The sequence below is a fragment of the Duganella sp. CF458 genome (assembly GCF_900113115.1).
Lineage (GTDB): Bacteria > Pseudomonadota > Gammaproteobacteria > Burkholderiales > Burkholderiaceae_D > Rugamonas.
The window spans coordinates 624,257-676,820 of the sequence record NZ_FOOF01000001.1 but is presented as its reverse complement, the minus strand read 5'-3'; the positions used below and the strand labels follow the sequence as shown (position 1 = coordinate 676,820).

Sequence of the window (52,564 nt, the reverse complement as noted above, 5' to 3'; positions counted from 1 at the left end):
GGTGGACGACTTCCTGCCCTGGAACTGCGCCAGCAAACTCCCCGGCGCTTAAACTCCGCTTCCCAGCGGTGTTGGGAACATCTTCGATTAAAGTAGCGTGGCGCTCAAGACGGCGCTGCCTTGACGCTTACGGTTGAGTCTCGAGTGAAATGACCCAGCGGTTCCTGCCCAATTCAAGCCGCCAAAGCAGATGCCTCAGAAGGTGTTTTATGCCCAGCGCCTGATGCGGGTGCTGGTTGCTGTAGAACCCGATCCAGTCGCCGAGAACTCGGCTGGCGTGCTGCAAAGCCTGAATGTGCTGGCGATGCACGCATTGCTCCTTCAACGTTCGAACCTCCGTCTTCTTCCACTGCGTGGCGGATCGTTTCGATCACTTGTCGTCCCCTCCCAGCAGAGACGCAAGCTTTTTTCCAGCACGCAGTTCAAGCATGGCGTCGCAATATGCCTCCAGGAGCCACTTGAGCTGGCGCAAATTTTGGCACCCAACTCCTGAAGAGCTGACAAATTTTGGAAGCCGATTGACCAAAAACGTCATCCCAGCAGGAGAAATTTGACAGTTTCTGACAGAAATCAGCACTTTTTGTTGACAAATTTAGATGGCACACGCATTGCTGATACTCCAGTGTCGCACCCAATTTTGTTTCTTTCTCTGAAGGAGTTGCAAATGAAATCCGTGAAAATGATTAAGCGCCAAGCACAAGCCGGCTTCACCCTGATCGAACTGATGATCGTTGTGGCCATTATTGGTATCCTGGCTGCAGTAGCAATCCCAGCCTATTCGGATTACACCGCAAAGGCTAAGATCGCCAACGCGATCACCGCTGCTGACTCGATCAAGACCGCAGTTTCCGTGTGCATCCAAGAAGCAGGCGGCGTGAAAGATAGCTGCGACGCCGGCTCCAACGGTATCACTGCGACTGGCGACTTCAAGGCAACCAAAGAAGTAGCTAATCTTGCTTCTGTGACGGACGGCGCCATTACCATCACCCTGGCCACCGGCATTTCCTCGGAAGCAGATGGCAAGACCATCACCTTCACCCCAACCCTGGATGCTAAAGATTCGACCGTGAAGTGGAACACCACCACCAACATCGCCCAGGCAAATGCGCCAGCAGTCTACTCTGCAATCACCAAGAATAACGTAGGTACCTAATCTACCTAGCTAGTAAAAAGACCGGGCTTCGGCCCGGTTTTTTTTTGCACAAACGATTTTTTGCCGGTCAGCCAGCATCGGCACCAGTGTTTTTCTGGGGGCGGGAAAACGTCCAGGGCATCCCGTCGAACATGACGGAAATGCTCGACCCTGATGGGGGGCTCGTGTGATTGCCTCGCAACCAGTAGCTGAGAAAACGGGCTCGACAAAGCTAGTACATCGGTGGGAAAAAATGAATGGTACCGAAATCATCGCGGCACCAAAGGGTAGGCATTTTAACTTAACTCGCAAGCGGTACCTCCGAACCGGTGCCTGGTCTGTCATTCGGACACTCAAACAGCAGCCTTGATGGAGCTGGCATGGCGATTGCTATTACCCCCGCATCAGACTCAATTTACTTGAAGGAGCACCAAATGCAATCCATTAGGCGTCAAGCACAAGCCGGTTTCACCCTGATCGAACTGATGATCGTTGTGGCCATTATCGGTATTTTGGCCGCTGTAGCAATCCCAGCTTATTCGGATTACACCGGCAAAGCAAAGATCGCCAACGCGCTTACCGCCGTCGACTCGATCAAGGCCGCAGTTGCAGTGTGCGTTCAAGAAGCAGGCGGCGTGTTCGACAACTGCGACGCTGGCTCCAATAGCATCACCAAGATCGCCGACTTCAAGCCAACCAAGGAAGTTGCTTCGCTAGAATCGGTTAACAATGGCGAAATCAAGATCAAGCTGGCTATAGGCATCTTCCCCGCAGCTGACGGCAAGACCATTACCTTCGCCCCGTCCCTGGATACCAAAGATTCGAGTATGAAGTGGAAAAACACCACCGACATCGTTGAGGCAGACGCACCAGCGGTGTACGCTGCAGTCGTAAAGAACAACGTAGCTCCTTAATCTAACTCGTAGTAATAAAAAAACCGGGCTTCGGCCCGGTTTTTTATATGGAAGACAGGTTTTGCAGCAAGGTGAAGTGCGACAATCCAGCTTGGAAAGTTGCAAAACCGCGTGAGTGCTTTGGTTGGCTAAGGACACCGCGTGTTGGGACGCCGGAGTCAAGCCTCAGTGAGGTGACGGCTTGGTGACCGTGATGTCATGAAGGTGAGTTTTAAGGTGCCTGGGCAGCCAAGACGAACATGGGGTGGTACGTATCACGGCGCTGCTGGCTGGCGATGCACGAAGCCAGCAGCATTGTGCTCACACGATTTTTTGACGATCAGCCAGCATGGCCTCGTAAGTCAGGTTTTGCAGCAAGGTGAAGTGCGCCGGATCGAGGCCGGTGAATTGCACGCCATAGCTGAACACATCCCTCCCGTCCATCTTCTGCGATTGTGCCACTGTGGCATTGCGCACCAGCACGGATGTATTGATGCGCACTTGCCGGTCATCGGGCGGAGCCAGTAGCGTGAAGTCCAGTTGCACCGTCTCTCCCTCGCGGCTCAATGGTTGGGCCGATTCGATCAGTGCGCCGGATACGCTCAGATTTACCAGGAACACGGAAGCATGGCTCCCATCGTCGCGCGACATCTTGGCCGGAATCTCGACCTTCACCCGCATGGCGGCACGCAGGCTGGTGCCCTGGATTTCGCTCGGGAAGGCCACATGCGCATACATCAGCGGCCGAAGGAAGACGCGCTGCACGACCGTCGAGAATGAGCAGACGTTCACGCCGGAGAATACGCGAACGGTCAGCTTGTCGCCCTCGGTAACGGAGATCGGTCCGTTGTTCTCCATCGGGATCTTGACGATCATGTACTCGTCGCGCACCCAGCCGATCACGGTCGAAAAATGCTGCATGGGGCGCAGGGTGCGATGGGTGATCAACTGGATGCGCCCGCCGACCTGCAGGTTCATCTGTTCAAACGCATATTCCTGCAATTTGTTTTCGCTCGCCATCGTCGTTATTGTCTATTTATGAGCAATTGCCCATTGTACAATAGGGCCGCGCACCAACTATTGCTTTGTCGATAGGACTGCCCAGTCCAGGCCCACCAGATGGTACGGATCGGGCTGCATCTTGTTGCAGCCCTCGCCGCAAGTTGATTTCGCGCCGAAGCGCCAGCCGCCGTTGTCGTGGTCGATGATTTCCTTGCCCACCAGCTCCAGCGTTTCATGATAACGCCGCGCCATCTCCGGGCGCTGGGCCACGGCCAGGAAGGCCTTCATGCCTTCCGCCTGCTGCCACCAGTATTTGCTGCGGTCGACCCGGCCGCTGGGCGACATGCGATTGAAGATGCCGCCATCCTGTTCGTCATAGCCATTCGCCACGGCGAACTTCAACAAGCGGTCCGCCACGTCGGCATAGATCGGTGGCAGGCCACGCTGTTCCGCGCTGCGCAGCAGGTGGCTCCATTCGAATTGGTGTCCGAGGTCGGTGAAACCGTCCTCGCCGGTAATCGGCTTCCACTGCGCGTCATACCACTCCGGAATATAAGCACCACCGTCGGGCAGGCCAACCATGAGCCGGTTCAGCACGAAGTCGCCCAGCTCGCGGGTATCGGCTAACACGTTCTGGTCGCCGGTGGCATCGATCAGGGCCAGTTGGGCCTCGAACATATGCATCAGGGGATTCTGTGAGTGCTTGCCTTCCTGAGTCGGTCCAAAATCGCGCGGCGCCGCGCCGCGCAAGCCGCCGTCCGGTTCGCGCAGGTTGCGGCGGATATCCTGCCAGGCCGCCAGCGCTGCCGCCTTGTATTTTGGCTCTCGCGTCACGCGTGCCGCGTGCGAGAGTGCCAGCAATGCAAATGCATGGCCGTAGCTGTTCTTGGTGGTGCTGACCGGCTTGCCGTTCGCATCGACAACCTGGAAGAATCCCCCGTGCAGCGGGTCGTGGAAAGACGCGAGCAGGAAGTCCGTGCCGCGCTTTGCCACTTCGAGGTAGCGTGCATCGCCAGTCGCCTCGTAGCCCACCAGCATGGTGTACACCAGGCGGCTGTGCAATGTCAGGTCGCCGCTGACTTTGCCGGGGGCCTGCCAATTGCGATCGAACTGCCCCTGCAGCAAGCCGGAAGGCGTGGGCGCCACCGTCAGCCAGCGTGACAGGTGCGCGTTGAGGTCTTTGCGGTGCCAGTCGGCATTTGCCACCTCGGCCATCGCACCGCGTCCGCCGCTATCGCTGTCGCATGCTGCGAGCAGGGCAAGGCATGCCGCCACGGCCACCCGGCGCAGCATCAGGCTTTCCAGTCGCCGGACTTGCCGCCCGCTTTTTCAGTGACGCGGATGTCGGTCATGACCATGCCGCGGTCGACGGCCTTGCACATGTCGTACACGGTCAAGAGGCCGACCTGCACCGCGGTCAGCGCTTCCATCTCCACGCCGGTCTTGCCGTAGGTTTCCACTTGGGCGCGGCAATGCACGGTGTTGCTGGGTTCATCGGTGGTAAAGTCCACAGCGACGCGGGTCAAAGCCAAGGGGTGGCACAGGGGCACCAGGTCGGCCGTGCGCTTGGAGGCCATGATGGCGGCAATGCGGGCGATGCCAAGTACGTCCCCTTTCTTGGCGGTTCCCGATAGAATGAGCGCCAGCGTTTCCGGCTTCATGCGGATACTGCCGGTGGCGACGGCAATGCGGTGGGTTTCGGCCTTGGCGCCGACATCGACCATATGGGCTTGGCCGGCAGCGTCAAAATGAGTAAGGTGTTCGGTCATCGCGTAGCTCTCTTGTTGAACGGGTATGATAGCACTGTGAATGCACTACATTTTCGCCGCCCCTTGCTGGCGGCACTGGTTTCCGGCCTGCTGATCGCCGCCCCGGCAGGGCAGGCGCAGCAGACCGAATTGCCGACGCTGGGCGATGCTTCGCGCGAGGACATGTCCCCGGTGATGGAGAAGCGCCTGGGTGAAGAGATCATGCAAAGCCTGCGCTTCGAGCGCGACTACCTGGATGATCCGCCCATCATCGAATACCTGAATAATTTCGGCACCAAGCTGGTGGATGCGCGGCCGGGCGCGCGCGGCGACGCCAACCTCGAATACTATTTCTTCGCGATCCGCGACAAGAACCTGAACGCGTTTGCCATGCCAGGCGGCTATATCGGCGTGCACTCGCAACTGCTGCTGGCGGCGCAGAATGAGTCCGAGCTGGCCTCCGTGCTGTCGCACGAAATCGGCCACGTGGCGCAGCGGCATATCGCGCGCCAGCTTGGGGCGCAGAAGACCGATGCCTTGATCCCCCTGGCTGCAATGCTGCTGGCCGCGCTGGCGGCCAAGTCCAGTTCCGATGCGGCAATGGGCGTATTCATGGGCGGGCAGGGGCTGGCGATCCAGCGCCAATTGAATTTTGGCCGTGATGCGGAGCGCGAGGCGGACCGCGTCGGTTTCCAGATCATGAATGCTGCCGGCTATGACGCCAGCGGCATGGTGTCCTTCTTCCAGCGCATGCAGAACAGCACGCGCATGTACAGCGACCTGATGCCGCCCTGGCTGCTGACCCACCCGCTGACCACGGAACGTATCGCCGATATCCAGGCACGCATCCGCGAGCAGAAGTTCAGCCAGCGCGTCGACGGCATGGACTTCCACCTGATCCGCGCCCGTGCCCGTGTACTGCAGGACGAGAGCAGCAAGGGCCTGTCGGACACCGAAGCCGTGTTCAGGAACCAGATCCAGCAGCCGGGCCGCCAGAACGTGGCAGCCGGCCAGTACGGCCTGGCCATGGTGTCGCTCAAGCGCTCCGAATTCACTGCCGCCCAGGAGTGGCTCGACAAGGCGCGCGCCACCATCGACAAGCCGCCGGTCGCGGGCGCGTTCAGTACCCCGATCCCGCGCGGCACGACCGATTCGGCGCTGGCCTATCTGTCGCTCGAGATCAAGCTGGCGCAGGAGGGTAAGCCGGAGGTGATAGCCGCTGCCATTGAAGAGGCGAAGCAGGCGCAGGGCCGCTATCCACTGTCGCGCGGCCTGGTGTGGCAGTACGCCGATGCCCTGATCAAGGGCGGGAAGTATGACGAAGCCACGCGTTTCCTGCGCGACCAGCTACAGATGTACCGGCGCGAGCCGGAACTGCACGACTACATGGCGCAGGCCTACGCCAAGCAAGGCAAGATCGCCCTGCAGCACATCTCGCTGGCGGAATCGTATGTGCTGCTGGGCGGTGTGCTGGCGGCGCTGGACCAGCTTGCGCTGGCCCGCAAAGCCCCGGACGCGACCTACTACGACCAGTCGGTGATCGACGCCCGCGAGCGTGAGTTGCAGGCGAAGCGTAAGGAAATGCTGGGCGATAAGAAGAAAGACAAGGATTAATCCGCCGGCGCTTCCAGCTCGAGCGAAATCTCTACCTGCATCTGCGCGATGCCGGGGACCTGGTCGAGGATCGCTTCGATCGCTTCGAACGAGGTTGCGGCAATGCCGGCCAGCCGCGTTGGATTCCACTGGGGGGCCTGCTGGTCGTCCTCGGCATGCTCGTGCGGAACGCCTTCGCTGCACGCCTTGCATAGCGTACGTACATTGGCTGTCCAGTCTTCAAACGGCATGTCGGCGGCATTGAATGCTGCCTCCAATGCAGCCATTTGCTGTTCGGTAGCTTCCTTCACTTCCAGGCAGAACGTGCTGAGCTTCGATGCTTCGAATAGTTCCAGGACATTGAACACCATATACTCCCTGCCACGCGATACGCGCGAACCGACACCGGCGCCATCGTGCAGGATGATGTCGCCGCAGCGGAAGCCGGACTCCGGATAGGGAATATTGCGCAGTATCGCGCGCACCGGGTCGATACGGGTGCCCCAGACCACTTCACCATCGCCGTCCGGGTTAAGCCGGACAGGCGTTGGGCCGTAGTCGCCATTGATTGGCCCAGCGACTCCATCGAGTTCGATGCCGTTGTCGGCCCACGCCTTGCGCGCCGAGGCCCAGTCGCGCAGCGCAGTCGCCGCAATGGCCAGGTTCCAGCGGCTTGCCTCATCGTCCGGACGCAGCGTATATGCCCGCTGGTTGTATTCGAAGCACTTGCGCCAGTCATTGCGGTACTTGTAGACCAGGCCCATGTTGTAAAGCGTTTTCGCCGCACCAGGGTTCAGGCGAAGCGCTTCCTCGTAGGCCTGCAGCGCCAGTTCGTCATCGCCTGCCTCATGGTGGGCGATGCCCTGGTCGTTCAGCTCTTCCGCACGTTCTAAATCGTTCATGCGGCCTTCCGCTTGGCGACCCAGTCATTGACCACGCCTTCCAACAGGGTCATTGGCAGGGCGCCGTGTACCAGCACTTCGTTGTGGAACTGCTTCAGGTCGAACTTGTCGCCAAGCTCCTTCTTCGCCTGTTCGCGCAGCGCGAGGATCTTCAGCATGCCCACCTTGTATGCCAGCGCCTGGCCTGGGATGACGAAGTAGCGCTCGATCTCCGCCGTCACGTCGCCTTCCGCCATACCGGTGGTGTTCATCATGTAATCGGTCGCCTGTTCGCGCGTCCAGCGCTTGTAGTGGATGCCGGTATCGACCACCAGGCGGGTAGCGCGCATCATCTCGTCGCGCAGGCGGCCCAGGTTGTCCAGCGGGGTTTTCTGGAAGCCTTGCTCCGCCGCCAGCCGTTCCGCGTATAGCGCCCAGCCTTCGTGATAGGCGGTGAATGGAATGATCTTGCGGAAAAACGGCACGCCCGTCATCTCCTGCTGGATCGCGATCTGGAAATGGTGGCCCGGGATACCCTCGTGGTAAGCCAGCGTGCGCATGGCGAATTTCGGCGTCTCACCCGGTGCGCGCATATTGGCGTAGAACACGCCCGGACGGCTGCCGTCGAAGGAACCCTGCATATAGTAGGCGCCCGGCGCGGTCGCCTGCGACGCAACCGGCACTGCCTGCACTTCAACGCCCAGTTTCGGGCGCACGTCGAACACCGGGCCCAAGCCCTTGTTCACTTCATCCAGGATGGCCTGGTACTGCGCCAGCATGGCTTTCTTGCCTTCGTCGGTATTGGGGTATTGCTGTTCCGGGCGCGAAGCCAGGATTTGCACGCGCTTGCCGATCGAGCCTTCGCTCAGGCCTTCGCCCTTGAGGATGGCATCCATCTCCGCGCCTACGCGTGCCACTTCGGCCAGGCCCAGTTCATGCACCTGCTGCGGCGTCATGTCCGAGGTGGTATGCGAGCGCACCGCCCAGGCGTAGTATGCCTCGCCGTTCGGCAGGCTCCAGGCGCCGTTGTTGGCAGTGGCCTTGGCTTGCAGCGCGGTGAAGGCATCAATCAGCTTGCCGTATGCCGGATAAACCGCTTCCTGCACCGCCTTCTCGGTTCGTGCCAGCAGCGCGCTGCGGTCGGCATCGGACAATCCATTCACCTTGGCCAGCTTGTCGCGCATATTGGTCACCAGCACATTTTCCTTTACCGGTGCGGCGACAACGGCCTTCATCTCCGCCAGCACCTTGTCGACGGTGAATTTAGGCGGCACGATGCCTTTGCTTTCGCTGAGGCGGATCGCCTCCACCACCTGGCCGAACTTCGCCGGGAACAGGTTCAGGCGCGCGATATAGGCTTCCGCCTCGCCCTTGTCGGTGACCTGGTGCACGTCGGTCATGAACTGCGGCTGCATGCTCTGCACGCCCATCATCTGGTTGACCGGGAAGCCGTGGTCGATGAACGGTTCACCCTCCACCTGGCTTTTCAGGAAGAAGCGCAGCGTGTCGTAGGACAGCTTGCCTTCGGCATCCAGGCCTTCGGTGCTGTAGCTCTCCAGGACCGCCAGGTCTTGCTTGAGCTGGGCCAACTGCTTGGCGCTGTGGGCAGGGGAGGCGTCATCCAGCTTCTTGCTGTAGAAGTCCAGCCAGCCAGGCAGGATGCGCATGCTCGACAGCATCTCGGGGCTGTCGATCGCATAGGCCGCAAAGACGCGGGCGTAGAACCAGTCCAGCTTGATGGGCTTGAAATACCAGGTGTGGGCGACCAGGGCCAGTACCAGTACGACCAGGCCGAGCGTCATACCACCCAGCCACTTTGCTGCACGTTTCATCAGGAGATCTCCGGGGTTGTTTTTCTCGTAACATCATGCCCCGGAGCGGGCGGCCGGTCAAGGTTGCGGCAGGCGTTCGAAACTGAATGCTTGCGGCACGGTGTCGCGCGCGATGGCGGCCAGCGGCACTGCGCGCTCGCCGACGCGCAAGGTCAGGGGCGACAGGCTGGCGGGATCGCTGGCCGCGGCATCCAGCCACGCCAGCAGGGCGTTGTCGCCTACCGGGCGGCCGTTCAACTCCAGTTGCGGCAGCAGCTGTGCGAAGTCGCGGTCGTCGAGCTGGGCCAGCACGCCGCCGCTGCGCAGCAGCAGTTCGCCGGCCTCGGTCAGCCAGGCCGCATCGATCTCGCCGAGCGGTGCGCCGGTATGCAGCACAAAGCCGTGGACCGGATCGGTGCGCGCGATGAAGGGCGTGGTTTCCAGGTTCAGGTACACGCGCTGCGGCCCGTTCTGGAAATACCAGCGGCCCTGCTCATCGCTCTGGTAATTGCGGGTGATGAAGCCGACCAGCGCCGGATTGGTCAGCTTGTCGCCGGCCTCGTTGAAATGCTGGGCGCGTTCATCGCGCATGCGCCAGTTGCCGCGTGCATCGAGCGCCAGCCAGCCGTAGCAGTGCGGCACATTGGGCCACTTGGCCATCGCCTGTTTGACTACGTCATCCATGGTTCACGCCTCGGCCATCGCGGGAGTTTCGACCGCGGTGAGGAAGTTCAACATGCGCAGCGGCAGCCAATCGAGGCTGCCCGGCATGCGGCCGGTGGCAAATCCCACATGGCCGCCTTCTTCCGGATAATCCAGCACCACCTGGCGTGACGCGTTACGCGGCAAATATGCGCCAGGCATGAAGGGATCGTTCTTTGCGTTCAGCACCAGGGTGGGCACCGTAATGTCGGTCAGCACGTGCTTGGCGCTGGCGCGGTCCCAGTAATCGTCCGCATCGCGGTAGCCGTGCAGCGGGGCCGTCACCAGATTGTCGAAGGCGTGCAGATCCTGCGCCGCCATCAGCGCATCAAGGTCGAACAGGCCGGGGAATTGCTGCAGCTTGGCCAGGCATTTCGGCTTCAGCGTCTGCAGGAACATGCGCGTGTACAGGCGGCTCAGGCCGCGCGACAGGGCAGTGCCGCCCTGCGCCAGGTCGAGCGGCGCCGACACGGCGCAAGCCGCGTCGACAAACTCGGCCTGGTGCTGCGACTCGCCCAGCCAGCGCAGCAAGACATTGCCGCCCAGCGACACGCCGCAAGCGTAGAACTTGCCGGTGGCGTGCGGACGCAGGCGGCGGATGATCCAGTCCAGTTCCCCGGAATCGCCGGAATGGTAGAAGCGCGGCGCCAGGTTCGGCTCACCGGAGCAGCCGCGGAAATGCGGCACGGCGCCGGACCAGCCGCGGCGCGTGATTTCCGCCATCAGGGCGCGTGCGTAATGGCTGTCGGACGAGCCTTCCAGCCCGTGGAACAGCACCACGAATGGCTTGCCCGGCGTGCCGTCGACGAAATCGACATCGATGAAATCCGCGTCCGGCGTCGGCCACCGCTCGCGGCGGAAACGGACCTCGGGCTTGGCTATGCAGGTAGCCGGGTAGATAGTCTGCAAATGGCCGCTAGGCAGCCAGAATGGGGCGATGTAGTTCATGGCGCGGCCGGGATCGACCCAGCGGGCCAAATCCCCCTTTTTTTTAGTGCAGTATTTGAGCGCGCGGATCGACGGGAACAGGTCCCGGCGCTACAGACACATGATGCAACACAATGCGCCAACCCTTCGGTGTCTTAACGTACACATTGGTCGCAATCAGGTGCGCCGGCTCGCCGCTTGCCGCTGTGACGCCCTCGATGACAGTATGCACCGAACTCATCAGGTTGTGTGTCTCATGCAGCTGGGACGGGCGAATTTGCAACCCGCCGTGTTCCAAAAGTGCACTCCAGGAATCGCGGATGGCGCCATGCCCGATCAGGCGCGGGCCGCCGGGATGGACGCAGACGATTTCCTCGTCGTCCGCCCACAGCGCCATCAGGGCTTCCAGGTCGGCCCGGTTCAAGGCATCGTAAAAGGCCGCTTCGACTTCTGCCGCACTGCCATTCTGGTGTTTACGCGCTGCCATCCGGGCTCCGGGGAAGGGTGATTAATGGTGGCCGGCGTCGGCGCCCGGTTTCAGCTGGTACTGGGTGCCGCAGTAAGGGCATTTCGCTTCGCCATGCTTGAAGTCCAGGAACACGCGTGGGTGCGAAGACCACAGCGGCATGGCTGGATTCGGGCAGTAGGCCGGCAGGTCTTTGCCATCAAGTTCTACTGGCTGGGTGGCGTTGCTCATTTTATAACACTCCGCGAGATCAAAAACCAAGATTTTAATGCATCCCGGCAGCGAGAAGCATTCGTCGGTAGAATGTCGGCTTTCCCGTGCACCTGCCAATGAGTTCTCCAGATAGCCTGCCCGACGTCGCGGCCCACCACCAGCCTTCCTGGCGCGCCGGGCTGAAAGACGGCACCCCGACCCTGTTTGGCATCGCTGCCTGGGGCTTGGTGGTGGGCGTTGCCATGGTCAAGTCCGGCCTCACGGTGGCGCAGGCGCTGGGCATGACGCTGCTGGTGTTTGCCGGTTCGGCGCAACTGGCCTCGCTGCCGCTGATTGCCGCTGCCGCACCGGTCTGGGTGATCTTCCTGACGGCGGTGGTGGTCAATCTCCGTTTCGTGATCTTCGCCGCCTTGCTGGCGCCGCACTTTGCCAAGCTGCCGTTGTGGCGCCGCTTCCTGCTTGGCTACGGCGCCGGCGACATGACGACTGCCTTGTTCCTGCAACGCTACCCGACCGAAAAGCCGGCAGAAGGCAAGGTGTCCTACCTGCGCGGCTTGCTGTACCCGAACTGGTTCGCCTGGCAGTTCGGCTCCGTTGCCGGGATTTTCCTTGGCAACGCGGTGCCCGCGGAATGGGGCCTGGGCTTTGCCGGCACGCTGGCGATTGTCTGTATTACCGTGCCCATGGTGGCCAGCCGCCCCGCGCTGTGCGGCGCGCTGGTGGCCGGCGCGACCGCCGTGCTGGCGCATGGCTTCCCCTACAAACTCGGCCTGCTGGCGGCGGTAATGGTTGGCATGGTGACCGCCATGGTAGTTGAAGGCATGATCGAACGACGAAAGGCTGCCAATGTCTGATCTTGAAGTCTGGCTGACCATTGCCGCCCTGGCTTGCGCAACTGCGGTCACGCGTTCCTCGTTCTGGGTCATCGGCGAGCACGTCTCGATCCCGACCCGCGTGCAGGAGATGCTGCGCTATGCGCCGGCATGCGCCTTGGCCGCCATCATCGGGCCGGACCTGCTGCTCGACCCGCAAGGAACGGTTGAATTCAGCTTCCACAACTACAAGCTGCTGGCCGGCGCCACCGCCATCGCCTACTACCTGGTCCGCCGCAATATGCTGGAGACCATCGTGTTCGGCATGGCGTGTTTCACTGCGCTTCGTTTGCTAGTGGGCTAACTGCCGGAAGAGATCACAAGGCGCTCGATCGTCAGGTCTTTCAGCGCGTAGCCGTACAGGTTTTCCGGGTCCCCCGGTTCATCATCGAGGCCATAGAAGTTGCTCATCTTGCGCGGGGACAGCAGGAACGAAATGCCTGGAAAGCCTTCGACGCTGAAAACACCGTCCTCGCTGAAATAGGGGCGGCCAAGCTTGGTTTGAACATCGGCCAGCGTCGAACCAATGCCGATGCCCCGGAAAGTGCCGTCGTAATCGCCGTGAAGGTGCATGAACAGCAATTCCTGCCCTTTGCCGAGGAAAAAATCCACCTGCTCATATTTCAGGCAAGTGCGCTGGCGCGTTGGCGTGTAATCGAACGCAGCCCGGATATCGTCTTCGCTCATGCCGAGCGTCCAGTTATCCGCCCGCAGTCCTGGAATGATGCGCTGATCCAAATTGATCTCCCCTTATTCAATAGGCAATGTATTCTACGGATTTCCTGCGATCGCGATAACACTGTTGGGAGGCACAATGGCGGAACTTGACCACATGATCTTACGGGTGAGCGACCCGGCAGCTTCGATCCGCTTTTATGAAGACGTGCTTGGCTTTAAGCACGAGGGCAAGGCGGGGCCGTTCGAGGTGGTGCGCGTCAGCGAGGGCTTCACACTGGACTTGCTGGCGGAGCCGCCAACCATGCATTTGCACCTCGCTTTCCGCGTCGACCCGGCACACTTCGAACGCGTGACCGTGCAGCTGCGCGAGCGCCGCATTCCGTTCGGCGGCAACCATATGGACCGCGCCAGCAGCCAGCCGCAGCCGCAGTACGGCGCGCGCGGGCTGGCGCTGGCTTGCTACTTCGAAGATCCGGACGGGCACAACCTGGAAATCCGCTATTAGGCCTTCCAAAGCCGGCGCGCTTCCTCCGCAATGATGTCGGGGAATTCCTCCTGGAAGAACAGCTTGCCTTCCGGGATGGCGCGGATGCCTTGTGAGCGCGGGAAGAGCCGGTCGAGATAGCGTGCGTCGGCCATGGTAAAGATGGTATCGCTGGCGCCCCAGACCATCCGTACCGGCACAGTGCTGAGCCGCAATCGCGCTTCGATGCCGGCTAGCGGGTTCGGCGACAGGGCGTTGTGGAATTCGTGGTACTGCGTGCGGCGCAGTGGTGAGCTCACCAGCGGGGCTGCGTAGTACTCGATGATGTCGTCAGTCAGTTGTGACGGGTTGTGGAACACGGCGGCGCCAAACGTCGAGCGGGCCAGGGCCTTGTCGGTCAGCCATTTGGCAGTGTCGTCGGCCAAGGTGCCGTTGCGGGCCATCTCCAGCACTGGCGCGATTTCGGCGGGCGGGCTGTGCGGCTCGATGTCGCAGTTGGTCAGCATCAGGCTGCGCACGCGTTGTGGGTAGCGCAGCAGGAAGAGTTGCGCCACTGCGCCACCGCTGTCGCTGGCGACGATGTCCACCGCGCCGGTGCCCAGCTTGTCGAGCAGCGCGGCCAGCATCTCGGCCTGGGCGGAGGCGGCCAGCGACTGGCCGGCGGGCACCTCGGAATAGCCGAGGCCCATGAAATCAGGCGCGATGCAGCGGCGGTAAGGCGACAGGCGTTCCAGCGCACCGCGCCACTGCAAGCCGTTCAGCGGGGCGCCATGCAGGAACAGGGCGGCCGCCGGACCAGCCCCACGTTCAACATAGGCGATTCGGCCGTATTGCAGTGTCGCGAAGCGGCGCGCGGCGCGGAACTGCGCCGCTTCGCTGGTGGCGGCCGGGCTGGCGGGCGCGGCGATGGACAACGGCGTCAGGGCGCTGGCGGCCAGCGCGTTGCCGGCCAGGGAAAGGAAATTTCGGCGTTTCAATTGCGGTCTCCATGCAGGTGGCTTTGTGGTCTCGCCATCCTATCGGCGCCGTCCGCCGGTCGCGCGCATGAACGGCCGCTGGCGAGCACGATCGGCTGTTTTTTTATTGCGCCCGGGGCAGAACTGGCGCACTCTCCCAGTTCCTGTGAGAGAGGACGCAATGAGGACGTAATGAGGACGCAATGACTGCCAGACCTAGCTGCTACCCGGTGCGGGACGAGGTGCCGCTGCTGGACGTTTTGACTTCGCCCGTCCCGCAAGGCCGCTTCGACTCGCCGCTGGACGATCGTCACGTGTTATGCCTGCATTTGGGCGCGCCGGTGCCGGTCAGCTACCGCGCTGGCCGTTACGAGCGGCAGGGAGCCAGGCTGCATGGCCAGTTCTGCGTGGTGCCTGCAGGCTCCAGCACCCGCTGGACGCTGACGGCACCCGCTACCTCGTTACTGCTGCGCCTGAATCCCTCCCTGCTGCAGGATGCCGCCGGACACATGCGCTTGGATCCTGGGCTGGTGCCCGCCATCCACATCCGCGACCCGCAAATTGAGCGCATCGGCTGGATGATGCGGGCCGAAGAGCAAGACGGCCACCCTGGCGGCCGCATCTTTGCGGACAGCCTCGCCAGCGCCCTGGCGGCCCGCTTGCTGCTACGGCAAACGCTTGCATCCCTCCGGCCCGCCGCGGCACCCGTGCGCGCCTTGCCCGCCTGGCAACTGCAGGCTGTGCAAGATTACGTCGAAGCCAACCTCGACCAGGACCTGACCCTGGTGGAATTGGCTGCAGTAACGGGCTTTAGCGTTTCCCATTTCAAGGAACTGTTCCGCCATGCGGCGGGCATGCCCGTGCACCGTTACGTCCTGATTTGCCGCGTCGAACGCGCTCGCCAGCTTCTGCTGCAAGGCAAACTCAGCAACACCGAAATTGCGCTGGAAGCGGGCTTTGCCCATCCCAGCCATATGGCGCGCTGCATGCGCCAACTCCTGGGCCTGGCACCTGCCCAATTTCGCGCCAAGGCTTGACCGTTCCAGCCAACGGCTTTTTCCGCCCTACAATGAAGTAAACGCTGGAGGCGAAGATGGGGAAGCTGTTGCTGGCACTGCTGCTGGGCTGCGTTGCCGCTGGCTGCCGGGCGGAGCAGGTGACCATGTACCTGATGGCGGTGCCTCCGCTGACGCTGAACGACCCGGAGCGCAAAGGCGTGGCAGGCGATATTGCCCTCGAGGCGCTCAGGCGCGCGGGCTATGACGTCAGGCTGGAAGTCGTGCCGAGCAATCGCGCGTTGGCGATCGTTGCCCATCCGTCTGCGCGCAACCTGCTGATCATTCCGCTGGCCCGTGTGGCGCCGCGGGAAAACCGCTACACCTGGATTGCTCCGCTGGCCAAAGTCAACCGCGCCTTCTTTTCTTTGAAGAAGTCGGTCCGCACCTTTGGCGAAGCGCGCGCCAGCTTCCACGCCATCGGCGTGTCGCGCGGGACCGCCGGCTTGCACATCTTGCGCGAGGAGGGTTTCAGCGGTGATCAAATCCGCGAGCTGAACCAGGCGCAGACTCCGCCCAAGATGCTGCTGCAACACCGTATCGACGCATGGTACGGCCCGCTCGCCGAAGGCAAGGAGCTCTTGCTGTCAGCCGAAGCGGCGGCGAAGACCTTCGTCAGCCCGCCCTTGGGTCCAACCTACAATTACCTGGCCTGCTCGCTATCCTGCCAGCCGCAGATGGCGGCCCGCCTGGCGGAAGCGCTGGCCCAGATGGAGATGGATGGCAGCGCACGTTCCATTCGCGAGAAATATGGTTGGATTGACAATTAAATATCGGCTTTCCCCGAGCTTAACAAGCGGCTAAGCGCCTCCGGCTTAAGGTAAAATAGCGCTCTTTCCAACTGTGACCCCTGAGTAACCATGCTGAAATTCAACCGCCTGGAAGACCTCGTAGCGCACAACGCGCTGCAGGGCAAGCGCGTCTTTATCCGTGCAGATCTGAACGTGCCGCAGGATGATGCGGGCAATATCACCGAAGATACGCGCATTCGTGCTTCGATTCCGGCGATTAAGGCGGCCCTGGGCGCTGGCGCCAAGGTCATGGTGACTTCCCACCTGGGCCGTCCGACCGAAGGCGAGTTCAAAGCCGAGGACAGCCTGGCGCCCATCGCCAAGCGCATGTCCGAGCTGCTGGGCCAGCCGGTTGAACTGAAGCAGGACTGGGTCGATGGCGTGGAAGTCGCTGCCGGCCAGGTTGTGCTGCTGGAAAACTGCCGCGTCAACAAGGGTGAAAAGAAGAATTCCGATGCGCTGGCCGAGAAAATGGCCAAGCTGTGCGACGTGTACGTGAACGATGCTTTCGGCACCGCGCACCGCGCCGAGGCGACTACCCACGGTATCGCCAAGTTTGCTCCGATCGCTTGCGCCGGCCCGCTGCTGGCCGCTGAGCTCGATGCGCTGGGCAAGGCCCTGGGCGCGCCGGCTCGTCCGCTGCTGGCCATCGTGGCCGGTTCGAAAGTGTCGACCAAGCTGTCGATCCTGAAATCGCTGGCCGACAAGGTCGACAACCTGATCGTCGGTGGCGGCATTGCCAATACCTTCATGCTGGCTGCCGGCCTGAAGATCGGCAAGTCGCTGGCGGAAGCCGACCTGGTGGCGGATGCCAAAGCCATCATCGAAATGATGGCTGCCCGTGGTGCCCAGGTGCCGATTCCGGAAGACGTGGTGTGTGCCAAGGAGTTTTCGCCAACCGCCGTGGCGACCGTGAAGGACGTGGCCGACGTGGCGGACGATGACATGATCCTGGACATCGGCCCTAAGACTGCCGCCAAGCTGGCCGCCCAGATCGCCGGAGCCGGCACTATCGTCTGGAACGGCCCGGTCGGTGTGTTCGAGTTCGATCAGTTCGGCGAAGGCACCAAGACCCTGGCCATGGCGATCGCCAGCTCCAAGGGTTTCTCGATCGCCGGCGGTGGCGACACCCTGGCTGCCATCGCCAAGTACCAGATCACTGAGAAGATCGGCTATATCTCCACCGGCGGCGGCGCCTTCCTGGAATTCCTGGAAGGGAAGACCCTGCCGGCAGTGGAAATCCTGGCGCAACGCGCCCAGTAACACGGTAAAAGGCGCCCGCAAGGCGCCTTTTGAACTTTTTTAAGCTCACACGAAGGAAACCTTCATGGCACGTGGTACCAAGATCGTCGCAACTATCGGCCCAGCTTCGACCGACCTCAGCATCCTGATCCAGATGATCAAGGCAGGCGTCGACGTGGTCCGCCTGAATTTCTCCCACGGCAAGGCGCAGGATCATATCGATCGCGCTGCCCTGGTGCGACAGGCGGCTGCGGAATGCGGCAAGGAAGTGGCGATCATGGCCGACATGCAGGGTCCGAAGATCCGTATCGGCAAGTTCGAGAACAACAAGATCGAGCTGGCCAAGGGCGACAAGTTCATCCTGGATGCCAAATGGGGCGAGAACGGCGAACTGGGCAACCAGGAGCGTGTGGGCCTGGACTACAAGAGCCTGCCGAGCGACGTGCGGCCGGCCGACGTGCTGCTGCTGAACGATGGCCTGATCGTGCTGACCGTGGACAAGATCGTCGGCAGCGAAATCTATACCACCGTGAAGATCGGCGGCGAGCTGTCCAACAACAAGGGCATCAACCGCCAGGGCGGCGGCCTGACCGCGCCGGCGCTGACCGCCAAGGACATGGAAGACATCAAGACCGCGATGTCGTTCCAGGCCGATTACCTGGCGATCTCGTTCCCGAAAAACTCCACCGATATGGAAATGGCGCGCCAGCTGGCGAATATCGCCGGCGAGCCGTTCGGCTTCAAGCCGATGATGATCGCCAAGATCGAGCGCGCTGAAGCGATTCCTGCGCTGCAGGAAATCCTGAACGCCTCCGACGGCATCATGGTGGCCCGCGGCGACCTGGCTGTCGAAGTAGGCAATGCCGCCGTGCCTGCGCTGCAAAAGCGCATGATCCGCATGGCGCGCGAGTCGAACAAGATCGCCATCACCGCGACCCAGATGATGGAGTCGATGATCTTCAACGCCGTGCCGACCCGCGCCGAAGTGTCCGACGTGGCCAACGCCGTGCTGGACGGTACCGATGCCGTGATGACCTCGGCCGAAACCGCGTCCGGTAAATACCCGGTGGAAACTGTGGAAATGATGGCGGCCATCTGCACCGAAGCCGAGCAATCCGAATACAACAAACTCGATGCGGACTTCCTGAACGCCCGCTTCACCCGCATCGACCAGTCGATCGCCTATGGCGCCCTGTTCACCGCGCACCACCTGCGCGTGAAGGCGATTGTGGCCCTGACCGAATCCGGCTCCACCGCGCTGTGGATGAGCCGCCACAACATCGACACCCCGATTATTGCGCTCACGCCGAGCACCACCACCCAGCGCAAGCTGGCCTTGTACCGTAACGTGTGCACCCACCAACTGATGCAGGACGCACCGACCGACGTCGTGTTGCGCAACGCGGAAGACCTCCTGGTAAGACAGGGTATTGCCCAGAAGGGCGATATGATTGTGGTTACCTGGGGTGCGCCGATGGGCAAGGTGGGCGGCACGAACGCACTGCGTATCGTGAAAGTAGGTGAGTTTACTCACCGCGCCGACTCGGCACGATAAACGCTAACGATTTCTTTATTGTTATTGGAGTTCTACCATGTCCCTCGTATCCATGCGCCAACTGCTGGACCACGCCGCTGAACACGGCTACGGCATCCCGGCTTTCAACGTCAACAACCTGGAACAAGTGCAGGCCATCATGGCCGCCGCCGACGCCGTCAACGCGCCGGTGATCATGCAGGCTTCCGCCGGCGCCCGTAAATACGCTGGCGAAGCCTTCCTGCGCCACCTGATCGACGCAGCGATCGAAGCCTACCCGCACATCCCGGTCGTGATGCACCAGGACCACGGCCAGTCGCCGGCAGTCTGCATGGCTGCCATCAAGTCCGGCTTCTCCTCCGTGATGATGGACGGCTCCCTGATGGCTGACGGCAAGTCCGTCGCTTCCTACGAATACAACGTGGAAGTGTCGAAAGAAGTGGTGAAGTTCTCCCACTCGATCGGCGTGACCGTGGAAGCGGAACTGGGCGTGCTGGGTTCCCTGGAAACCATGAAGGGCGACAAGGAAGACGGCCACGGCGCGGAAGGCACCATGACCCGCGAACAGCTGCTGACCGACGTGGCACAAGCTGCCGACTTCGTGCAGAAGACCCAGTGCGACGCGCTGGCGATCGCGATCGGCACCTCGCACGGCGCCTACAAGTTCACCCGCAAGCCAACCGGCGACATCCTGGCGATCGACCGCATCAAGGAAATCCACGCCCGCATCCCTAACACCCACCTGGTGATGCACGGTTCTTCCTCGGTGCCGCAGGAACTGCTGGCCATCATCCGCGAATTCGGCGGCGACATGAAGGAAACCTACGGCGTGCCGGTGGAAGAAATCCAGGAAGGCATCCGTCACGGCGTGCGCAAGATCAATATCGATACCGATATCCGCCTGGCCATGACCGCTGCCGTGCGCAAGTACATGTTCGAGAATCCATCGAAGTTCGACCCGCGCGACTTCCTGAAGCCAGCCCGCGCTGCCGCTGAAGAAGTGGTCAAGGCACGCTTCCTGTCGTTCGGCTGCGAAGGCCGTGCGTCGATGATCAAGCCGGTCTCGCTGGAGAAGATGGCTGAGCGTTACAAGGCCGGCGAGCTGGCCCAGATCGTCAAGTAATACAACCGGCAAAGCGGTGTCTGACCCGCAGGGTCAGACACCTGATGCGCCAGCGCCGCGTGAACTTGCCAAGTGTCTGACCCCGTGGGTCAGACACTGGTTTACCGGTTCTAAAAATCTCAGAGTCCCCGCCATGAACAGCCTGTACAAATCCTCCATCAAATCCCTCCCCCTGCTGGGCCACGGTAAAGTGCGCGACAACTACGCCGTCGGCACCGACAAGATCCTGATCGTCACCACCGACCGCCTGTCCGCGTTCGACGTCGTGATGAACGAGCCGATCCCCGGCAAAGGCATGGTCCTGAACCAGATGTCCGATTTCTGGTTCGAGAAACTGGGCCACATCGTCCCTAACCACCTGACCGGCGTCAGCCCGGAATCGGTCGTGGCACAAGACGAAGTGGAGCAGGTCAAAGGCCGCGCAGTCGTTGCGAAGCGCCTGAAGCCGATCCTGGTGGAAGCGGTGGTACGCGGCTACATCATCGGCTCCGGCTGGAAAGACTACCAGGCCAGCGGCGCGATCTGCGGCATCAAGCTGCCGGAAGGCCTGCAGCAAGCCGACAAACTGCCGGAACCAATCTTCACCCCGGCCGCCAAGGCCGACCTGGGTGAGCACGACGAAAACATCTCCTTCGAAGAGATGGAACAGAAAATCGGCGCCGAACTGGCCGCCAAGATCCGCGCAGTGGCAATCAAGCTGTACACCACCGCTGCCGACTACGCGGCCACCAAAGGCATCATCATCGCCGACACCAAGTTCGAGTTCGGCCTGGACGACAACGGCGTCCTGCACCTGATGGACGAAGTCCTGACCGCCGATTCCTCGCGCTTCTGGCCGGCGGACTCCTACCGTCCCGGCATCTCCCCTCCGTCCTACGACAAGCAGTTCGTGCGCGACTACTTGGAAACCCTGAAGGACTGGAACAAGACCCCACCGGCACCAGCCCTGCCGGCGGAAGTGATTGAAAAAACCCAGGCCAAGTACTTCGAAGCCATCGAACGTCTGACCGGCGAAAAGCTGAAGGTATAAGCCATGCCAGAGAATCAGCCAATGAGCAAACCGTTGGTCGGCATCATCATGGGCTCGTCCTCGGACTGGGACGTGATGAAGAACGCCGTCGACATGCTGAAGCAGTTCGGCGTACCGTATGAAGCGCAAGTGATCTCCGCCCACCGCATGCCGGACGAAATGTATGCCTACGCCAAGAGCGCCCGCGCCCGAGGCCTGCGCGCCATCATCGCCGGCGCCGGCGGCGCGGCCCACCTGCCGGGCATGGTCGCTGCCATGACCATCGTGCCGGTGCTGGGCGTGCCTGTTCCGTCCAAGTACCTGCGCGGCGAAGACTCGCTGCTGTCCATCGTGCAGATGCCGAAGGGCGTGCCGGTGTCGACCTTCGCCATCGGCGAGGCTGGCGCTGCCAACGCGGGCCTGACCGCGGTGGCGATCATCGCCACCACCGACGACGCGCTGGCCGCCAAACTGGAAGAATTCCGCGTGTCCCAGACCGCGGCCGCTAAAGCAATGGTTTTGCCTGTATGAGTAATGTGAAGAACCCTCCAGCGTGGCTGGGCGTGATGGGCGGCGGCCAGCTTGGCCGCATGTTCGCGCACGCTGCGCAGAGCATGGGCTACAACGTGGCCGTGCTGGAGCCGGCCGCCGACTGTCCTGCGGGACAGGCGGCGAATCGCCTGATCAATGCCGGCTACAACGATGCCGCCGGCCTCGATGCACTGGCTGCGCAATGCGTGGCCGTCACCACCGAGTTCGAGAACGTGCCGGCCGACAGCCTGTCGCGCCTGGCGCAATCGGTCTTCGTGGCGCCGAATGCCCACGGCGTGTCCGTGGCGCAGGACCGCATTGCGGAGAAGAGCTTCTTTGTTGCCAGCGCCGCCAAGTCGGGCGTGATGCCGGCGCCGCATAAAGTGATCGCCACCGACGCCGATATCGACGCCATCAGCGAGGACCTGCTGCCGGGCATCCTGAAGACTGTCCGCATGGGCTACGACGGCAAGGGCCAGGTGCGCGTGAAATCGCGCGACGACGTGCGTGCCGCCTTTGATGGCATGGGCCAGGTGACCTGCCTGCTGGAGAAGATGCTGCCGCTGGCGTACGAGGTATCCGTGCTGACCGCACGCGGTGCCGACGGCGCCTCGGTGGTTTACCCGATCGCCGAAAACGTGCACCGCGACGGCATCCTGTTCACGACTACCGTACCGGGCCCGAACATCACCGGCGATTGCGCTGCCAAGGCGCAAGCGGCAGCGAAGGCCATCGTGGCGGAACTGGGCTACGTGGGCGTCCTGTGCATCGAGTTCTTCGTGCTGGCCGATGGTTCGCTGGTGGTCAACGAGATGGCGCCGCGTCCGCATAACAGCGGCCACTACACGATCGACGCCTGCGTCACCAGCCAGTTCGCACAGCAGGTGCGTGCCATGGCCGGCCTGCCGCTCGGCGATGTGCGCCAGCATTCGCCGGCAGTCATGCTGAACATCCTCGGCGACATCTGGTACGAAGGCGACGATGTGCGTGAACCTGCGTGGGACCAGGTACTGGCCCTGCCAGGCGCCAACCTGCACCTGTACGGCAAGGAAGAACCGCGCCGCGCCCGCAAGATGGGTCACCTGACCTTCGTTGCGCCGACGCTGGCCGAAGCGCAGCAGCACCTCCATGCCGCCTGCGCCGTCCTCGGGATCGAAGCATGACCGACGCAGCATCCCGCGATATCGCCGGCGCGGCAGCCGCGCTGGCGAATGGCGACCTGGTCGCCTTCCCCACCGAGACCGTGTACGGCCTCGGTGCGGATGCCGAGAACCCGGCCGCCGTCGCCAAGATTTATGCTGCCAAAGGCCGCCCGCAAGACCATCCGGTGATCGTGCACGTCGCCCCCGGTGCCGACATCGATTACTGGACCACCGAGGTACCCGATGAAGCGCGCGCCCTGGCGCGCGCCTTCTGGCCCGGCCCGTTGACCCTGATCCTGAAACGCAATGCCCACATTCCCGACGCCGTTTCCGGCGGCCAGGATACGGTCGGCATCCGCTGCCCGTCGCACCCGGTTGCCATGCAACTGCTGCAAGCATTCAAGGAAGGCAAGGGCGGCGTGGCTGCGCCATCGGCTAACAAGTTCGGCAATGTCAGCCCGACCACTGCCCAGCACGTGCATGACGAATTCGGCGACGACCCGCGCCTGGCGGCCATCCTCGATGGCGGCTCGAGCCAGGTTGGCATTGAATCGACCATCCTCGACCTGTCGCGCCTGGCCACGCACGGCCCGGTGCTGCTGCGTCCCGGCCACATCACCGCGCAGCAGATCGCCGACGTGATCGGCACCATGCCGCGCCAGCCTGACCAGGCCGCGCCGCGCGCTTCCGGCACGCTGGAATCGCATTACGCGCCGAAGGCGCCGGTGGCACTGTTGCCGACTGGCGACATCGAAAAAACCCTTGCAGAACTTACGCTGCGAGGGCGGTGTGCCGCGCTGATCCACTACTCGCCGTTTGCGCTCTCTCTACCAAATGTGGCGCTCCCGGCCGAGCCAAAAGGGTATGCTTATGGTGTGTATGCCGCGTTGCGCGCGATGGACCAGCAGCAGGTCGAGCTGATTCTCGTGGAAACACCACCGAGCGACGATGCCTGGCTGGGCGTTAACGACCGCCTGCGCCGCGCCGCCTTCGGTTCGACTGGCATTATTGAGCGTTTCCTGAAATCCTGAACCGGCGATGCCGGCTAGGGATGCACTGCCATCGGTCGGGGCCTGATTGAGCCGATAACGGTGTCCCACAGTGATATGGCTTCCTCATCGGTGATTGAAGGCTTTGTGCTGCCAGTTGTGTTGCCTTTGACCCCGGTGTGAAGTTCAATCTGAAGTACTGGCAACAAGGGATTCTTGGGCTCGCCGTGGCTTTGGAAGGCAAATTCGTGGTTCTCGCCTTCATGCTTCTGCGCTGGCTTATGCGCCAGGACTTCGAAACCATGCCAACCGCCTAGCTGGCGGTAGCCGCTGCGTAGCAATTTAATCTGCGAGTACCACTTCCCCATACCGGACTTGATTGCGGCCTGTTTCGCACGGATCATCCTTGGCTCCAAGGCGTCCGATTCGATGAAGATGTCCTTCTTCGTCATTTCGATTGCCATGTGGACGTCAGGGAACTCCTTCAAACGGATGCCCAATGTGACTTCTTCCAGCATGTAGCGCGACGGCTCGCGCAAGAAGGCTCCATCCAGACAAACGCCTGGTTCATTCGGAATTTCATCGTCTGCACGGCTGCGCAAGGAACGGGCAACTTCTGTTAAGAGGTCGGTCGCTTCGAGGTATGTGCTGTCCTTACCACTGACCGGATACTCTTGTAGGTAAAGATCTTTTCCAATGCGAATATAGGATCGAACGTTGTAGTAGGAGCCGACAGCTCTGTCGACGTCGAAGACCATTTTATGAAATTCGCCGGCCCCAGCAAGTATTTTGCCTAGCATCGAATTTTGACCGTTCAGCTCTTCGTCCGCATATTTTAGTTGAGATGAAACTGTGGCTGTAGCCCGCTTCAAGGTAGCCTCCATGTTTCTTCCTTCGCCTTCAAGCCGTGAAAGATAAACCGGCACACGCGCAGGTCCATAAACGACTTCAGCATTTTTGGGCACGTCGATCAGGAACCTGCCCAGGCAGATGGTTCGTTTTTCGCCTTTGATCTGGTCAATCCGTTTTGTGATGACGGTCATATTTTTCTCCATTGCTTTACGCTTATCTGCCGCGAATGTTTGGTTGGATACAAGCAGCAACGCTAAGAGAGAGCACATCTTTATCCGGAGTGAGTCACGCATCATCTTTCCAATTCATAGTGGCGGCAATCCTGACGATAGAAAACAGAGTGGAGTGTAAGACTGCGGTGCTGCTATAGCTATTTTGATGCTCATAACCAGTCTGACGAAAAATTGCCTTGAAGCGTCCGCTCAAGAGTTGCCTGTCTGATGAACGTAAAGGGACTGTTTGATCGCCGGCGCCTTGCGACGGACCTAATTCAACGTGGATCCCTGCTACCTTGCCGCCACGGGCCGTCGTCCCTGCAAGAGTAAGTTTTCCCTTCATACTGTCATTGGTGATGCGATAGTCCGCCCAGGCTGAATCCGCTAAGGAACCGCTTAAATTCCAGACGATACGTTCCCACGACGCACGCAACGTATCAGCGCCATAATGCCCGTAGCTCTGTTCGTGGAAAGTATCTGCAATATCGAGATGGAATTGTCGGGCATCCTGCAAGAGATCTATAGTGGCCGTAAGTCCGGCATATGCGTTGTTGGCTGGGTTCAGCCATTCTTCTCGAAGCAGCCCGAACCATTTTCCACGCAAACAGTAAATTTCTTGATAGGGGTCGCCATTCTTTGGAAACTGATCAAGCAGAATGCCGTTTTTACGGACTTCTAACCAACCGTTTCCATATGCGCAACTTGGCAGAAGCTGCAAACCGCCTGGTGAATTTCCGAGAACTGCGGTTACTTCGTTGCCAGAATTGCCCAAGAATTTTGGCGCTGGGTTCATTCTTAGCGAACCTTCTTCGAAGCCGCATCGCATTCGCCTGTACGCAGCTGGCGCCCCGAGCGCAGGCATCACGCCATGCACGATGCCAAGTACTTGGTCTTTGAGATTCCCCATCTTCGGATGAATCAACGCGCGGGCAACCAAGCCGCCCATCGAATGGGTAATGAGAATGACTTTTTCGCAGGTGAAGCCTTGTCCTTTGTAAGTAAGAATCAAGTGCTGAATTCTTTCTGCCAAAACCTTTGCCGACCTGGCATTTGATTGCAGCCAGTTGTATCCCATGGCATGGACTGGGAACATGCAGCCCTTGGTGGCAGCTTCGAGTTCTCCTGCGGTAAGTGGCGTAAGCGCTGGATTTGCTGCGGCGCCCCATATCGCGGGATTTTTGTCGATGATGTCTTCCCAATAACCGTCAGCTTTCGGGCGGTTCAAATGCTGTTCGCAGCGTTCCAGAATATGACGGTAACTGCCGAAGAGTACTTCGCCCCAACCTCGTGCCCGCGCCTTTTCTTTTTGGTTCGGCGAGGTGTACAGGTAGGCGGATCGTCGGACAGCAGGGGAGAGTCCACCTCGAACCGCAGTGCCACCCTGACCTTGCTGTGATCCTGGCGCATACCCGCGCTTTCCGTCGCATTACCTGTCGAAGCATGCCCGTCGTCGTAGCTATCCACCTCAGTCGTGCGAGGATCCAGTTGTAATTGGCGTCGGATGGGTGCCGCCTCTAGAAACTCGGTCACTTCATTCAACCGATCCGGGCGCCAAGCGATGTTGTTTCCCTTGTTAAGATGCTGCTGCCGTTCTGCGCTCAAGCGCAAGTTCGATCCCATGATCCCGGGTAGGAACACGATCGGGATGACTCGCTTTGGAGGCAGGTGCATTACTTGCGGTGCCTTGTCCTGCTTCGGGGTGGCGTACCCCGCGGCCCGTCTACCTCCGGAATTCAGATCGACAGCCAGGTGCGTCGCCATGGGCGGTTCCATTATCGGGGAAATGAGAGGCCATCGTGGCATGCCAAGGGACCGGGAATCTTGATGCGCGACAAGCCGGCGTTCGTTGGATATGCCTGCAGTGTTGTCTCTTGGCGACATTTACGACATTGCGCTTTGGCGCCTGCGAAGGCGTCATGCAGGTGCATGGCGGTCTTACGATTGCTCGACGATTTGTGGCGCGGCCCGTTGAGCCGGAGGAGTATGCTTATGTCATGGATGCCGCGTACTCAGCTCAAGTGGCATTCCCCACGTGAGCACGGAGGCTGAACATGTGCCGCATTCCGGTAGTTGCAGCTTGTGTTGCGGGCATGCTGACCGCATCTCCGCTTTGTACTTTTGCCGCTGAATCGTCCGTCTCACGGTCCATGCTGTCGGTCCCCGAACGCGGCACGCTGCTGTCCGGCCCGACCCTGTCCCGCATCGAGACTGGTGTTTTCAGCACCGCCAAGCGCATCGAACCCGAGATGTTGGCCGAAGTGCTGGAGAAGGCCGGTAGCGCGCTGGCTGAAGCGGCCGGCAAGCCGCGCTGTACGATCACGACTTACAGCCTGCGTTACAGCACCGTCGGCGGCGGCGGCGAACCGACCGACGCCAGCACCGCATTGATCCTGCCATCGGGCAAGGATCCCGCCTGCCAGGGTCCGCGTCCCGTGCTGCTGTACGCCCACGGCACGTCGACCGCCAAGGACCACAATATGGCGCGCCTGCGCGGCGAGGCCAAGCTGGTGGCTGCCTTGTTCACCGCGCAAGGCTATATCGTTGTCGCTCCCAATTACGCCGGCTACGAGGGCTCTTCGCTGCCGTATCACCCCTACCTGAACGCCGAGCAGCAATCGGCCGACATGATCGACGCCATGCGCGCCGCCCGCAGCGCGATGACGATGCTCAAGGTGCGTCCAGGGCCGCAGCTATTCCTGGCGGGCTATTCGCAAGGCGGCCATGTGACGTTGGCCACGCAGCGCGCGATGCAGCAGGGCAGCGAGTTCAAGGTCACCGCAGCGGCCGGCCTGTCCGGTCCGTATGCCATGGCACGCTTTTCCGATATGGTCTTCAGCGGCCAGCCGAACGCCGGCATCACCATTTACCTGCCTTTGATTGCCACTTCCGCCCAGCGTGCCGGCGCCGCCATCTACAGCAAGCCGGAAGAACTGTACGAGCTGCAGTATGCCAGCGGCATCGAGACCCTGTTCCCCACCAAGATGACGCGCAAGGAGCTGCTCAAGCAAGGCAAGCTGCCCAAATCGGCGCTGTTCGCGCTTGATTCGCAGCCGCAGGGTAGCGGCAGTTCGATCTACTTCAGCAATCCGCACCTGGTGCGTACCAGTTACCGGGAAGCCTACCTGCAAGACCTGGCCCGGCATCCCTGCGATGATGGCGGCTGCACGCCCGCCAACAACCTGCGCAAATGGATGCTGAAGAACGACTTGCGCAACTACACGCCGCACAGCCCCTTGCTGCTATGCGGCGGCAGCAAGGATCCGTCGGTGCCTTTCTTTAACGCCACGGCGGCGGCGGAATATTTCAGCCTGCATGGGGCGCCGCCCACGGTGGTCGACCTGGAAGAGCAGGGCGCACAGGATGAATTCAGCACCGCCCGCCGCAGCTTCGCCCTGATCAGTGCCGAGGGCATGAAAAAGGCGGAGGAGGCAGCCGAGAAGAGCGACCGCAGCGCCACGGAGCTGCTGATGGAAAGCTATCATTCCCGTCTGGCCGGCGCCCCCTGCCTGCTGGCTGCCCGCAACTACTTCAATTCGCTGTTGCGGCAGGATGCCGTAGGAGCGCCTTGACCAGCGCGTTGCGATCGAAGGGATCGTCGGTCAGCACGATATCCGGCTGCACCAGGGCCGGTTCGCGCTTACCTGAAGGGCGATCGAGCACGAAGCGCGGCACCACGACTTCCAGCCCGGTGTTCGGCAGTACGTGCTGCTTCTGCGTGCCGCCGGTCTGTCGCACATAGGCATAACCGCCAGCGCCAACCAGCTTGGCGAAGCCGTGGTCCTGCACCGTATTGCTGAACAGGATGGCGGACGAATACGTCAGGTCCCCTACCAGCACGAACACCTTGCCGTCGAAATGCAGCGGATGCGCAGGCTCAGGCTGTACCCAGTTATCGACGTTGCCGGCGACGATGTCGCCCACTTTTTCGCCGGGGCCGGCGCGCCCCTCCAGCACCTTCTTCACATAGCTGGAACCGTTGCGATAGGGTTTGTCCGCAATATAGCGCAGGATGCCGGTCTTCCACATATCGTCATCGCCGCCGCCGTTTTCACGCACGTCGATCAACAGCGTCTGCGCACCGGCATCGCGCAAGGTGGTAAAAGCGCGTTCGGTGAAATCGTAGAAGCGCTGCTTGTCCGGCCAGCCGAACTGGTTGACGGTCAGCAGCCCGGCACCGCCTGGCAGCATGCGGAACTGGAAAGTTTGCTCGAACGACTTTTCACCCGCCACCGCGACCGGCACGGCCGTTGCGGCGGGCACTTCCAGCGCTTTCCCGCCGGCTTGCAGCGTAAAGCGGTCGGTTGCGCCATAGTTCTTCCAGTAGTACAGCCAAAAGCGGCGCTCCAGCAGCTTGTCGCGGAAGGCCGGCGTATCGCCATGCACCAGCGCGCCCAGTTCGCGCAGGATGCGCGCCGCCGGCACACCATTGATGGCCTCGATCTCACGGCCGGCCAGCGCGGTCGTGCCGCCGCCCAGCGCGTCGACGATGCGCAAGCGTTGCCGGCCATCGATCACTACTTCGAATGGAAATAGCGTGCCGCCCGCCTGCAGGTGCGCCCGGGTTTCCGCCCGCCAGTCGGGGAAAATGACGCCGAGGTGGGCATCGTTGAAAACGGGATTCATGGCCGCCAGCACGCGCCATGCTTCGTCGCGCGACATGGGCTGTTCCAGCTTGCCGCGCGCTGCGAGGAAGGCTTGATCGTAGGCTTGCTGGCCCGAGCGCAGCGCCGGCTCGGGATGGGTGCTTGCGATGGCGTCGCGCACGAATTGCAGGTCCTGCTGCAACTGCGCAGGCGTGAAGCGGGCCGGATCGGCGCGCAGGGGCGCGCAGCAAAGCGCACCAAGGGCAAGGAGGAGGACAGGAATTTTCATTGCCGGAATTCTAATAAATGGAATAAAGTTCGTGCTTAAGATTCCATAACTATTTGATTAAGGCTGGCCTTAATGCTCTCCACTGACGACCTGCGCTTTTTCTGCGCGCTGGCCAGCCAGCCATCGTTGTCGGCCACGGCGCGCCTGCTGGACGTGACGCCGTCCTCGGTGACCCAGCGCCTGCAAACGATCGAAGACAAGCTGCGCCTCAAGCTGGCGGACCGCCAGGGGCGCGGCATTGCGCTGACCGAGCAGGGACAGCTGCTGGCCGAGCGTGCGCAAGCCATCCTGGCCGAGATGGAAGCCTTGCAGCTCGCCTTGCACGAACAGCGCGATGAGTTGGCGGGGCGCTTGCGGGTGCTGGCGCCGATCGGATTCGGCAGCGCGCATATCGCCCCGCTGGCAGCGCGCTTCCGGGCGCGGCACCCGGCGCTGGCCTTCGAGCTGGAATTGTCGGACCGGCCCAACCTCCGCCTGCATGAGGGCTGGGACGTGGTGATCCATATCGGCGCAATGCGGGACTCAAGCCTGCGGCAACAGGTGCTGGCGCGTAACCGGCGCTACCTGTGCGCGGCGCCGTCTTACCTCGCACGGCATGGCAGCCCCCGTGACCTGGGGGAGTTGGCGGCGCATGCCTGCCTCGCCCTGCGCGAGAATGAGGAGGATGCCACGCGCTGGAAGCTGCTGCCGCCTGGAACCAGCCAGTACCGGACCATGCGCATCGAGCCAGCGCTGGCCTGCAACGATGGCCGCGTCGTCAAGCAATGGGCGCTGGACGGCCACGGCGTCATGCTGCGCTCGGAATGGGATATAGCGGCTGAATTGCGCAGCGGCGCCCTGTGCCGGGTGCTGCCGGATCACGCGTTGCCGGAAGCCGATATCGTCGCGCTGCTGCCGGCAAACGCCCGGCAACGGCCCCAGCGCACGCGCCGTTTCGTCGATTTCCTGAAGCAGGAATTTGCCCGGCCGCCCTGGCTGGAAGAGACGTGACTTGCAATGCTGATGCGTGGCTGCTACAGTCGCTGCCCTTGATTGGGCATGGCTGTTGTTTTTACAAATTTCTACTTGTAACAAGCAAGAGCAAGCTGGCATATTAATCCAGCAGCGAATAGCACGCGCGTTCGCAAAGCCCATAAAAAATCATCCCCCCTCTGGAGACACAATGCGTCATTTCAAACTTGCCATGACGGTCATGGCAGCGGCAGTTATTGCCGGTTGCGGCGGCAACGATCCAAGCCCAGGCGATCAATCGCCTAAACTTAAATATTCCTCCCAGGTGACCTTCGGCGACAGCTTGTCGGACGTCGGTACCTACAAAGTCGGCGCCGTGGCTGCCATCGGCGGCGGTACCTTCACCATCAACGGCAATAACACGGCTGTCAATCCGGCACTGACCGGCAAGAACTGGACCGAGCTGATGGCTGCACAAGTCGGCCTGCCGGCGCCGTGCCCGGCCGTGACCGGCCTGGATGGCGACGCCTCCAAGGGCTTCAGCGTGCCGGTGCAAGCCAAGACTGGCTGCTACGGCTATGCGCAGGGCGGCGCCCGCGTGACTAATCCTGTCGGCCCTGGCAACAAGCTGACCGGCAGCCCGCTGGGCGCGCTGACCGTGCCGCTGGTTACCCAGGTCAAGAACCACCTGGCAGCCGTGGGCGGCAAGTTCAAAGGCGATGAAATCGTCTACGTCATGGGCGGCAACAACGATGTGCTGATCAGTCTTGAGCAACTGTCGTCTGGCGCCACCGCCGCCGGCACCGCAGCAGGCAACACCGCATTCGGTACCAGCCTGGCTACCCAACTGGCTGCCGGCGCCACCAACCCAGCCACCGCTGCGCAATCGATCGGCCTGGCCATCGCCACCGAAGCTGCGCGCGCCGGCAGCACCAGCGCCTCCATCGTGCAGGCAGCCGTGACTGCAGCTGTCGCTGCTGGCAATACCGCCGCCGCTTCGGCAACCGTGTACGGCCCGATGGTCGCCAAGGCGCAGTCCGATGCAGCTACCGCGGGTGCCAAGGCCGGCGCCGACTATGCGGCCGCGCAAGCCCCGTCGCTGGTGCAGGCCATCGCCAAGGCAGGTTCCGAACTGGTGGCGCTGGTCAAGACCCAGGTGGTGGCCAACGGCGCCAACTTCGTGGTGGTGAACAATATGCCGGACATCGCCAATACCCCGTCCGGCCTGGCGCAATCGACCAGCACCCGTGCCCTGATCGACAGCATGGTGAAAGCCTTCAACGACACGTTGGCGGCAGGCCTGTCGGGCGATGCCAAGATCCTGCTGGTCGATACGTACAGCGCCAGCCACGACCAGGCAACCAATCCTGCGCCATACGGCCTGACCAACGTCACCGACACCGCTTGCGACCTGACTCCTGCCAAGAACCCGCTGGGCAACTCGCTGGGCTGCAGCGCGAACAACCTGAAGGCCGGCGACGTGAGCCACTACTCCTACGCCGACACCGTGCACCCGACCCCGTTCCTGCACCTGCTGCTGGCACGCTATGTTTCGGAAAAAATGGTCGCCAAGGGCTGGCTGTAATCAAAGGATAATGGAGACACAATGACACAACGTATCAACACCGCTGTAAAGCTGCTGGCCGTGGTGGCCGCGCTGGGCGCAGCATCGGGCGCATCGGCGCAATCCAAGGGTGAGTGGCTGGGCAAGGTCGGCGTCAACCGCATTTCGCCGGACGTGACTTCCGGCGACGTGACCGCGCCTTCCAAGCCGGGCATCAAGGCCGAAGTGGGTGCCGACACCAAGCCGATCTTCAGCCTCGGCTACATGATCACCGATAACGTGAGCACTGAGCTGATGCTGGGCGTGCCCTACAAGCACACCTTGTACGGCGCCGGTTCGATCGAAGGCACCGGCAAGCTCGGTACCGCGGAAGCACTGCCGCCGACCATCTTCCTGCAGTACCGTATGTTCGAGCCGACTGCCAACGTGCGTCCTTACGTTGGCATTGGCTACACCTACGCCTACTTCCAGAAGGAGACCGGCTCGGCGCAACTGACCGCCGTGCTGAACACCGGCGGCGAGCCGGCGACCTACTCGCTGGATTCCAAGCATGCGGGCAGCATCGTGATCGGCGCCACCGCCAAGCTCGGCGATCGCTATTACGCGGACGTGAACGTGGTCAAGACCAAGCTGAAGACCACCGCCCACTTCTCCACCGGCCAGACGCTGGACATCAAGCTGGACCCGCTGGCAGTCAGCCTGTCGGTCGGCTACCGTTTCTAAGCCAGGTCCCAGCCAAAAAAGCCGCCGCAAGGCGGTTTTTTTTTCGTCCCGAGGGCGAGCGGAGATGCAAAATTTGCACTATTATCGTTGGCGCAGACTTGCGCCGAATCCGCGCCATGCCTGTCAACGCGCGCCGTGCTGAAACGGCCGGACCTGTTCTCCGCCTACGTTGGTATCGGACAGGTCGCCAATATGCGCGAGAACGAACGCATCAGCTATGAGCATTCGGCCCAAATGATGCCGTGGGAGGAACCGGGCAAGACGTTGGCCAGCTTGATCACGTACGTCCGCCCGCTGGTCGTGAAGTCCGGCAAGCGCGGGACTAAGGGTTATACGGCCCCTTGACTTCGCCCCAGCCCCACTTCGGCATCGGCTGGTCGGCATCGACCGTCGTACCGGGCTGGGAGTTGATGACGGCCAGCCGCGAGCCCCATTCCAGGTAGCCCACCAGGGCCGAACGGAATTCAGGATCGTCGGGCATCGCCAGTTCGTCGGCGGTCTCCAGCAACAGCGCCACCCAGCGGCGGCGCTGTTCGTGCGACAGGTGGCGGTTCAGGTGCTGGCGGATCATGTGGGCATGGCCGCCATGTGCTTCGGAATAGGCGGTTGGCCCGCCCAGCACTTCGCCGAGGAAGGCCGCGACGTGCGCGGGGTGATGGTCGCCCATATGGGCGAAGACTGGGCCGAGCAGGGCGTCGGCTTTGACGTGTTGGTAGAAGCGGGTGGTCAAGCGGCCCAGGGCTTCGGTGCCGCCAACCCATTCGTACAACGTGGGAACGTGATCTTGGGACATGTGTCAGTCCTTTTGAGAAGGGGAATAGCTTGCAATTTCGAACGATATATTTTGCCGCTTTGCTGCCGGCATTTTTCAGCCTCACCGGTTGTGCAGTGTATAGCGAAACGCGGCACAAGCAGGGCGAGGCTGCCAAGGAAGCGTGGAAAACGGTGGATATCGCCGGCCAGCTCAATGTTGCACGCAAAGGCGAGGCGGCGCTGCTGGCCGAACAGCTCAAGACTGAAGAGGCGCTGCAAAAGGCCAGGCGCGATGCGCTGATTCGTTCCATGGTGTTCGACGGCACCGTCGCGACGCAATTGAAGGAGCCGATCGAGAAGCAGCTGCTGGCGCTGGCCGGTTCGCCGCAAGCTGCCGTCGCCTGGGCCGCTGCCCTCAAGAAGGAGGAAAGGGCGAAGAGCAACCTGCACGACGCGGAGATCGAGTTCACGCGCGCCGGCGTCGAGATGCCCGCTTGCGGCGCCATGTCGCAGCAATCGTTTGACGATTGGGCGCAGGCCCACGCGGGTGCGCCGGCTTACCTGCGGGCGGCCTGGATGAGCGCCGCTGACGAATGCTCGGGCACCGGCCTGACCGCGGGCTCCATTTTCGAATTCAAGGGCGGTGCGCTGGCGATTACCCAGAAAGAAGTTGCCGAGGCCCGTGCGGCAATCGGCGGCGCCAAGGCGGCCAGCCTTGCGGCGCGCAACCAGGTTTCCAAGCTGTCGAAGGAATACAGCGGCGAGCTGGAAAAGCTCTCCGCAGATCCGAAGCGGGCGCAGGACAAATTGAAGTCTATCGCCAAGGAGCTTGGCGATGCGCTGGCAAAAATCGAGAAGCTGCCGGACCCGGTTTCGCGCCAGTTCGTATCCGAGCAGCGGGTAAAAGCACTTGATGCGACCTTGGCCTCGCTGGCCGGAAACGCCGATAGCAAGGGCGAAAACGGCAGCACCAGTGCGGCGCTGGCCAGCTTGGCCGAATGGTTCGACAAATCGAACGTGGCGCTGACGGATGCGAAGAAGCCGCGCTTGGCGGCCGCACTGCTGCTACGCAACCTGGAGCAGGCAAAAGCCGATGCCGCCGCCAAGGACGCTCAATTGCAGGCGATGGAACTGCAACTGCTGGAGTCCAAGATGAGCTGGCAGCTCGAACAGCTTCGTTCGCTGAGCTACGGCCATCAGGCTTTGCAGGCGGTCGGTGCCGACATGGCGGCGATGCAGATGCGGGCTGCGCTGGCGCCGGCCGAAACGGCCAAAGCCACCTCCGGCAAGGCCTTTGAAGACAAGACCAAAGTCTGGAAGAGCGCCGCCTCCTATCTGGATGCCAACGGGCGCCTGGCTGCGGAAGTGAACAAGACCGAGATCCAGCGCAATGCGCTCGACCACGAGCGCGCCATCGCCTACGCTGAAGGCAATATCGCGCAGTGGAACGTGCTGATCTCGTCCACCATCAACCAGCTCGCGGAATATGGCGACGCCGGGGTGCGCAAGGAAGACATCACTGGCCTGGTGAACTCGATTGCACTGCTGTTCATAGCGAAAGGAGTTCAATAATGCGTATCGCCCCGATGCTTGCCGCCTTGGCGCTGTGCGGATGTTCCACGCCAAAGCCCGTGATGGAGCAGGCAAACCATGGCGTTGGCCTGATCGCCCAACTGGAGTCTTCGCTAACGGAATTCCGCCGGGTGGAGCGAAATTCCATGAAGGCCCGTGCCGACTCCCTGCTGGCCCAACGCAAGGCAATAGCCTTCGTCGACCGTGAGAAACAGCGCGATTTGCAAGCCCGCGTTGCGGCGGGAGACAAGCTGTCCGTCACCCTGATCGATAACCTGGTCGCCAATGCCGAAGGGCTGGCATTGAGCCAGGCTGAGTACTCCGATACCAACGCCAGGAACGAAGCAGCGGTGGCAGCCTTGCTGGCACCGGTTCCGGATACGCGCAGCGGTACCGCCGCCGCGCAGGCGAGGCTGGCGGAGATGGGAGAAGAACTTGGCTGGGACATCCGGCGCAGCGAACTGCAAGCCTTCATCAAGGCGGTGAAAGACAGCGTTGAAGAGGGCAAAAAGAAAATCGAAGAAGCTGAAAAGAAGGCTAACGACTAATGGAGGCAAAGATGGCGTCACTGACTGAACAATACATGCTGGACTACTTCGATTCCCTGCGGCGCCTGAAAGCCAAGCAGAATGAATTCGAAGACGCGGCCTCCGACCCCGGCAGCACCGACGGCGCGCGCGCCGCCGCCGCCGCGGCCTACCTCGACATGGCCAATATGATCGCGCGCTTCCGTGAGGCGCATGAAGCATTCATGCACCGCTTCGGCCCGGTGTCGACCGAAGCGCCCACGCAGAAGATCGTGGATGAATCGAGCCGCCTGCACAAAGCGCTCGGCGACATCATCGCCAAGACGAAGGAGCAGGTAGCGCTGATGCACGCGCTGGCGGATTTCGTCGACCGCTGGCAGAAGCTGTCGACCGACAATAAAAAAGCCGCTGCGAAATCAAAAAACGCAGCGGCCAATCTCAACTTCCTGACGCAGCCCGTTTAAGCCCGCCAGGAATTTTTTGTCCACCTGGGGTCAGGAACGAAGTGGACAATTTTTGCTTTACTGGAAGGCCTGGATGCCGGTCATCGCGCGGCCCAGGATCAGGGCGTGGATATCGTGCGTGCCTTCGTAGGTGTTGACCACTTCCAGGTTCACCATGTGGCGGATGATGCCGAACTCGTCCGAGATGCCGTTACCGCCCAGCATGTCGCGCGCCACGCGGGCGATGTCCAGCGACTTGCCGCAGGAGTTGCGCTTCATGATGGAGGTGATTTCGACGGCGGCAGTGCCTTCGTCCTTCATGCGGCCCAGGCGCAGGCAGCCCTGCAGGCCGAGCGTGATTTCGGTCTGCATGTCGGCCAGCTTCTTCTGCACCAGCTGGTTCGCTGCCAGTGGACGGCCGAACTGCTGGCGGTCCAGGGTGTACTGGCGGGCAGTGTGCCAGCAGGCTTCCGCCGCACCCAGTGCGCCCCAGGCGATGCCGTAGCGGGCCGAATTCAGGCAGGTGAACGGGCCCTTCAGGCCGCGTACATCCGGGAAGGCGTTTTCTTCAGGGCAGAACACTTCGTCCATCACGATTTCGCCGGTGATCGAAGCGCGCAGGCCGAACTTGCCGTGGATCGCAGGTGCGGACAGGCCTTTCATGCCTTTTTCCAGGACGAAGCCGCGGATCGCGCCTTCGTCATCCTTGGCCCACACGACGAATACGTCGGCCACCGGCGAGTTGGTGATCCACATCTTGGAGCCGGTCAGCGCGTAGCCGCCTGGCACCTTCTTGGCGCGGGTGATCATCGAGCCCGGGTCGGAACCGTGGTTAGGCTCGGTCAGGCCGAAGCAGCCGATCCACTCGCCGGTCGCCAGCTTTGGCAGGTACTTCTGTTTCTGTGCTTCGGTACCGAATTCATAGATCGGCACCATGACCAGGGAAGACTGCACCGACATCATCGAACGGTAGCCGGAATCGACACGTTCCACTTCGCGTGCGATCAGGCCGTAAGCCACGTAGTTCAGGCCGGGACCGCCGTATTGCTCAGGGATGGTCGGGCCCAGCAGGCCCAGTTCGCCCATTTCGCGGAAGATGGACGTGTCCATCTGCTCGTGGCGGAAGGCTTCCAGGATGCGCGGTTGCAGCTTGTCCTGGCAATAAGCCGCGGCGGCGTCGCGCACCATGCGTTCGTCATCGCTAAGCTGGTCGTTCAGCAGCAGGGGATCGTCCCAGTGGAATGCGGCTTTGCTCATGTTGCTTCCTGTCTCTCTTTGTTTATAAAAAAATCAATCATTTCAACAGGTCACGGAACTTCCCGCCGTGGAAAACCAGCGGTGCGTTCCCGGCGAACTCGCAATGCTCGACCTCGCCCACGAAAATCACGTGGTCGCCCTCTGGATAGCGGCTACGGTTGTGGCATTCAAACCACGCCGTGGCACCCTTCAGGACCGGCTGGCCGGTGCGCGACAGCTCGAATTCGACGGTACCGAACGGATCTTCCGTACGGGTCGAAAACAGCTTGGCCAAATGGGCCTGGTCGGCGCTCAGCACATTGATCACATAGTGCGAATTACCGCTGAAAATGGGCAGGCTGTTGGCGCCAGTGCCCAGGCTCCACAGCACCAATGGCGGGTCGAGCGAGACGGAATTGAAGGAACTGGCCGTCAAGCCACGGAAACTGCCATCAGCGAGCCGCGTGGTAATCACGGTCACACCCGTGGCAAATTGCGACAGTGCCTGGCGAAAATGCACACTGTCGAATTCACGCTCGGTGGCGCGTGGGGAGCTGGTATTCATGCGGGACCTGTTTGTTTCAAAGAGATTATGCCAAAGAACGATAGTCTAACCTTTGGCGAAAGCGACGGGGATTTTAGCTAGGGCGGCACTTTTTGAGCAGTGCGCGCCGATTTGCGCTACAGTAATACTTCCGGCACGTGAGGAGGGCGATATGGCTGAAGTAGCAATCCTGGGCGGTGGATGCTTTTGGTGCACCGAAGCGGTGTACCTGGAGGCGAAAGGTGTCACCAAGGTCGAATCCGGCTACATGGGCGGCGCGCAGCCGAATCCCACGTATGAGCAGGTGTGTACCGGCGAAACCGGGCATGCCGAGGTGGTGCGGATGGAATTTGACCCATCCCAGATCAGCTATCGCGACCTGCTGGTCATTTTCTTCACGATCCACGACCCGACTACCCTAAACCGCCAAGGCAATGACGTCGGCACCCAGTATCGCTCGGTGATCTTCTATCAGAATGACGAACAGGAAGCCACTGCGCGCCAGGTGATCGCCGAAATGGCCCATGTATGGGACGCCCCGATTGTCACCGAACTGGCCCCGGCCGCGCAGTTCTACAAGGCCGAGGATTATCACCAGAACTACTTCGTGCAGCATCCGCTGCAAGGCTATTGCGCGTTCGTGGTGGCGCCGAAGGTGGCCAAGTTCCGCAAGATGTACGCCGAAAAGCTCAAGTAGTTTCGCCGGCTTCGCAGACCAATAATTCAGCTGCTCGCAATGCATGGAGCCGGTTCTTCAGGAGCGTGCGTTGCGGCGTCCCCGCCGCGAATCTGGACTGGGCTTGTTCTGTTTTCCCGATCATTGACGCCAGGCTTTGAAGGGCGGATTTTTGTTCGTCCGGAGCAAGCCGGGAGAAGGCATCCTGGTCCCCTTTCATCAAGGCAGCAGCAATGTGCAAAGCCTTGAGATTGGCGCCGAGCATGGCGTGCTGCCATGTCCCTGCCGCCACCTTTTGCAGCGCCTTCTCGGACTTGCCGATCAAGGAAAGGATGGGCTTGAGAGCCTCCGCTTTTTCTTGCATCTTATTCCCTTTGACGATGGCCGGTGCCTTCTCCTGGCGTGATGAACAGCACTTTCGCTTCTCGGTCGACGTTGGCCGTGTGCCAGGCGCCGCGCGGGACGAGCAGGAATTGGCCAGCCTGGTCCAGCCTGACCTTCCGCTCGCCTCCGTCCATTTCCACCACAAATTCGAGTGCGCCTGAAATCAGCACGACGACTTCTTCGCCGGCGGGATGCTGTTCCCAGCTTGTCCAGTCTTCGCTGAAATCGTAAGTCGACACCAACCGCCCCGGACCGAGGTGGGCAAAGCCGCCCGAAGTCAGGTTTTGCCAGAACGATTCGTTGACTTCGAGCGGAACTGAAGTTCCTTCCGGGCCAAGATGGAGGTAAGTGTCTACGGCTTTGAACGGTCCAACAGGTGTCGCCATGGCAGGTACTCCCTCTGCGATTGATTCACATCCCTGAAATCGGACCACAATATATGACGATCCGGCAAGCGGCTAGCTGCGCGGCGCCAAAACCAGCGAAACACCCGACGAAGGTCACCGCGAAAGCGGTGGCAGGCCTGAGGCTGCGGCGACGTGCATATAAAGCCGCAACAACCGCCGCCACTGCAAGGCCAGGCAGCGAGAACAGGTGGCCGAGGCCCAGCAGACCTTCCGGACGTACCAGCGAAGCTTGCCATGCCCAGTAGCCGAGGAAGGTTGCGGCCAGCGCGGTAGCCGCGCCCAGTGTCGATAATGGTGGTGCCTTGGCGATCTGGATCAGGCCTACCAAACCGCACCAGGCAAGGGCGTAATACCACGGCCCCAAGTAGGCTGGGTCACCAAAGATGAAAGTCGCCGCAAGCAGCGCAGCGCCGAGGCCAAATGCCAATGTGATGTCGAGAGTGCGTGTCAATTTGATTCCGAGGCCATCAAGAGGGCGCGAACCTGCTTATACTCTTCAATCCGCGCAAAGTCTTTTTCTGTCGGATTGGCGATGCGGCTAAGGTCCATGTTTTCTGCATTGTCTGCGAGCTTGACTGCGCGTGCAATCGGATTCGATGCAGTGCGCGCCGCGGCCTGCAGGCGGGTTTCACCGGGGCGCTTGGTCAACGCCTCAATGGCTGCGACGACCTCGGGCGGAAAGCCTGACTCGCTCAACTGAGCCAGCGTCACCGGCGTATCCTCGACCACGTCATGCAGCACAGCGGCCATGCGTTCGCAATCGCTTGAGACGCGAAGCATGACGCGCAGAGGGTGAAGGATGTAGGGCTGCCCAGCCTTGTCGACCTGGCCGGCATGCGCCGCCGCGGCAATTTCGATGGCTCGTTCAAGAGTGCTCATGGCTCTTCGATTAATTTGTAAAATCCGGACGCTTGGCGTGTGTGCCGCCAGCGTAGGCAATCGCGGTCGCCCCAATCATCATGGCCGCTCCAACCATGATGGTAGGCGCAGCATCAACGCCGTCAGTTGGGTTAAGCATTCCCAGGATTGCCGGCACAATGGCTAACGCACCTGCGGCCGCTCCGCGTCTCGGGCTGACACTCTGGCCTATGCGCGAAGCGAAGGCTCCCGAGATCCAAAACACCGCTGCCAGGTAGGTCAATAGCATCGCTACCCCGATTGGATGCAGCAAACACTGATAGGAATCCAGCCCAAACTGAGGGGGTGGTTCGGGTAGCCTGATTGGATAGGCAGCGCTGATTCCACAATAGCCCCAGCCATCCGGATCAAACGAGGGGGACGGCGCAAGATAAACGCCAATAGCTGCGGCGGCTGTTCCGCCGATCAGCCCAAAGACGTCAAGCGATCGCACAAGCTGTTCTGGATGATTGGATGTCATGTACGCATGGTCTCTTGATCATTGACGTTCGGCAGCTGTAGCAGCACGTCATCCACGCCAACAGCGTAAGCAGCAAAGGAGCCATGCAGATAAATCTTGATTGTTCCAGACTTGATGTCGTGGTTCGCATCCACTTCTGCCTGTTCAAGTGACCACCGCGCCATCTCAGTCCTGTGTGTCATGAATTTATATCCAGACCAGATAAGGCTGATAAGTACTGCTATCAGCACTATTGCGGTCAGCGGCTTGATCAAGCTTTTTTTCATCTGCATTAATCTACATTCAACGGTCAACCACCCGCGCCCATCATGCGGTTGAAGTAAACAGTCGGATGGCCCGCCCGCAGCCGATACAACTGTGCAGGGCGGTTGCTGCCATGGCGCTGCTTGCCTGAAATCTCTTCAAGAAAATCGCCTTCCTTGATCCGTTTCCGGAACGCGCTTTTTTCCACCGGGCGTCCGAGGATGGTTTCATACACGCGTTGCAGGTCCGTCAGCGTAAATTCCTCCGACAGCAAATGCACGGGAATCGACGTGTACTCAACCTTGTTACGCAAGCGCTGCAGGGCTACTTCGAGGATGGCCGAATGGTCAAAGGCCAGCGTCTCTTGTGCCGTCAGGGTTTCCACCGGATGCCAACTGGCCGCATCGCTGCCGGAGCCATGGCGCAGCTCCATTCCATCCGACCCGATCAAGGCGAAGTAGGCGAACGTCGCCGACCAGCCACGCGGATCGCGTGTGGCGCTGCCGAACCCTTGCAGTTGTTCCAGGTAGGGCGCTTCAACGCCAGTCTTTTCGCGCAGCTTGCGTAGCGCTGTCGCATCGAGATCGCGGTCACGGTGAATGTCGATGAAACCACCTGGCAGCGCCCAACGCCCCTTGTGTGGATGCTCGCCGCGCTTCACCAGCAGCACGTGCAATGCTTGCTCGCGAATCGTGAAGATGACGAGATCGACGCTGGTGAGCGGAACGTCGAAGTCGTGAATACTGTAATTCCGCAGAAATTCCTGCTCTGTTTCGCTGCCGCTCATGAACGCCCTCACTTATTAACGAGGCCATTTTAACGCCCTTAGTGATAAATCAAAATAACTTAGTGAAAATGCGAAATAAGTTAGTGTAATATGTATACTAAGTAGGGATAAAGGTGACATGATGCAAGCAGAACAACTTGGCCTCGGGGTCTTCACAGTGAACCAGTTCCTCAACGAAGCCGAATGCCAACGCTACATCGAAATGGGCGAAGAGATGGGCTACCAGCCGTCTGAAGTCAACCTGGCTACCGGGTCAGTACGGCGTATAGATATCCGCAATAACGACCGCGTGATCTTCGACGATCCATGCCTGGCCCAGTGGCTGTTTGCGCGAGCCGCGCCTTAGCGGCTTGAATGAGCGCTTTCGTTTTACCGATATGGCCGCGGCGAGTACTTCAAATGGCACAAGGACGGCTCCTTTGAAAAGTCGCCGGACGAGGTAAGCCTGCTTACGTTCCTGATTTACCTGAATGCCGGTTTCGAAGGCGGCGACACCCAGTTCAGGTGGGAGACTGTGCGTCCGCAGGAGGGAATGCTGCTGGTCTTCCCTCACAACCAGTCGCACCAGGGCGCGGAGATAAGTGCCGGCATCAAGTACGTATTGCGGTCGGACGTTATGTACGAAAAGAGAAATTAAGTGCTGCGTAGAGAGGACCGAACTGAAATGATGTGCGCGGAGACCTGCCGCGTGATGATCCCTAGGGGCGACTCGCGTCATTGACGATTGCCTTGGATACCGAGGATACATCGCGGTAGAGCCTTAGGAATTTGAACATTTTGGGCCATTCGGCTCGCGGCTTGAAAACGATGGCGACTTCTTGGTTGCCAAGCGCCGACTCGGTGAGGACAACGTGGTCTGAAACAAGCTTGGCGTTCTCGAACTCTTTCGGATTGGCTTTGCAGATGGCTTTGTAGCTATAGTTGGTGCGTATCGCCATCGGTTCAAGCGCAGCCGCTAGGTGGTTGTTCTCGGTAACCATCAACATGATGATCGCGACTTCCGGTCAGTGTCGCGCGCAGTAAGACATCGAGAGCGTGAGTATGTCGACCTCCAGCGCGTCAGGTGTCAGGTAGTTCAAGGCTGTGGTCTGATGGTTGCGGGGTGACGCCAAGGATTTTAAGGTGGTCTGAATGCTCAAAGCGATGCCAGTGGTTCTGCGGCACCACCAGCAATTCGCCGGCATGCAATTGGATGCGCTGTTGCTGGCCCTCCACCAGCACGATGACGGTGGTACTGCCTTCCAGCGCCATTACGATTTCGTCGCCCGCAGGATGGCGCTCCCATTCGCTGCTGCCGGAGTAATAACCGACCGAAATGCTGCCATCACGGAACGGCGCGACTTCGGCGAAAGCCCGGTCGGCTACGCCGTCGAAAGCCATCTCCGGGGTGCGGTTGGGCAGGTGGGTAAGCTGGGCGAGAATGCTGGCGAGGTTCTTCTTTTCGAGCACTGGATCTCCTGAATGGAGGAAGGGGCCCCGCAGAGCCCCGGGTCTTAGTCGAAGCGGTCCAGGTTCATGACCTTGTTCCATGCGGCCACGAAGTCCTTGACGAATTTATCACGACTATCGTTGGCGGCATAGACTTCGGCCACGGCGCGCAGTTCGGAATTCGAACCGAACACCAGGTCCACCGGCGTCGCCTTCCATTTGAGATCTCCGCTGCTGCGGTCGCGGCCCTCGTACAAGCCTTCCACGCCAGGCGCCTTGTTCCACTTGGTGTCCATGGTCAGCAGGTTGACGAAGAAATCGTTGCTCAGCGTGCCGGGCTTGCTGGTCAATACGCCGTTGGACGAGTGACCGTAGTTGGCATCAAGGGCGCGCATGCCGCCAACCAGCACCGTCATTTCGGGTACGGTCAGGTTGAGGAGGTTGGCCTTTTCGACCAGGGCTTCGGCCGGCGACAGCTTGCTTTCGCTGTCGTAGTAGTTGCGGAAGCCATCGGCTTTCGACTCCAGCACGGCGAAGGACTTCACATCGGTCTGGGCCTGGGACACATCGGCGCGACCCGGCTTGAACGGCACTTGCACGGCATGGCCACCGATTTTTGCTGCCTTCTCGATGGCCGCATTGCCGCCGAGGACGATCAGGTCGGCCAGCGAGACCTTCTTGCCGCCTTTCTGTGCCTTGTTGAAATCGGCCTGGATGGTTTCAAGCTTTGCCAGCACCTTGGCTAGTTGCTCCGGTTCGTTCACCGCCCAATCCTTTTGCGGCGCGAGGCGGATGCGGGCGCCGTTGATACCACCGCGCTTATCGCTACCCCGGTAGCTGGCTGCCGCAGCCCATGCAGTCTTGACCAAGTCCTGCGTGCTCAATCCGGAAGCAAGGATCTTCTGCTTCAGTTGCGCCGCGTCCTGGCTGTTGATGGCCGTATAGCCTGGCGCTGGAATCGGGTCTTGCCACAGGAAGGTCTGCTTCGGCACGTCGGCGCCGATATAACGGGCGCTCGGTCCCATGTCGCGATGGGTCAGCTTGAACCACGCGCGGGCGAAGGCATCGGCAAACAGCTTCGGATCTTGCTGGAAGCGTTTGGCGATCTTGTTGAACTCCGGGTCCTCTTTCAAAGACAGGTCGGTGGTGAACATGATGGGCGCGTGGCGCTTGCCGGCGATGTGCGCATCCTGCACCAGGTTCGCTGCGTCAGGCGTGCTGGGCACCCATTGCGTCGCGCCGGCCGGGCTTTTGCTCTGCACCCAATTGAAGGCGAACAGGTTGTCCAGGTATTGCGTGGTAAACGCGATCGGGTTCGATGTCCAGGAGCCTTCCAGTCCGCTGGTCACCGAGTCTTCTGCATTACCCTTGCCGCATTTGTTCTGCCAGCCCAGCCCTTGCTGTTCCATCGCGGCACCGGCAGGATCGGCACCAACGCACTTTTCAGGATCATGTGCCCCGTGCGCCTTGCCAAAAGTGTGGCCGCCGGCGATCAGGGCGACGATCTCCTCATCGTCCATGGCCATGCGGCCGAAGGCTTGGCGAATGTCAGCGGCTGCGGCGATTGGATCAGGCTTGCCTTCCGGGCCTTCCGGGTTCACATAGATCAGGCCCATCTGCGTAGCGGCCAGCGCGCCCTTCAGCTCACGCTTGCCGCTGAAGCGGTCGGCGCCCAGCCATTTGTTTTCAGCGCCCCAGAACACGGTGTCGGCTTGCCAGGCGTCGCTGCGCCCGCCGGCGAAGCCGATGGTCTTGAAGCCCATGTTTTCCATCGCCACGTTGCCGGCCAGGACCATCAGGTCAGCCCACGAAATCTTGCGGCCGTATTTCTGTTTGACTGGCCACAGCAAGCGGCGGGCCTTATCGAGGCTGACGTTGTCCGGCCAGCTATTCAGCGGTTCGAATCGTTGTTGCCCGCTGGCCGCGCCGCCGCGGCCATCGCCCACGCGGTAGGTGCCGGCGCTATGCCAGGCCATGCGGATGAAGAAGGGACCGTAATTGCCGTAGTCGGCAGGCCACCAGGGTTGAGAGCTGGTGAGGATGGCGTTGATGTCTTTCTTGACCGCCTTCAGGTCGAGGCTCTGGAATTCTTTGGCGTAGCTGAAGTTGGGGCCGTAGGGGTTGGATTCTGCGGAATGCTGGCGTAGCGGCTGGAGATCCAGTTTCTCGGGCCACCAATTCTGCCCGCCGGCTACCTTGTCGGCTGCGTAGGCGAGCTGCGGTTCGAATAGTGGAAGCAGGCCTGCCAGCATGGCCAGCACGGCGAGTTTGCGATTGCTCATCACGGTTTCTCCTTGTCATTGTTGTCGGGGAAACCTTAGGCTAAAGCAAGGGTTTTAATTGATCTAATTGATTGTTGTTATGAAATCGATAGTGTAAACACTATTGTTCTTGCGCTTTGGATGGCACCGCCGAACTGCTTTCGGCAAAGCGCGGCAGCTTATCCTGGATGTCGAACCAATGCACCTGCGATGAGGTCCAGACATGATCCTGGATCGCGATGCTGCCCGGATCATCGAGGCTGCCGGCACATACTTGCACACGGTCTGCGAGGACTTCTTCACGCATGCCGATGGTGCTGCCGCAGATCGGGCAAAAGCCGCGCTCTGCGAAAGGTGACGAGCGATACCAGACCGGCTCCGTTCGCAGCCAGGAGAAGGAAGCCTTCTCGAAGTGGACGAACGCCAGGGCAGGTGCTCCGGAGTGCCTGCGACACGTCTCGCAATGGCATATGACCCCGCGCAGCGGTTGCGAGGTTGCGCGATAGCGAATGGCGCCACAAAGGCAGCCGCCTTCAAAGTGTTCAGTGTTGGGCATACATGTATTGGCGTGACCATGGCAAAGAAGAAGGATGTCGCCCCGCCTTGCCGCAGACGATCTGGTAAAGGCTGATCCAATCCTGGTCGAAGGCATAGGCGCAGCCGGCGAGGTAGACGTGCCAGATGCGGAAGCGCTTGTCACCTGCCAGCTCACGCACCTTCTCTTCGTGGTCCTCAAAATTCTCGGTCCAGATCATGCAGGTACGGGCATAGTGGCGCCGCAGGTTTTCGACGTCGTAGGCTTCGAGCTGCCCCTCCTGCATGGCGTGCAGCACCTGCCCGATATGCGCCAACTCGCCGTGCGGGAAAACATACTTCTCGATGAACTCGCCGCCGCCGTACGGGGTTTCGCCGTTATCCGGGTCGGTCGACGTGATCCCATGGTTCATCACCAGTCCATCCTCGGCCAGCAGCTTGTTGATAATGCCGAAGTATTCCACAAGGTGCTTGATGCCCACGTGCTCGAACATGCCGACGCTGGTGATGCGGTCAAAGCTGCCGCGCACGTCGCGGTAGTCCTGCAAACGAATTTCGATGAGGTCGGACAGGCCGGCAGCGCGCACCCGCTCGAGTGCCAGCGCATGCTGGTTTTCGCTGAGCGTAATGCCGACGCAGCGGACGCCGTACTTCTGCGCGGCGCGGATCACCAGTGCACCCCAGCCGCAGCCGATATCGAGCAGCGTCTGCCCCGGCTGCAGCTTGATCTTGGCCAGGATGTGGTCGATCTTCTTGATTTGCGCGGTGGCCAGGTCTTCGTCGCCGTTTTCGAAGTAGGCACAGGAATACACCATGTTCGGGTCGAGGAACTGTTGGTAGAACTCGTTGGATACGTCGTAATGGTAGCGGATCGCTTCCGCATCGTGCTTGCGATTGTGGTGGAAGGTGCGCGTGATGCGGGAAAGGCTGCCGGTCTCTTTCAGCGAGCTGCGCGCCAGCGCGTTGACGACCTTGATCATGTCGACCGCGCGCCCGCTTACCTCGATGGCGCCCTCGACATAGGCGGTCCCCAGGCTGGACAGCGAGGGTTTGAGCAGGTAGCGCGCCGCGGACGGGCTGGGGACGCGGATCGTCACGCGTGGCGCTTCCTGCGAGAAGTCGAAACTGCGGCCATTCCACAGCTCTATCCTCAGGGGCAGGGCGATTTGCGGGGCAATGCTGCTGATCCAGCTATTGATGCGGTTTTGTACAAACATGCGCCTGCCCCTTCCATCTGAGAGGACGGATCAGGGCTGGATGCGCTCCTTATTCCAGCTACCGTCCTGCAAGTCATAGACTATCCTGTCGTGGAAACGCGAGGCGCGCCCTTGCCAGAACTCTACGCGCTCCGGCACCAGGCGATAACCGCCCCAGTGCTCCGGCCGTTGCGGCTGGTCGCCACTGGCCGCCTCGACGACGGCATAACTTTCTTCCATTGCTTCGCGGCTGCCGATCGGGCGGCTCTGTCGTGAGGCAATCGCCGCCAACTGGCTCTTCACCGGGCGGCTGTAGAAATACTTGTCACTCTCTTCGACGGAAGTTTTCTCGACGCGGCCTTCGATCCTTACCTGGCGTTCGAGTTCAGGCCAGAAGAACAGGATTGCTGCGTGCGGGTTTTCCGCGAGCTGCCGGCCTTTCTGGCTCTCGTAATTGGTGTACCAGGTGAAGCCGCGCTCGTCGTACTGCTTGATCAGCACGATGCGCGAACTGGGTCGGCCGTTGGCACCCACCGTGGCAACGCTCATCGCGTTGGGCTCGTTCACCTGCGCCTTCATGGCTTCATTGAACCACTTGGCAAATTGCGCAATCGGGTCGGCCAGGGTGTCGGCTTCCGACAGGCTGGCGCGGCCATAATCCATGCGCAGGTCAGCCAGGGCGATTCCGCCGGCGATGGCCGCCGGCAGGAGGCCGCGGCGCTGCTGCATGGCTTCACCCAGAATGGTCATCTGGGCGGGACTGAGTATCCGTTTGGCCATGGGCGCGATGTGCGCCTCTTCGGTTTCCATATGCGCGGTATATGCCTGTACGAAGCGTTCCACTTCGGTGGCATTCAATGCTGCACTGGAACCGTTGGCAATCTTATCAAGTTGCGAATTGAGTATATCCCAGTCGAGATCCATCTGCTTGTGCTGCGCAAGGATCTGCGGGCCCAGCTTGCCCAGCAGGGCCGCGTCCTCGCCCTGCGCCGCCGCAGTCAGCAGGGGGAACAGGTCGTTTTCCTCATCGGCGTGATGCAGGTGGGCGGCTTTGTTGAAGTACTTCTGCACGGCTTGGGCGGCTTGCTGGGCGGCGGCGTCGGCGCCGTGCTGAGGCAGGTGGCTCAGCAGGTTCTGCAAGGTTTGCAATTGCTTGCGGATCTTGTCGTGGCAGTGTTTCAGGACGGCGATCGGCTGGTCATAGCCTGGGGCGGTATCGATCAAGGAATTGCTCATGTGCGGGTCTGGTGTACTTGGCAAGAGAAAACATTGTAGCCCGGGTCCGGTAAAATGACGGGATGAATTCCCCGCAAATAGTTGATCCAGTTCTGGAAGATATCGATTTCGACCGCCGCTTTGGCGGCATTGCCCGCTTGTACGGTGAAAAAGCCCTCGCACGTTTCCGGGGGGCACATGTCTGCGTGATTGGCGTGGGCGGTGTCGGCTCGTGGATTGTGGAAGCGTTGGCGCGCTCGGCGATCGGCAAGCTGACCCTGATTGACCTCGACAACGTGGCCGAGTCGAATATCAACCGTCAGATCCAGGCGCTGTCCGGCACCATCGGCATGGCCAAGATTTCCGCGCTGGCGGAGCGCATTGCCCAGATCAACCCCTTCTGCGAAGTGGTGCAGGTGGAAGATTTCATCACGCCGGATAACCTGGATGAGATGGTGGGGGCGCATCACTTCGACTACGTGGTGGATGCGATCGATTCGGCCCAGTCGAAGACAGCGCTGATTCACTATTGCCGCAGCAAGCAGATTCCCTTGATTGTGATCGGTAGCGCCGGTGGCCAGACCGATCCGACCCGGATCGAAGTGCGCGACTTGTCCAAGACTGAGCAGGAGCCCTTGCTGAAGAAGGTGCGGCGCCGTTTGCGCAGCCAGTTCAACTATCCGCCGAATTCGAAGAACAAGTTGGGTGTGGATGCGGTATTTTCGATGGAACCGTTGAAATTCCCTGAGACGGGGGAGGTTTGCACCGTTGATGGCGATGAAAAGGCGGCGGCGAAGCCGGGGCTAACGGGCATCAATTGCGCGGGATTCGGGTCGGCGATGGTGGTGACTGCGACGTTTGGCATGGTGGCGGCGGGGCACTTGCTGCGCAAGCTGGCTGAGCAGGCTGAAACCGGTATACCGGTGTCTGACCCGCAGGGCCGGACACTGGACTAGGACCGCCGCCGGCCGGTGTCAGGCAAGCGGCAAATAGCGCCCATCCGCCATTGACTCCAGCAGCGCAAGCCCCTGCACATTCCACACCACCGGCGCCGCGCTGAATTCGGCAGGCGCTTCCTTTGCCTCGCGCGCCAGCGTGATGTGTGGCTTGAACTCCCCGTGGGTGGCGGCGCTGAAACCGGCTGCTTCCAGCCGCGACATCAGCCCGGCTTGCGCCGCCAGCAAGCCCGCAGGCGGCGCGCTCATCCCCGTCCAGGCAATATGCGGGCGTTTGAAATAACCATAGCAATCAAGCGTCAACTGCAACGGCGGCACATGCGTTGCATGCAGGATGCCAAGCAAGACAGGCAAGGCCTCGGCCGGTTGCTGTCCAAGAAACGCCATGGTGAGATGCAGTTTCTCCGGCGGAATCAAGCGCCCGCGTACCGGCTGTTGCAGCCGCACCAAGGCCTGGCGCACCGCGTGGTCGGGCCAGAGCGCAAAAAACAGTTTGTGCACAGCTTGTTTTGTTATCATGGCAGCCGCTTTAAAACCACTTGACGAATATACATGAAACGCACTTCGACCCTGTTCGCATTCCTGTGCGCCGCCAGCCTGGCGCAGGCACAGCAGCCTACCCAAGAACCTGCCCAGGCGCAGCCTGCGGCTCCCGTGGCGCAACAAGCTGAAGCCGCAGCGCCGGCCCAGCCAGGCCCGATCGTGCCGGGTTCGGCCCAGCCGGGCCCAGCCGCCGAGCAACTGATCATCACCGACCACAAGATCGGCAAGGGCGCCGAGGCCAACGTCGGTAACACCGTCTTCATGCATTACACCGGCTGGCTGTACCGCCCGCTGGCCAAGAACCAGCGCGGCCGCCAGTTCGACAGTTCGATTCCGCGCGGCGAACCGCTGGACTTCAAGCTGGGTACCGGCAAGGTGATCAAGGGCTGGGACCAGGGCATCGTCGGTATGAAGGTCGGTGGCAAGCGCACCCTGATCATCCCGTCGGAAATGGCGTATGGCTCGCGCTCCATGCCGAACATTCCAGCCAATTCGGCCCTGATCTTCGACGTCGAACTGATGGACGTCAAATAATTCAGCGGTAGTCGTCGGCCGCCAGGCCGTACTTCTGCATCTTGTGGTACATGGTCTGTTTCGGCAGGCTCAGCGCGGTACAGGCGGTGGCGACGTTGCCGCCGGCCGCGCGCAGGGCCTGTTCGATCAGCATGCGCTCGAAGGCGCCGACCTGGTCCGCCAGCGATGCCGGCACCGCACTCTCCGTCGAGGCAGAAAGGCCCAGCACGAAGCGGTCGGCGGCATTGCGCAGCTCGCGCACATTGCCGGGCCAATCCTGTGCCATCCACTGCTGCATCTGCGCCGGTGGCACCAGCGGGCAAGGGCGCTTGTAGCGCGCCGCCGCGTCCAGCATGAAATGCTCGAACAGCAGCGGGATGTCTTCGCGCCGTTCGCGCAGCGGCGGGACGTGCAGCACGATCAGATTGAGCCGGTAGTACAGGTCGCTGCGGAACTTGCCCTGGTCCGAAAATTCCTTCAAGTCTTCCTTGGAAGCGGCAATCACGCGGATGTCCAGCGGCACCGGGGCGTTCGATCCCAGGCGTTGGACGGAGCGCTCCTGCAGCACCCGCAGCAACTTGACTTGCATTGCCAGCGGCAGGCTTTCTATCTCGTCCAGGAATAGCGTGCCGTGATCGGCGTGTTCGATCTTGCCGACCTGGCGCTTGGCCGCGCCGGTGAAGGCGCCTTGCTCGTGGCCGAACAGTTCACTCTCGAAAATGGTCTCCGGGATGGCGCCGCAATTGACCGGCACATAGTGGTGCTTGCCGCGTTCACTGAACTGGTGCAGGCAACGCGCCACCAGTTCCTTGCCGGTGCCGGTTTCGCCATAGATCAGCACATCGGCCGGCTGCCCGGCCACGTCCAGTATCACCTGGCGCAAGGCGCGCATGGCCGGTGTGTTGCCGAGCAGGCAGGCCTCGATGCCTTCGCTATGGTCCAGCTTCTGGCGCAGCGCACGCACTTCCAGCTGCAGTCGGCGTTTGTCGGCGGCGCGCCGTACCACGTCCGCCAGTTGTTCGGATGAATAGGGCTTCTCGAGGAAGTCGTAAGCGCCGTCGTGCATCGCCTGTACCGCCATCGATATATCGCCGTGGCCGGTGACCAGGATGACCGGCAGGTCGGGATCGATGGCGCGCGCCGCTGCCAGCAATTCCAGGCCGCTCATGCCGGGCAGGCGCACATCGCTCACCAGCACCACCGGGCTGTTCGCCCGCAGCAGCCTGGTCACCGGCTCGGCACTTTCGTAGCTGCTGACGCTGAAATCGGCCAGCTCCAGTGCCTGCGCACTGCCGGCGCGCACGGTCGGGTCGTCTTCGACCAGCAGCACTTGTATATCGTCCATCATGTCTCCTGCGCCGCTTTTAATTCGATTACGAAGCAGGCGCCGGCATCGGCCTGTTCCGCTCTTAAGCTTCCGCCGAAATCGCGGATGATTTGTTCTGAAATGGCCAGTCCAAGGCCCAGGCCTTCGCCTTGCGGCTTGGAGGTGTAGAAGGGCTCGAACAGCCGCTGGCGCGCTTCGTCGCTGAGCCCCGGGCCGCTGTCGGCCACGCGGATCTGTACGCGGCCTGGCATGCTGCTCACTTCCAGCACCAGCTCGCGCACCGTGCAGCCGGCCATCGAGTCGAGTGCATTGGTCATCAGGTTGAGCAATACTTGCTCCAGCCGGTTGCTGTCGCACAGGGCGTAAATATCGGCCTGGTCGATGCGCAACTGGAAGGTGACCTTGTCCAGCTGGATGCGGCGCTCCACCAGCACCAAGGCATTGGATATGGAAGTATGGACCGACACCGGCCCCAACTCCGCATTCGACTTGCGGGCGAAACTTTTCAGCTTGCCGGTGATGGTGCCCATCCGCGCCACCACTTGGGAAATGGTCTTCAGGTTGTTGCGCACGTCGTCCATGCGGCCGCGCTCGAACAGCAGCACGGCGTTGTCGGACATGGTGCGCAGCGCTGTCAGCGGCTGGTTCAGTTCGTGCGTGATGCTGGCCGACATCTGCCCCAGCACCGCC

62 protein-coding genes and 1 pseudogene (1 of these 63 only partly in view) are annotated in these 52,564 nt (G+C 61.2%); 28 read left to right on the top strand and 35 right to left on the bottom strand.

Annotated features, from left to right (window positions below; all coding sequences use genetic code 11):
- Positions 1-127 precede the first annotated feature (127 nt).
- Positions 128-310, bottom strand: a complete 183-nt coding sequence (locus BM269_RS29620; protein WP_211482653.1) for a hypothetical protein — start codon at positions 308-310, stop codon at positions 128-130.
- A gap of 354 nt (positions 311-664) precedes the next feature.
- On the opposite strand from BM269_RS29620, the gene BM269_RS03095 reads away from it, so the two are divergent.
- Entirely contained in the window at positions 665-1,153 is a 489-nt protein-coding gene (locus tag BM269_RS03095) for a pilin (RefSeq protein WP_090435543.1), read from the top strand.
- A 413-nt stretch (positions 1,154-1,566) separates the two neighbouring features.
- A complete protein-coding gene (locus tag BM269_RS03090; protein WP_090435542.1) occupies positions 1,567-2,046 on the top strand; it encodes a pilin in 480 nt (159 codons plus the stop codon).
- A gap of 300 nt (positions 2,047-2,346) precedes the next feature.
- Here BM269_RS03090 and BM269_RS03085 read toward each other — a convergent pair whose 3' ends face one another.
- The 3 genes from BM269_RS03085 to moaC are packed head-to-tail and all read right to left on the bottom strand — an operon-like array spanning position 2,347 to position 4,796.
- Positions 2,347-3,045 carry a flagellar brake protein gene (locus BM269_RS03085; RefSeq protein WP_090435541.1) on the bottom strand — a complete coding sequence of 233 codons (699 nt, stop codon included), beginning with the start codon at positions 3,043-3,045 and terminating at the stop codon, positions 2,347-2,349.
- A gap of 57 nt (positions 3,046-3,102) precedes the next feature.
- Positions 3,103-4,320 (bottom strand): AGE family epimerase/isomerase, encoded by a 1,218-nt coding sequence (locus BM269_RS03080; protein ID WP_090435540.1) that lies wholly within the window; start codon positions 4,318-4,320, stop codon positions 3,103-3,105.
- On the bottom strand, positions 4,320-4,796 hold the full coding sequence (gene moaC / locus BM269_RS03075; RefSeq protein ID WP_090435596.1) for a cyclic pyranopterin monophosphate synthase MoaC: 477 nt from the start codon (positions 4,794-4,796) through the stop codon (positions 4,320-4,322). The genes BM269_RS03080 and moaC overlap by 1 nt, the downstream gene beginning before the upstream one ends.
- A gap of 36 nt (positions 4,797-4,832) precedes the next feature.
- Between moaC and BM269_RS03070 the strand changes: the two genes are divergently transcribed.
- Positions 4,833-6,389 (top strand): beta-barrel assembly-enhancing protease, encoded by a 1,557-nt coding sequence (locus tag BM269_RS03070; RefSeq protein ID WP_229204471.1) that lies wholly within the window; start codon positions 4,833-4,835, stop codon positions 6,387-6,389.
- Here BM269_RS03070 and BM269_RS03065 read toward each other — a convergent pair.
- The 6 genes from BM269_RS03065 to BM269_RS03040 are packed head-to-tail and all read right to left on the bottom strand — an operon-like array spanning position 6,386 to position 11,386.
- Positions 6,386-7,270: a tetratricopeptide repeat protein gene (locus BM269_RS03065; protein ID WP_090435539.1), complete on the bottom strand. Its 885-nt coding sequence runs from the start codon at positions 7,268-7,270 to the stop codon at positions 6,386-6,388. The genes BM269_RS03070 and BM269_RS03065 overlap by 4 nt on opposite strands.
- Positions 7,267-9,081 (bottom strand): DUF885 domain-containing protein, encoded by a 1,815-nt coding sequence (locus BM269_RS03060; RefSeq protein WP_229204470.1) that lies wholly within the window; start codon positions 9,079-9,081, stop codon positions 7,267-7,269. The genes BM269_RS03065 and BM269_RS03060 overlap by 4 nt, the downstream gene beginning before the upstream one ends.
- A 57-nt stretch (positions 9,082-9,138) precedes the next feature.
- On the bottom strand, positions 9,139-9,744 hold the full coding sequence (locus BM269_RS03055) for a DUF2946 family protein (protein WP_090435537.1): 606 nt from the start codon (positions 9,742-9,744) through the stop codon (positions 9,139-9,141).
- A 3-nt stretch (positions 9,745-9,747) separates the two neighbouring features.
- Positions 9,748-10,710 (bottom strand): YheT family hydrolase, encoded by a 963-nt coding sequence (locus tag BM269_RS03050; protein WP_090435594.1) that lies wholly within the window; start codon positions 10,708-10,710, stop codon positions 9,748-9,750.
- A 43-nt stretch (positions 10,711-10,753) separates the two neighbouring features.
- Positions 10,754-11,176: a YybH family protein gene (locus tag BM269_RS03045; RefSeq protein ID WP_090435536.1), complete on the bottom strand. Its 423-nt coding sequence runs from the start codon at positions 11,174-11,176 to the stop codon at positions 10,754-10,756.
- A 21-nt stretch (positions 11,177-11,197) separates the two neighbouring features.
- The gene (locus BM269_RS03040; protein ID WP_090435535.1) at positions 11,198-11,386 is read right to left on the bottom strand and encodes a zinc-finger domain-containing protein; all 189 of its coding nucleotides are present in this window, start codon (positions 11,384-11,386) and stop codon (positions 11,198-11,200) included.
- Between the two features lie 98 nt (positions 11,387-11,484).
- Between BM269_RS03040 and BM269_RS03035 the strand changes: the two genes are divergently transcribed.
- Both BM269_RS03035 and BM269_RS03030 read left to right on the top strand, forming a co-directional pair.
- The gene (locus BM269_RS03035; protein WP_090435534.1) at positions 11,485-12,222 is read left to right on the top strand and encodes an AzlC family ABC transporter permease; all 738 of its coding nucleotides are present in this window, start codon (positions 11,485-11,487) and stop codon (positions 12,220-12,222) included.
- Positions 12,215-12,544, top strand: a complete 330-nt coding sequence (locus BM269_RS03030) for an AzlD domain-containing protein (protein ID WP_090435533.1) — start codon at positions 12,215-12,217, stop codon at positions 12,542-12,544. The genes BM269_RS03035 and BM269_RS03030 overlap by 8 nt, the downstream gene beginning before the upstream one ends.
- Here BM269_RS03030 and BM269_RS03025 read toward each other — a convergent pair.
- The gene (locus BM269_RS03025) at positions 12,541-12,978 is read right to left on the bottom strand and encodes a hypothetical protein (protein WP_090435532.1); all 438 of its coding nucleotides are present in this window, start codon (positions 12,976-12,978) and stop codon (positions 12,541-12,543) included. The two genes, BM269_RS03030 and BM269_RS03025, sit on opposite strands and share 4 nt — an antisense overlap.
- Positions 12,979-13,054: 76 nt before the next feature.
- Here BM269_RS03025 and BM269_RS03020 point away from each other — a divergent pair, with 76 nt between their 5' ends.
- Positions 13,055-13,423 carry a VOC family protein gene (locus BM269_RS03020; protein WP_090435531.1) on the top strand — a complete coding sequence of 123 codons (369 nt, stop codon included), beginning with the start codon at positions 13,055-13,057 and terminating at the stop codon, positions 13,421-13,423.
- On the opposite strand, the gene BM269_RS03015 is transcribed toward BM269_RS03020, so the two are convergent.
- Complete coding sequence (locus BM269_RS03015; protein WP_090435530.1) at positions 13,420-14,379, bottom strand: alpha/beta fold hydrolase; 960 nt, start codon at positions 14,377-14,379, stop codon at positions 13,420-13,422. The genes BM269_RS03020 and BM269_RS03015 overlap by 4 nt on opposite strands.
- Positions 14,380-14,561: 182 nt before the next feature.
- On the opposite strand from BM269_RS03015, the gene BM269_RS03010 reads away from it, so the two are divergent.
- The 9 genes from BM269_RS03010 (at position 14,562) to BM269_RS02970 (ending at position 23,816) form a co-directional block, all read left to right on the top strand.
- Positions 14,562-15,395, top strand: a complete 834-nt coding sequence (locus BM269_RS03010) for a helix-turn-helix domain-containing protein (protein WP_090435529.1) — start codon at positions 14,562-14,564, stop codon at positions 15,393-15,395.
- 56 nt (positions 15,396-15,451) lie between these two features.
- Positions 15,452-16,183 carry a substrate-binding periplasmic protein gene (locus BM269_RS03005; protein ID WP_090435528.1) on the top strand — a complete coding sequence of 244 codons (732 nt, stop codon included), beginning with the start codon at positions 15,452-15,454 and terminating at the stop codon, positions 16,181-16,183.
- A 90-nt stretch (positions 16,184-16,273) separates the two neighbouring features.
- On the top strand, positions 16,274-17,467 hold the full coding sequence (locus BM269_RS03000; RefSeq protein WP_090435527.1) for a phosphoglycerate kinase: 1,194 nt from the start codon (positions 16,274-16,276) through the stop codon (positions 17,465-17,467).
- A gap of 64 nt (positions 17,468-17,531) precedes the next feature.
- On the top strand, positions 17,532-19,001 hold the full coding sequence (gene pyk, locus BM269_RS02995; protein ID WP_090435526.1) for a pyruvate kinase: 1,470 nt from the start codon (positions 17,532-17,534) through the stop codon (positions 18,999-19,001).
- Positions 19,002-19,038: 37 nt separating this feature from the next.
- Positions 19,039-20,103 carry a class II fructose-bisphosphate aldolase gene (gene fba, locus BM269_RS02990; protein ID WP_090435525.1) on the top strand — a complete coding sequence of 355 codons (1,065 nt, stop codon included), beginning with the start codon at positions 19,039-19,041 and terminating at the stop codon, positions 20,101-20,103.
- A 133-nt stretch (positions 20,104-20,236) separates the two neighbouring features.
- On the top strand, positions 20,237-21,133 hold the full coding sequence (locus BM269_RS02985; protein WP_090435524.1) for a phosphoribosylaminoimidazolesuccinocarboxamide synthase: 897 nt from the start codon (positions 20,237-20,239) through the stop codon (positions 21,131-21,133).
- Positions 21,134-21,154: 21 nt separating this feature from the next.
- Positions 21,155-21,643: a 5-(carboxyamino)imidazole ribonucleotide mutase gene (gene purE / locus BM269_RS02980; RefSeq protein ID WP_090435523.1), complete on the top strand. Its 489-nt coding sequence runs from the start codon at positions 21,155-21,157 to the stop codon at positions 21,641-21,643.
- 35 nt (positions 21,644-21,678) lie between these two features.
- On the top strand, positions 21,679-22,806 hold the full coding sequence (locus BM269_RS02975) for a 5-(carboxyamino)imidazole ribonucleotide synthase (protein ID WP_229204481.1): 1,128 nt from the start codon (positions 21,679-21,681) through the stop codon (positions 22,804-22,806).
- Positions 22,803-23,816: an L-threonylcarbamoyladenylate synthase gene (locus BM269_RS02970; RefSeq protein WP_090435521.1), complete on the top strand. Its 1,014-nt coding sequence runs from the start codon at positions 22,803-22,805 to the stop codon at positions 23,814-23,816. Before BM269_RS02975 ends, BM269_RS02970 begins: the two co-directional genes overlap by 4 nt.
- 14 nt (positions 23,817-23,830) lie before the next feature.
- On the opposite strand, the gene BM269_RS02965 is transcribed toward BM269_RS02970, so the two are convergent.
- From BM269_RS02965 to BM269_RS29730, 3 genes are all read right to left on the bottom strand, one after another.
- The gene (locus BM269_RS02965; RefSeq protein WP_139232654.1) at positions 23,831-24,817 is read right to left on the bottom strand and encodes a T6SS immunity protein Tli4 family protein; all 987 of its coding nucleotides are present in this window, start codon (positions 24,815-24,817) and stop codon (positions 23,831-23,833) included.
- 94 nt (positions 24,818-24,911) lie between these two features.
- On the bottom strand, positions 24,912-26,066 hold the full coding sequence (locus tag BM269_RS02960; protein WP_229204469.1) for an alpha/beta hydrolase: 1,155 nt from the start codon (positions 26,064-26,066) through the stop codon (positions 24,912-24,914).
- Positions 26,063-26,602, bottom strand: coding sequence for a hypothetical protein (locus BM269_RS29730; RefSeq protein ID WP_229204468.1), 540 nt, complete (start codon positions 26,600-26,602; stop codon positions 26,063-26,065). The genes BM269_RS02960 and BM269_RS29730 overlap by 4 nt, the downstream gene beginning before the upstream one ends.
- Positions 26,603-26,931: 329 nt before the next feature.
- Between BM269_RS29730 and BM269_RS02955 the strand changes: the two genes are divergently transcribed.
- Positions 26,932-28,410 carry an alpha/beta hydrolase family protein gene (locus BM269_RS02955; RefSeq protein ID WP_170860266.1) on the top strand — a complete coding sequence of 493 codons (1,479 nt, stop codon included), beginning with the start codon at positions 26,932-26,934 and terminating at the stop codon, positions 28,408-28,410.
- Here the strand turns inward: BM269_RS02955 and BM269_RS02950 are convergent.
- Positions 28,370-29,713, bottom strand: coding sequence for a S41 family peptidase (locus BM269_RS02950; RefSeq protein ID WP_090435518.1), 1,344 nt, complete (start codon positions 29,711-29,713; stop codon positions 28,370-28,372). The genes BM269_RS02955 and BM269_RS02950 overlap by 41 nt on opposite strands.
- A gap of 72 nt (positions 29,714-29,785) precedes the next feature.
- Between BM269_RS02950 and BM269_RS02945 the strand changes: the two genes are divergently transcribed.
- From BM269_RS02945 to BM269_RS02930, 4 genes are all read left to right on the top strand, one after another.
- On the top strand, positions 29,786-30,703 hold the full coding sequence (locus tag BM269_RS02945; protein ID WP_090435517.1) for a LysR substrate-binding domain-containing protein: 918 nt from the start codon (positions 29,786-29,788) through the stop codon (positions 30,701-30,703).
- A gap of 172 nt (positions 30,704-30,875) precedes the next feature.
- Positions 30,876-32,249, top strand: coding sequence for an SGNH/GDSL hydrolase family protein (locus BM269_RS02940; RefSeq protein ID WP_090435516.1), 1,374 nt, complete (start codon positions 30,876-30,878; stop codon positions 32,247-32,249).
- Between the two features lie 21 nt (positions 32,250-32,270).
- Positions 32,271-32,951 carry an OmpW/AlkL family protein gene (locus tag BM269_RS02935; RefSeq protein WP_170860265.1) on the top strand — a complete coding sequence of 227 codons (681 nt, stop codon included), beginning with the start codon at positions 32,271-32,273 and terminating at the stop codon, positions 32,949-32,951.
- A gap of 87 nt (positions 32,952-33,038) precedes the next feature.
- Entirely contained in the window at positions 33,039-33,296 is a 258-nt protein-coding gene (locus tag BM269_RS02930) for a hypothetical protein (protein ID WP_090435515.1), read from the top strand.
- Here BM269_RS02930 and BM269_RS02925 read toward each other — a convergent pair.
- On the bottom strand, positions 33,274-33,744 hold the full coding sequence (locus BM269_RS02925; RefSeq protein WP_090435514.1) for a group II truncated hemoglobin: 471 nt from the start codon (positions 33,742-33,744) through the stop codon (positions 33,274-33,276). The two genes, BM269_RS02930 and BM269_RS02925, sit on opposite strands and share 23 nt — an antisense overlap.
- A 95-nt stretch (positions 33,745-33,839) precedes the next feature.
- Here BM269_RS02925 and BM269_RS02920 point away from each other — a divergent pair, with 95 nt between their 5' ends.
- From BM269_RS02920 to BM269_RS02910, 3 genes are read left to right on the top strand one after another with little or no spacing between them, the layout of a single operon-like run.
- Entirely contained in the window at positions 33,840-35,276 is a 1,437-nt protein-coding gene (locus BM269_RS02920) for a hypothetical protein (RefSeq protein WP_139232653.1), read from the top strand.
- Complete coding sequence (locus tag BM269_RS02915; RefSeq protein ID WP_090435512.1) at positions 35,276-35,824, top strand: hypothetical protein; 549 nt, start codon at positions 35,276-35,278, stop codon at positions 35,822-35,824. Before BM269_RS02920 ends, BM269_RS02915 begins: the two co-directional genes overlap by 1 nt.
- Positions 35,825-35,835: 11 nt before the next feature.
- Positions 35,836-36,267, top strand: a complete 432-nt coding sequence (locus tag BM269_RS02910; RefSeq protein ID WP_139232652.1) for a hypothetical protein — start codon at positions 35,836-35,838, stop codon at positions 36,265-36,267.
- Positions 36,268-36,324: 57 nt separating this feature from the next.
- On the opposite strand, the gene BM269_RS02905 is transcribed toward BM269_RS02910, so the two are convergent.
- Together BM269_RS02905 and BM269_RS02900 are read right to left on the bottom strand one after the other, a co-directional pair.
- Positions 36,325-37,503 carry an acyl-CoA dehydrogenase gene (locus BM269_RS02905; RefSeq protein ID WP_090435510.1) on the bottom strand — a complete coding sequence of 393 codons (1,179 nt, stop codon included), beginning with the start codon at positions 37,501-37,503 and terminating at the stop codon, positions 36,325-36,327.
- A 37-nt stretch (positions 37,504-37,540) separates the two neighbouring features.
- Positions 37,541-38,047 (bottom strand): flavin reductase family protein, encoded by a 507-nt coding sequence (locus BM269_RS02900; RefSeq protein WP_090435509.1) that lies wholly within the window; start codon positions 38,045-38,047, stop codon positions 37,541-37,543.
- Between the two features lie 151 nt (positions 38,048-38,198).
- Here BM269_RS02900 and msrA point away from each other — a divergent pair, with 151 nt between their 5' ends.
- A complete protein-coding gene (gene msrA, locus BM269_RS02895) occupies positions 38,199-38,723 on the top strand; it encodes a peptide-methionine (S)-S-oxide reductase MsrA (RefSeq protein WP_090435508.1) in 525 nt (174 codons plus the stop codon).
- Here the strand turns inward: msrA and BM269_RS02890 are convergent.
- Genes BM269_RS02890 through BM269_RS02860 form a run of 7 tightly spaced genes read right to left on the bottom strand, consistent with a single transcriptional unit; the run spans position 38,716 to position 41,901 of the window.
- A complete protein-coding gene (locus tag BM269_RS02890) occupies positions 38,716-39,066 on the bottom strand; it encodes a hypothetical protein (protein WP_090435507.1) in 351 nt (116 codons plus the stop codon). The two genes, msrA and BM269_RS02890, sit on opposite strands and share 8 nt — an antisense overlap.
- Position 39,067: 1 nt before the next feature.
- Positions 39,068-39,472, bottom strand: coding sequence for a cupin domain-containing protein (locus BM269_RS02885; RefSeq protein ID WP_090435506.1), 405 nt, complete (start codon positions 39,470-39,472; stop codon positions 39,068-39,070).
- A 25-nt stretch (positions 39,473-39,497) separates the two neighbouring features.
- Complete coding sequence (locus tag BM269_RS02880) at positions 39,498-39,944, bottom strand: hypothetical protein (protein ID WP_090435505.1); 447 nt, start codon at positions 39,942-39,944, stop codon at positions 39,498-39,500.
- Positions 39,941-40,372, bottom strand: coding sequence for an HD domain-containing protein (locus tag BM269_RS02875; protein ID WP_090435504.1), 432 nt, complete (start codon positions 40,370-40,372; stop codon positions 39,941-39,943). Before BM269_RS02875 ends, BM269_RS02880 begins: the two co-directional genes overlap by 4 nt.
- 10 nt (positions 40,373-40,382) lie before the next feature.
- Complete coding sequence (locus tag BM269_RS28965) at positions 40,383-40,871, bottom strand: hypothetical protein (protein WP_139232651.1); 489 nt, start codon at positions 40,869-40,871, stop codon at positions 40,383-40,385.
- Positions 40,868-41,143, bottom strand: a complete 276-nt coding sequence (locus tag BM269_RS02865) for a hypothetical protein (protein ID WP_090435502.1) — start codon at positions 41,141-41,143, stop codon at positions 40,868-40,870. The genes BM269_RS28965 and BM269_RS02865 overlap by 4 nt, the downstream gene beginning before the upstream one ends.
- Positions 41,144-41,160: 17 nt before the next feature.
- The gene (locus tag BM269_RS02860; protein WP_090435501.1) at positions 41,161-41,901 is read right to left on the bottom strand and encodes an NUDIX hydrolase; all 741 of its coding nucleotides are present in this window, start codon (positions 41,899-41,901) and stop codon (positions 41,161-41,163) included.
- Between the two features lie 118 nt (positions 41,902-42,019).
- Between BM269_RS02860 and BM269_RS29615 the strand changes: the two genes are divergently transcribed.
- Both BM269_RS29615 and BM269_RS30145 read left to right on the top strand, forming a co-directional pair.
- Complete coding sequence (locus BM269_RS29615; RefSeq protein ID WP_211482652.1) at positions 42,020-42,247, top strand: hypothetical protein; 228 nt, start codon at positions 42,020-42,022, stop codon at positions 42,245-42,247.
- Positions 42,248-42,277: 30 nt separating this feature from the next.
- A pseudogene (locus BM269_RS30145) lies at positions 42,278-42,538 on the top strand (2OG-Fe(II) oxygenase); the annotation flags it as partial.
- Between the two features lie 61 nt (positions 42,539-42,599).
- Here BM269_RS30145 and BM269_RS02850 read toward each other — a convergent pair.
- The 6 genes from BM269_RS02850 to pdxH form a co-directional block, all read right to left on the bottom strand.
- Positions 42,600-42,887, bottom strand: a complete 288-nt coding sequence (locus BM269_RS02850) for a hypothetical protein (protein ID WP_211482651.1) — start codon at positions 42,885-42,887, stop codon at positions 42,600-42,602.
- A gap of 73 nt (positions 42,888-42,960) precedes the next feature.
- Entirely contained in the window at positions 42,961-43,350 is a 390-nt protein-coding gene (locus tag BM269_RS02845; RefSeq protein ID WP_211482650.1) for a cupin domain-containing protein, read from the bottom strand.
- Positions 43,351-43,394: 44 nt separating this feature from the next.
- Positions 43,395-45,611: a catalase/peroxidase HPI gene (gene katG / locus BM269_RS02840; protein WP_090435500.1), complete on the bottom strand. Its 2,217-nt coding sequence runs from the start codon at positions 45,609-45,611 to the stop codon at positions 43,395-43,397.
- 100 nt (positions 45,612-45,711) lie between these two features.
- Complete coding sequence (locus tag BM269_RS02835; RefSeq protein ID WP_170860264.1) at positions 45,712-46,146, bottom strand: GFA family protein; 435 nt, start codon at positions 46,144-46,146, stop codon at positions 45,712-45,714.
- Entirely contained in the window at positions 46,133-47,341 is a 1,209-nt protein-coding gene (locus BM269_RS02830) for an SAM-dependent methyltransferase (protein WP_090435498.1), read from the bottom strand. The genes BM269_RS02835 and BM269_RS02830 overlap by 14 nt, the downstream gene beginning before the upstream one ends.
- 30 nt (positions 47,342-47,371) lie before the next feature.
- Positions 47,372-48,556 (bottom strand): pyridoxamine 5'-phosphate oxidase, encoded by a 1,185-nt coding sequence (gene pdxH / locus BM269_RS02825; protein WP_090435497.1) that lies wholly within the window; start codon positions 48,554-48,556, stop codon positions 47,372-47,374.
- Positions 48,557-48,618: 62 nt separating this feature from the next.
- On the opposite strand from pdxH, the gene tcdA reads away from it, so the two are divergent.
- Positions 48,619-49,491 (top strand): tRNA cyclic N6-threonylcarbamoyladenosine(37) synthase TcdA, encoded by an 873-nt coding sequence (gene tcdA / locus BM269_RS02820; protein ID WP_090435496.1) that lies wholly within the window; start codon positions 48,619-48,621, stop codon positions 49,489-49,491.
- An 18-nt stretch (positions 49,492-49,509) separates the two neighbouring features.
- Here the strand turns inward: tcdA and thpR are convergent, their stop codons facing one another.
- Positions 49,510-49,992 (bottom strand): RNA 2',3'-cyclic phosphodiesterase, encoded by a 483-nt coding sequence (gene thpR / locus BM269_RS02815; protein WP_170860263.1) that lies wholly within the window; start codon positions 49,990-49,992, stop codon positions 49,510-49,512.
- Between the two features lie 51 nt (positions 49,993-50,043).
- Between thpR and BM269_RS02810 the strand changes: the two genes are divergently transcribed.
- Positions 50,044-50,568, top strand: a complete 525-nt coding sequence (locus BM269_RS02810; protein ID WP_090435494.1) for an FKBP-type peptidyl-prolyl cis-trans isomerase — start codon at positions 50,044-50,046, stop codon at positions 50,566-50,568.
- Position 50,569: 1 nt separating this feature from the next.
- Here the strand turns inward: BM269_RS02810 and BM269_RS02805 are convergent, their stop codons facing one another.
- Positions 50,570-51,895, bottom strand: coding sequence for a sigma-54-dependent transcriptional regulator (locus BM269_RS02805; protein WP_373994371.1), 1,326 nt, complete (start codon positions 51,893-51,895; stop codon positions 50,570-50,572).
- Positions 51,892-52,564, bottom strand: partial view of a sensor histidine kinase gene (locus BM269_RS02800; protein ID WP_090435492.1) — the final stretch only. The gene runs 1,169 nt beyond the window's last position; the window shows 673 of its 1,842 coding nt (coding positions 1,170-1,842); its start codon lies off the right edge, out of view; its stop codon occupies positions 51,892-51,894. The genes BM269_RS02805 and BM269_RS02800 overlap by 4 nt, the downstream gene beginning before the upstream one ends.

Excerpts from the sequence above, each read along its gene's own strand:
- BM269_RS03095 (WP_090435543.1), top strand. The coding sequence starts at position 665 with ATGAAATCCGTGAAAATGATTAAGCGCCAAGCACAAGCCGGCTTCACC.
- BM269_RS03090 (WP_090435542.1), top strand. The coding sequence starts at position 1,567 with ATGCAATCCATTAGGCGTCAAGCACAAGCCGGTTTCACCCTGATCGAA.
- BM269_RS03085 (WP_090435541.1), bottom strand. The coding sequence starts at position 3,045 with ATGGCGAGCGAAAACAAATTGCAGGAATATGCGTTTGAACAGATGAAC.
- BM269_RS03080 (WP_090435540.1), bottom strand. The coding sequence starts at position 4,320 with ATGCTGCGCCGGGTGGCCGTGGCGGCATGCCTTGCCCTGCTCGCAGCA.
- moaC (WP_090435596.1), bottom strand. The coding sequence starts at position 4,796 with ATGACCGAACACCTTACTCATTTTGACGCTGCCGGCCAAGCCCATATG.
- BM269_RS03065 (WP_090435539.1), bottom strand. The coding sequence starts at position 7,270 with ATGAACGATTTAGAACGTGCGGAAGAGCTGAACGACCAGGGCATCGCC.
- BM269_RS03060 (WP_229204470.1), bottom strand. The coding sequence starts at position 9,081 with ATGAAACGTGCAGCAAAGTGGCTGGGTGGTATGACGCTCGGCCTGGTC.
- BM269_RS03055 (WP_090435537.1), bottom strand. The coding sequence starts at position 9,744 with ATGGATGACGTAGTCAAACAGGCGATGGCCAAGTGGCCCAATGTGCCG.
- BM269_RS03050 (WP_090435594.1), bottom strand. The coding sequence starts at position 10,710 with ATGAACTACATCGCCCCATTCTGGCTGCCTAGCGGCCATTTGCAGACT.
- BM269_RS03045 (WP_090435536.1), bottom strand. The coding sequence starts at position 11,176 with ATGGCAGCGCGTAAACACCAGAATGGCAGTGCGGCAGAAGTCGAAGCG.
- BM269_RS03040 (WP_090435535.1), bottom strand. The coding sequence starts at position 11,386 with ATGAGCAACGCCACCCAGCCAGTAGAACTTGATGGCAAAGACCTGCCG.
- BM269_RS03035 (WP_090435534.1), top strand. The coding sequence starts at position 11,485 with ATGAGTTCTCCAGATAGCCTGCCCGACGTCGCGGCCCACCACCAGCCT.
- BM269_RS03030 (WP_090435533.1), top strand. The coding sequence starts at position 12,215 with ATGTCTGATCTTGAAGTCTGGCTGACCATTGCCGCCCTGGCTTGCGCA.
- BM269_RS03020 (WP_090435531.1), top strand. The coding sequence starts at position 13,055 with ATGGCGGAACTTGACCACATGATCTTACGGGTGAGCGACCCGGCAGCT.
- BM269_RS03010 (WP_090435529.1), top strand. The coding sequence starts at position 14,562 with ATGACTGCCAGACCTAGCTGCTACCCGGTGCGGGACGAGGTGCCGCTG.
- BM269_RS03005 (WP_090435528.1), top strand. The coding sequence starts at position 15,452 with ATGGGGAAGCTGTTGCTGGCACTGCTGCTGGGCTGCGTTGCCGCTGGC.
- BM269_RS03000 (WP_090435527.1), top strand. The coding sequence starts at position 16,274 with ATGCTGAAATTCAACCGCCTGGAAGACCTCGTAGCGCACAACGCGCTG.
- pyk (WP_090435526.1), top strand. The coding sequence starts at position 17,532 with ATGGCACGTGGTACCAAGATCGTCGCAACTATCGGCCCAGCTTCGACC.
- fba (WP_090435525.1), top strand. The coding sequence starts at position 19,039 with ATGTCCCTCGTATCCATGCGCCAACTGCTGGACCACGCCGCTGAACAC.
- BM269_RS02985 (WP_090435524.1), top strand. The coding sequence starts at position 20,237 with ATGAACAGCCTGTACAAATCCTCCATCAAATCCCTCCCCCTGCTGGGC.
- purE (WP_090435523.1), top strand. The coding sequence starts at position 21,155 with ATGAGCAAACCGTTGGTCGGCATCATCATGGGCTCGTCCTCGGACTGG.
- BM269_RS02975 (WP_229204481.1), top strand. The coding sequence starts at position 21,679 with ATGGGCGGCGGCCAGCTTGGCCGCATGTTCGCGCACGCTGCGCAGAGC.
- BM269_RS02970 (WP_090435521.1), top strand. The coding sequence starts at position 22,803 with ATGACCGACGCAGCATCCCGCGATATCGCCGGCGCGGCAGCCGCGCTG.
- BM269_RS02965 (WP_139232654.1), bottom strand. The coding sequence starts at position 24,817 with ATGACCGTCATCACAAAACGGATTGACCAGATCAAAGGCGAAAAACGA.
- BM269_RS29730 (WP_229204468.1), bottom strand. The coding sequence starts at position 26,602 with ATGGCGACGCACCTGGCTGTCGATCTGAATTCCGGAGGTAGACGGGCC.
- BM269_RS02955 (WP_170860266.1), top strand. The coding sequence starts at position 26,932 with ATGCTGACCGCATCTCCGCTTTGTACTTTTGCCGCTGAATCGTCCGTC.
- BM269_RS02950 (WP_090435518.1), bottom strand. The coding sequence starts at position 29,713 with ATGAAAATTCCTGTCCTCCTCCTTGCCCTTGGTGCGCTTTGCTGCGCG.
- BM269_RS02945 (WP_090435517.1), top strand. The coding sequence starts at position 29,786 with ATGCTCTCCACTGACGACCTGCGCTTTTTCTGCGCGCTGGCCAGCCAG.
- BM269_RS02940 (WP_090435516.1), top strand. The coding sequence starts at position 30,876 with ATGCGTCATTTCAAACTTGCCATGACGGTCATGGCAGCGGCAGTTATT.
- BM269_RS02935 (WP_170860265.1), top strand. The coding sequence starts at position 32,271 with ATGACACAACGTATCAACACCGCTGTAAAGCTGCTGGCCGTGGTGGCC.
- BM269_RS02925 (WP_090435514.1), bottom strand. The coding sequence starts at position 33,744 with ATGTCCCAAGATCACGTTCCCACGTTGTACGAATGGGTTGGCGGCACC.
- BM269_RS02915 (WP_090435512.1), top strand. The coding sequence starts at position 35,276 with ATGCGTATCGCCCCGATGCTTGCCGCCTTGGCGCTGTGCGGATGTTCC.
- BM269_RS02910 (WP_139232652.1), top strand. The coding sequence starts at position 35,836 with ATGGCGTCACTGACTGAACAATACATGCTGGACTACTTCGATTCCCTG.
- BM269_RS02905 (WP_090435510.1), bottom strand. The coding sequence starts at position 37,503 with ATGAGCAAAGCCGCATTCCACTGGGACGATCCCCTGCTGCTGAACGAC.
- BM269_RS02900 (WP_090435509.1), bottom strand. The coding sequence starts at position 38,047 with ATGAATACCAGCTCCCCACGCGCCACCGAGCGTGAATTCGACAGTGTG.
- msrA (WP_090435508.1), top strand. The coding sequence starts at position 38,199 with ATGGCTGAAGTAGCAATCCTGGGCGGTGGATGCTTTTGGTGCACCGAA.
- BM269_RS02890 (WP_090435507.1), bottom strand. The coding sequence starts at position 39,066 with ATGCAAGAAAAAGCGGAGGCTCTCAAGCCCATCCTTTCCTTGATCGGC.
- BM269_RS02885 (WP_090435506.1), bottom strand. The coding sequence starts at position 39,472 with ATGGCGACACCTGTTGGACCGTTCAAAGCCGTAGACACTTACCTCCAT.
- BM269_RS02875 (WP_090435504.1), bottom strand. The coding sequence starts at position 40,372 with ATGAGCACTCTTGAACGAGCCATCGAAATTGCCGCGGCGGCGCATGCC.
- BM269_RS28965 (WP_139232651.1), bottom strand. The coding sequence starts at position 40,871 with ATGACATCCAATCATCCAGAACAGCTTGTGCGATCGCTTGACGTCTTT.
- BM269_RS02865 (WP_090435502.1), bottom strand. The coding sequence starts at position 41,143 with ATGCAGATGAAAAAAAGCTTGATCAAGCCGCTGACCGCAATAGTGCTG.
- BM269_RS02860 (WP_090435501.1), bottom strand. The coding sequence starts at position 41,901 with ATGAGCGGCAGCGAAACAGAGCAGGAATTTCTGCGGAATTACAGTATT.
- BM269_RS29615 (WP_211482652.1), top strand. The coding sequence starts at position 42,020 with ATGATGCAAGCAGAACAACTTGGCCTCGGGGTCTTCACAGTGAACCAG.
- BM269_RS02850 (WP_211482651.1), bottom strand. The coding sequence starts at position 42,887 with ATGTTGATGGTTACCGAGAACAACCACCTAGCGGCTGCGCTTGAACCG.
- katG (WP_090435500.1), bottom strand. The coding sequence starts at position 45,611 with ATGAGCAATCGCAAACTCGCCGTGCTGGCCATGCTGGCAGGCCTGCTT.
- BM269_RS02835 (WP_170860264.1), bottom strand. The coding sequence starts at position 46,146 with ATGCCCAACACTGAACACTTTGAAGGCGGCTGCCTTTGTGGCGCCATT.
- BM269_RS02830 (WP_090435498.1), bottom strand. The coding sequence starts at position 47,341 with ATGTTTGTACAAAACCGCATCAATAGCTGGATCAGCAGCATTGCCCCG.
- pdxH (WP_090435497.1), bottom strand. The coding sequence starts at position 48,556 with ATGAGCAATTCCTTGATCGATACCGCCCCAGGCTATGACCAGCCGATC.
- tcdA (WP_090435496.1), top strand. The coding sequence starts at position 48,619 with ATGAATTCCCCGCAAATAGTTGATCCAGTTCTGGAAGATATCGATTTC.
- BM269_RS02810 (WP_090435494.1), top strand. The coding sequence starts at position 50,044 with ATGAAACGCACTTCGACCCTGTTCGCATTCCTGTGCGCCGCCAGCCTG.
- BM269_RS02805 (WP_373994371.1), bottom strand. The coding sequence starts at position 51,895 with ATGATGGACGATATACAAGTGCTGCTGGTCGAAGACGACCCGACCGTG.